Source organism: Merdimmobilis hominis (genome assembly GCF_016901855.1).
GTDB lineage: Bacteria > Bacillota > Clostridia > Oscillospirales > Ruminococcaceae > Paludihabitans.
In genome coordinates this window covers 1-57671 of record NZ_JACJKY010000015.1, presented here as the reverse complement: position 1 = coordinate 57671, position 57671 = coordinate 1, and the positions used below count along the sequence as shown (strand labels likewise).

The following is a 57671-nucleotide window of genomic DNA, read 5'->3' as shown; positions in this document are numbered from 1 at the left end:
TGTTTCCTCGCGTTTATAGGGAAGTTTTGAAAAACGATAGCCGGTAAACCCACAAACGTCCATAATCCGCACCCTTTTGTCGTCTCAGAATTTCTTTTTCCAAAAGATAAATCCAACCACACCGACAATGGTAATGGATAGAATAAGCGAAAACCATGTGTACGGCATAAACCAGCTTAAATCGCCGGTATTCATGCCATAAAAGCTGAAAATCATATTCGGAATTTCCAAAAGGATCGTCACGATCGTCAGCGTTTTCATCACCTGATTCAGGTTATTGGAAATGATCGAAGAAAACGCATCCATCGTTTCTTTCAAGATACGCGAATATGTACTCGACATATCGACCGCCTGCTTAAACTCAATCAGCACATCTTCCAAAAGATCCTGGTCTTCCTCATACAGCTTGATGACACGGCCGCGGAAGATCTTTTCGAGCGTAATTTCGTTCGCCTTGAGCGAAGCCGAAAAGTAAATGAGCGATTTTTGCAGACCCATCATCTGGACGAGTTGTTTATTCTGCATGGAGTGATGCAGTTCCGTTTCCATCTGCGCTGTCATTTTATTGATGTGTTTGAGTCGAATCAAAAAGCTCTGTGCCACACGCAGAAGCAGCGTCAGCAAAAACCGTGTTTTCATTGCTGTCTGCAAATTCCGGATAAAACCGTTTGCAATATCTGTAACGGCAGATGTTTCGTTTAGACAAACTGTGACAACATAATCAGGCGTCACGATGATACCAACCGGCATTGTCGTATAGACAAGCGTGTTTTCGCCTTCTGTCACAGCAATCGGTGTATCAATGATAATCAGTGTCTGCTCATCTTCCACTTCAACACGCGATGATTCCTCTTCGTCGAGCGCGGCGCTGACAAAACTCGGGTCTAAATGAAGTTCTTCTGTCAAAAATCGGATTTCTTCAGCAGTCGGACTGACGACGTTCACCCAACATCCCGCTGAAACCGTATCCACGCGCTTTAAACTATTTTCAATCGTTTTGTAAAAGCAAAGCATGATGACACCCCTTTCATCACACACAAAACCGGCAGCCTTCACATTCTGTTGGGAAGACTGCCGGTTTCACGCGCAGTTTTCTATCACGAATTAACGTTTAAAAATTTTGAACAGCTCACCGAATTCGTCCATATCGTTCGACTCTGTGGGCACATTTGTGCTCTCCAAAATATTCGCCGCCATTGTGCTTGCATCCGGCTCCGGTTTGTCAAATCCGGTTGCAATGACAGTGATCTGCATTTCATCCTCAAAGGTATCGTTGAACGCAACACCCCAGAAAATGCGTGCATCCGGATCGGCTGCATCCGAGATCATCGAGGTTGCAAACGATGCATCGTCCAAATCAATATCCGGCGATGCGGTGATGTTGATGACCAAACCGCGTGCACCGTCGATCGATGTTTCCAACAGCGGGCTCGAAATTGCAGCAAGTGCTGCCTGTTCTGCTTTATCTTTGCCCGATGCACGGCCGACACCCATGTGTGCCAAACCTGCATCACGCATAACCTCGCACAAATCTGCGAAGTCCAGGTTGATTGCACCGGAAGTCTGGATCAGTTCTGCAATACTCTGCACACCCTGCATCAGCACTTCGTCGGCTGCTTTAAATGCATTGATCAGTGTCAGTTTCTGCTCCGAAATGAGTTTTAAGCGCTCGTTCGGAATGACGACCAGCGAGTCCACATGACGGCGGAGCTCTTCAATGCCCTGCTCTGCACATTCACTGCGGCGTTTTCCCTCAAATGCAAACGGTTTCGTGACGACACCGACGGTAAGGATGTCCATTTCACGTGCGATCTCTGCAATGACCGGTGCTGCACCTGTGCCGGTGCCGCCGCCCATGCCGGCAGTGATGAAAACCATCTGCGAGCCTTTCAGAATGGATGCAATCTCCTCACGGCTCTCCTCAGCAGCCATTGTACCCTGCTCCGGACGTCCGCCGGCGCCGCGGCCTTTGGTGAGCTTCGAACCGATCTGAATTTTATATGCTGCTTTGGAATTGCGCAGCACCTGCTGATCAGTGTTGACTGCCACAAAGTCAACGCTCTGCATACCGGACATAATCATCCGATCCACAGCGTTTCCGCCGCCGCCGCCAACGCCAATGACTTTAATATTTACAATTGTATCATTCTCTGTATTATCCACAGTAAACTGCATGTCTTGTTTCCTCCCATAATATGAATCCGCCGAATATGAAGCCGACAGCACGCATATCATTCATATTGTTACTTACCTTTTATTTTAAACGGAATTGCACGGTACGTCAATATCTTTTCGCAATTTCGCATGATCTATTTATGTCGTTTCACCGCTTGATTCCTCGCTTTCAGAGGAATTTTCTGAATCAGGTATACTGCTTTCCACCGTGCTCTGTTCGGGCTCCTCTGTTTGAGAAGATTCCCCCGGATACGAAAGTGCACCGACCGGACGCATATAATAGGTACCATTCATCAATGTATCATCAATTATGACAATTTCCTCCGGCTCAAGCTGTTCCTCAAGCAGTTTCTTCACACAGCTTATCTCATATGCAAGTCCCTGTGTGCTGCCGAATTTCAGCTCCGCCTGATTGTTCCAGTACAATCGAATTGTGGTAATATCCGAAACATCAATGTGCGTCACACCCGTCAGCTCCGATTCTTTCATTGCAGCAATCACATCGAACAGTACGGAAATTTTATTTTCATTTGTCGCTTCCACAATATCGCCTGCACGCACATCCGATAAATCACATCCATAAACCAGCGGTACCTGTGAAGCACTTGGTGCCGTATCGGATACGGCAGAAATACGTCCGCCCGATGACATCGAATAATACTGGTTTTGATATACGCAAACCATATCAATTTGCGACGGTGTCATTTTGATCGTAATGCCTGAAGGCAGTTTCCTTGAAATATCGACGGCATCATAATTCAAAAACGCTGAAAGAATCTTCTGTTCGGCAGCCTGCGTATTGATCCGCCACAGATTATCCCCCATCGAGATGCCGCTCGCGTTCAAAATCGCCTGTTTTTCCGAATCTTCGCAGCCTGTAATCTGAACGGTTTCCAGCTTAAAAAATACAGTCGTGGAAAGCACAAACAGAATGCTCACAAGCAAAATACCGAAAAAGATGTAATAAAGCAGAAAGCTTCTCTTTTTGCGATGACGCTTTCTCCGCTTGCCAGGCGGCGGATTGTTTGTACGTTTAACGCGTGTCTGCGCTTGATTTTCCGGTGCAGACGGTTTTGTTTTCCGCACTGTTTTTTTGTTCTGCTTCGTCTGCTCGCGCTTTTGAACAGTTTTTTTCTGCAAATCAGCTTGTTCGCGCTTCTGTGCAGCCGTCTGGCGTTTTGATGAGGCAGTTTTTTGCTGTTTCTTTGCCGGCTTCTTCGTCTTTTTTGGCGATCCTTTTTTAGTAGGTGTTCGTTTATTTTCCGGTGTTTTCTGCTGAGCAGCAGGCGTTGCCGGTATTGGAATATCAAACGAGGTTGTCCGACGTGCAGATGCGCCGCTTTGGCGCATGAACGGAAGCAGCTCAATCCGATCATTTTCTCTGTTTTGACTCGGCTGATTTTCTTTTTTCGCCGGATTTTCGGTTCTTCTCTCGATTCTCATGCCCGCGGCACCTCCTTATCCAATGTGATTGTTTCCCGATCAATTTGCGCGCCCAGCGTCCGAAACGCATGCTCAATCGATTCATACCCGCGGTCAATGTGCAGCACATCGGAAATTCTTGTTTTCCCTTCTGCCGCCAGCCCTGCGACGACAAGCGCCGCACCCCCGCGCAGATCGGTTGCACGCACATTTGCACCGTACAGCTTTTTGACGCCGCGCACCACGGCAACTTTTCCTTCGATTTTGATATCGGCACCCATTCTGCAAAGCTCGCCTGCGTGCTTATACCGGTTTTCAAAGATGGTTTCCACGAATACGCTTGTTCCGCTTGCAACCGTTAAAAACGCCATGACAGGCGCTTGCGCATCCGTCGGAAAACCGGGATACGGCAGTGTACGAATATTTCGCACTGCATGGAGCATGCCCGGACCTTCTATCGTAATCGCGTCATGATACACGCGCATTTTACAGCCCGCCTGCTCAAATACAGGCAGCACGCTTTCCAAATCAGACGGAACCACGCGATGCACCGTAATTTTTCCGCCGGTTGCAGCCGCTGCCGAAAGATATGTTGCGGTTACAATCCGATCGGGCATTACGGTATACTCCGTTGCGTGCAGTGACGCGACACCTTCGATATACACCGTGCTTTTCCCTGCGTCCCGAATCTTTGCACCGCGGGAAATCAAATAATTCGCAAGATCCACGATTTCCGGCTCTTGTGCCGCGTTGTGAATCTCTGTGATTCCCTTTGCAGTAACTGCTGCCAGCATGATATTTTCCGTTGCGCCGACGCTTGGGAATGCCAGCATAATTTTTGCACCATGCAGTCCGTTTTCCACCCGACAATCCAATATTCCATGTGTTTCGTCGACCAAAACACCAAGCTGCTGAAGCGCTGAAATATGTAAATCGATCGGACGCGGCCCCAATTCACAGCCGCCGGGAAACGAAAGCCGCACATGTGCACGGCGCGACACCATTGCACCTAAAAACACGATGGATGACCGCATTTCGTGCATCAATTCTTCGGGAATTTCACTTTGCGTCATGGTGTCGCTGTTGATGGTGACGCTGTTTGACTCTCGATGAACCGTACATCCAAGTACTCTTAAAATTTCAATCGCCGCATCGACGTCTGTCAAACGCGGACAGTTGTGCAGCACCGTTTCGCCGCCGGAGAGCAAACTGCCGGCCAAAATCGGCAATGCACTGTTCTTTGCGCCGTGCACATCGATTTCACCGAATAGCCGGCGCGGCCCATCAATCACGATCCGCTCCATTCTGTTCACCCTTTCCCCTGTTGCTCTACAATGTCATTGTATGCAATCGGGGAAAAATGGGTGTCAAGCGCGTTTTTTCGCCTTATATACCGAAATCATTTCACGGCAGATGCGCTCTGCGGTATCTGTAATGGCAAGTGCGCCTGCATTCTGTGCGATTTCATTAAGCCGCACACGATCGGTATACAGCTCTTCCACGATGGACAGCACTTTTTCTTTCGAATAGTCTTTTTCCTCAAGCAAAATGGCTGCATTCTGTTTTGCAAGCACATTTGCATTGTGGAACTGATGATTTGCTGTGACGTTTGGCGAAGGCACCAGAATCGATGCCTTTGCTGTCGCTTCAATCTCACTGATCGTAATAGCGCCGGCACGGCAAATCACAAGATCGGCCGCCGCCATGCAAGTATCCATATTATCGATATACTCAGACACGCGGATACTCTTGTTGTCTTTCAAATTGATGCCGCGCTCCTTGATCCATGCAGGGAATTTTTCTTTTCCCAATCGGCCATACCCGTGAATATGGCTGACAAGGCCTGCACGATAGTTCCATTCCATCAGATCAACGGCAATTTTATTGATCGTATCGGCGCCAAGACTTCCGCCGAACGACAGAATGCACATCCGGTCGTCAAGTCCAAGCTCACGGCGTGCCTCGGCTTTTGATTTTTTGAGCACACTTTCGCGAACCGGATTGCCCACCACCATATAGTTAGCGTGCGGATCGAGATGCGTTTTCGCTTCTCCCACTGCTAAAAATACGCGGTCGACCTGCTTTGCAAGCAGGCGGTTTGTCACACCCGGAAAGGCGTTTTGCTCATGGATACCGCATGCAATACCGGCTTTTGCAGCCGCTAATACAACCGGTCCGCTCACATATCCGCCGGTGCCGATGACGATATCCGGCTTAAAATCGCGAATAATCTCTTTTGCACGTTTTTTGGATGTAACCGCCTCAACGGCTGCCTGCGCATTGTGCGCAATCGCAGAAGGTGAAAAACTCCGCCAAAAGCCCTTCACTTTAATCGGTGCAAACGGAATTTTTGCTTCTTTCACAAGACGCGCTTCCATGCCGGTCGGTGTACCGGCATACAAAAGCTCGGTGTTTGGATCGATTGACAAAAAACATTGGGCAATCGCAATCGCCGGATTGATATGTCCGCCGGTTCCGCCGCCTGTAATTAACACGCGCATACTCATTCTCCTTTTTATGTGCTATGGCTTTTCGATTTTCGCAAATCGCGAAATACTCAGCAAAATTCCCATTTCACCAAGCTGCATCATGATCGCCGTACCGCCATAGCTGAAAAACGGAAGACTGATGCCTGTATTCGGAACAAAATTTGTAACAACTGCGATATTGAAAAATGCCTGCAGACAAATCTGCACGATAATTCCCACACCCAGCATAAAGCCGAATTTATCGGTTGCTTTGGAGGCGATGGAAAATCCGCGCACAGCCAACAGCACAAACAATGTGATGACCAGCAGTGCACCGATCAAGCCAAGCTCTTCGCAGATGACAGCGAAGATAAAGTCGTTGTAAGCCTCGGGAAGCCACAGATATTTTTGACGGGAAGCACCGATGCCGCGGCCGAACAGTCCGCCTGAACCGATTGCCACAAGCGACTGCACCGTCTGCCACGTTTTATCGTTAACGTCGGCAAAAGGATTGAGCCAGAATTGCAGACGATCGGCGATATAGTTGACGCCTTTTAACATGACAACGCCTGCCACACCCAGTCCGGCAACACCGCCGATCACCAGAAAATACCGAAGCTTTGTACCGCCGATATACATCATGATGCATCCGATGCCGAAAATGAGGATCGTTCCGGAAAGATGCGGTTCAAGCATCATCAGTCCGGCAATCGTAATCAGACAAATCATATATGGTGCAACACCATATTTGAATGTACCCATCTTCTTTTGATAATGAGAAATCAAATGGGCAAACAGCACAATCACGCCGAATTTCATGATCTCAGACGGCTGAAAGTTGATTGGGCCGATATAAATCCAGCGCCGTGCATTGTTTAGCTCCTTGCCGATTCCTGGAATCAGCACCAGAATCAAGAGCAAAAATGCAACGCCGAAAATGATAAACGCAAACCGCTGATAAACATGGTAGTCAATATATGAAATAAAAATCATTGCCGCAATACCGGCCAGTACAAACAAGATATGCTGACTGATAAAGTGCAGGCTGTTTCCCGTCTTTTCAAGTGCCGCCGGATAGCTTGCCGAGAACACCATGATAATGCCATACGCGAGCAAAACGAGAACGATAATCAAAAACGCCGTATCCATTCGCGGAATTTTCTTTTTGGCGCCATGAACGCCGCGCTTTGTCTTTGATTTTGGTGCTGCGTCTTTTGTATTCGCTGCCGTCATGCGCATTCCCCCTGTCTGCTTTTGTTTCTATCCTGCCTTGAAATGAGGCACTTTATACGAATGCAAAAAATCCGATCACGCACATGACAAACGTCACTGCGGAGAAAAGAAGCACAATTTTATTTTCGCTGAATCCGCTCATTTCAAAGTGATGATGAATCGGGCTCATTTTAAAAATGCGCTTGCCTGTTGTTTTAAAGCTGATGACCTGCAAAATAACCGACAGTGACTCACAGCAATACACGAATCCGGCAAAGAACAAGATGAATTCCATATTCATGCCGAAGCCCAGTGCCACGACCATACCGCCCAAAAACAGCGAGCCGGTATCCCCCATGAACACCTTTGCAGGATGTGCGTTGAACACCAAAAATCCAACACAGCCGGCTGCCAATGCAGTGGAGAGAATACTCATTCCCGCCTGGCCGGTAAATGCTGACACAATCATGAAGAAAATTGCTGCCACAAATGTGACGCTGCTGCACAAGCCGTCAATGCCGTCGGTCAGGTTAACCGAATTGACAATACCGATAATCAAAATACCCAAAACCGGATAATAGAACAGTCCTAAGTCCCATTGACCCAAGAACGGAACGTTGATGATAGTGGAGCGGTCTCCTGCCGCATACAGTGCTGCAAGATACAGCGCTGTCACAAGTACCTGACCGACAATTTTCTGCCACGCGGTCAAGCCGAGATTCCGTTTCTTTACAACTTTAATATAGTCATCAAGAAATCCAACCAAACCGAACAGCAGCGCCATTACCAGACCGCCAAACAGCTGCATCAGTTCGAGTGTTCCTTTGAATGCGTAATTGTCTGCGAGCAGAAGAAAATATCCCGCAATCACTGCAACTGCAATACCCGCAATAAACATGATGCCGCCCATTGTCGGCGTTCCCTGTTTACTTTTATGCCACGAAGGGCCTTCTTCCAAAATGCTTTGACCGAATTTCAGCCGCCGCAGTACCGGAATCAAAAGAATGCCGCACAGCACCGTAATGCCGAACGCTACAACTGCTGTTAAAATGATTGAAAAACTCATTTTTTCCACTCCTCACTCACACGGCTGATGACTTCTTCCAAATGCATGCCGCGGCTTGCTTTATAAATGACAACATCGCCCGGTACAAGCGTTTTTGCTAAAAACGCTGCCGCCTTTTGATTGTCTTCAAAATAATATGCCTGCTTCATTCCAACCATAGCCGCACCGCGTTTCATATTGCGCGCATGCTCACCGATGCACACAAATCCATCAATACGCGAACGTCCGACTTCTTTTCCGATTTCAAGATGCGCTTCCTCGGAGCAAGCACCGAGCTCAAGCATATCGCCGAACACACACCAGCGTTTGCCTTCACACTCTGTGTGCAGCAGCACATCCATTGCCGCATGCATAGATGCCGGACTCGCGTTGTAACAATCGGTAATCACGGTTACACCGTTTTCAACGGAAATGTTTTGGCGCATTGCCGCATTCTGATACCGGCGGATGCCGCGGACAATATCTTCAGGCTTCATATTCGCAACCAATCCGACACAGAAACCTGCAAGCGCGTTATACACATTGTGTCTGCCGACTGCCGGAACCATCGCTTCAATGCTTTGGCCGTAGTATCGAATGGTAAACTGTGTCGTTCCGTTAATGATGCGGATATTGGAAGCAGTCACCTCTGCCTGCTGATCTTCAATACCGTAATACATGATCGGCTGCTGTGTCATTTGGTTTACGGTTTTCAAAAGCGGATCATCCATATTTAAAATAAGCGGTGCATCCGGTGCCATGGAATCGGTGATTTCCATTTTCGCTTTTAAAATATTTTCCTGACTGCCGAGTGTTTCCATATGGGAAACGCCGATGTTTGTGATAACACCCACATTCGGACAGCACACATGCGTCAGCGCGCTGATCTCACCGAAATTGCTCATTCCCATCTCAAACACGCCGTTTTTATGCGTATGGGAAAGGCGGAATACGGTGAGCGGCATACCGATTTCATTATTTAAATTGCCTTCTGTTTTGAGCGTTTCCCCATCTTCACTCAAAATGGCATAAATCATTTCTTTGGTCGATGTTTTTCCGACACTGCCCGTCACACCCACGGTGAACACGCTGAACAAACCACGATAATACCGTGCAAGATCGAGCAGTGCTTTGCGTGTATCCGGCACCAAAATCACGCCCGTGTGACCGGAAATCTCCCGACTGGTGATTACGCCGACCGCACCGCTTTCATACGCCTGCTCAATGAAATCGTGTCCGTCAAAATTTTCACCACGAATCGCAACAAACAAACACCCGGGTTTGATCGCCCTGGTATCGATACAAATTTCGTTGATCTTTGCATCTGAATCGCAGTGTGATCCCACTGCACCTGCGATTTGCGATAGTGTCATTGTTTCCATGATTGCTTCTCCTTTATCTTTTCAGCAATGCTGATTTTCTTCCATCACACGCAGCAAATGACGAATCAGCTTTCGTTCATCAAAGCAAAATCGTTTTCCTGCAATATCCTGTGCTTTTTCATGTCCTTTTCCCGCGATCACTACGGTATCACCGGGGGTCGCCCGACAAAGCGCATATCGAATCGCCGCCGCACGGTCGCGCAGTGCAAGATAACACACATCCGGACGCATGCCCTGAATGATTTCACGCATGATATGTCCCGGCGGCTCATGACGCGGATTATCGGACGTAATCACCACAAAGTCCGCATCACACGCGGCTTCTCCCATCAGCGGCCGCTTCGTTTTGTCACGATCTCCCCCGCATCCGAACACCAAAATCAGCTGTTTTTGCGTCACCGTCCGTGCGGCGGCAATGACATTGCGAATGCCGTCGGGCGTGTGCGCATAATCGCACAGCACCGTGATGCCAAGCCGGTTTTTGATCTGCTCGCATCTTCCGGGGATCGTATCAATCGTCTGAAGAAGCGCTGCCGCCTGTTCAAACGAAATCCCTGCCGCGGTACAGACGAGCACGGCACACAGTGCATTTTCGGCAGAAAAATCACCGATGATGCCAAAGTGCAGTTCGTGTTCGGTCTGCGCATTGTCTATCACGTGAAACGTCACGCCGCGGCTGTCATTTTGACACGAAACAATGCGGTAATCCGCAGGTGATCCGGTGCGCGAAACGGTTTTGACCGGGATGGTCAGCGATTCGGAAAGCTCTTTCCCATACGGATCATCAACGCAGATCACCGCCTGCTCCGCCATCGAAAACAGCTTTTTCTTCGCACAGAAGTATTGTACCATATTTTCGTGATAATCGAAATGGTCTTGGGTCAAATTTGTAAAAACTGCCACAGAAAATTGCAATCCAAACAGTCTTTTTTGGTCGAGCGCATGAGAAGACGCTTCCATCACAACATGCGTCACGCCATCTTCTTTCATTTCGCTTAAAATCCGATAAAAATCGAACGGCTGCGGTGTTGTAAGTGACAGCGCCGCCTCTTTTGTTCCCCACCGCGCACCCGTTGTCGCAAACAATCCCGCCGATATACCGCTTTTGCGCAAAATCTCATAGACTGTCGTTGCAACCGATGTTTTTCCGTTCGTTCCTGTGACTGCAAACAGCCGAATGGACTGCTGCGGATTTTCATAAAGCGCTGCACAGAGCAGTGCATACGCTTCGTGGGTATCATTTACGATAATTTCATCCGGTACGCCGCAGGGTGTTTCACATACCACCACCGCACCGCGCAGCGATGCTTCACGCGCAAACAGATGTCCGTCTGTCTTTGCGCCACGCAGGCAGAAAAACAGCGAATGTTCGCCGGCAGACTGTGCCTGTGCGGTGATCGAATCAATTTCGCGGTCGAAATCGGGAATCGGAAGATTTGCCAAAGAAAACAGTGTAGATAGACGCATTATCGGACGCCTCCCTTATCATCAATCAGCGTATTCTCCGTTATACGTCCTTTTTCTTTTTATCAGTCAAGCGTTTCGCCGATCACCGTAAGCTCCACAACCGTTCCAACCGGCACGCTCGTGCCCGGCGAAACACTTTGCTGCTGTACCTTTCCGGCGGACGTCATGGACACACCGCCCGTCACCGTTACATTCAAGTTTAGCTGCTTGAGCTGCTGTTTTGCCGCTGTCGCAGTCAGCTGCCGTACATCCGGCACAGCAACCATCTGCTGTTCGGAATCGTCTGTATACAAAATGACTTTTCCGTCCTTCGGAATTTTTTCACCGCTCGACGGCACCTGTCTGACAACCGTATCGCCGTCGCCTTTCACCACAACACCGCCGGTAATACCGGAAGCGATCAGTTTATTTTTTGCTGCTGCAATATCTTTGCCGTACAAAAGCGGAACCGTGGTTTCCATCGATGCCAGTTCCTCTTCACTGTACTCCGGCGAATAGCCGAGATACGGCAGTGTATTTGCCATGATTGCTGCCACTGCCGGTGCAGCGATGGTTCCGCCGTAAATTGCGCCGTTTTGCGGATAGTCTGCCATGACCATCACGGCAATCTGCGGGTCGTCAGCCGGTGCAACCGCCACATAAGAAGCAATGTAGGTGTTCGCTTCATCGCCCGGATTGAGGCGCTGCGATGTACCCGATTTTGCTGCAATTCGATAGCCTTTGACCGATCCGTTTGTACCGCCGTTCGCGTTGACGACCTCTTCCATCACGCTGCGCAGTGTTGCAGACGTTTCTTCAGAGATCACCTGTCGTTTAATCGTCGGTTCATGCGAAGAAATGACATTGTTGTTCGAGTCGAGAAAATCCTGCACCACATACGGCTGTACCAGATAGCCGCCGTTTGTTACAGCGCAGACCGCCGTAATCAGCTGAAGCGGCGTTATAGTCTGCGACTGGCCGAACGAAGACGATGCAAGCGATACGTCCGACATATCCGAACCGTAATAGGTACCGACCTGCTCGCCCGGCAAGTCGATTCCTGTTTTTTCGGTAAATCCAAACGCTTTATAATATTCAAAAAAGCGTTCCGGCCCAAGCGCAAGACCGATATTGATAAACGCCGGGTTACACGAATGCACCATCGCAGAGGTGAAATCGAGGGTACCGTGACCGGTACGATTATTGCATCGCATCCGCTCGCCGCCGATGACCACATAGCCCGAGCAGGAATAGGCCGAGTTTGTAAATGCAACTTTTTCTTCAATTGCAGCTGCGCCCACAACCGTTTTAAACGTTGAACCCGGCTGGTATGTATGCGAAATGCACATGTTGCTCCACTGTTTTTGCTGTGCAGCGGATTTCGCTTCCTTTTTCGCTTCCTCATCGGTGATTTCTTCCACCGCCGCTGCCAACTGTTCGTCCTGAATGGTAAACGGATCGTTTAAGTCAAATGTGGGGTAATTCGCCATTGCGAGAATTGCGCCGGTGTTGCAGTCCATTACAATTGCGCAGGCACCGTTTTTCGGATTGTGCTGTTTTACCACATCGTAAAGCGTCGCTTCCACAAAGCTTTGAATATTCTCATCGAGCGTCAGACGCAGGCTTTGTCCGTCCACCGGATCATACCGCTGTTCAAAGTTCTGCGGCATATCTTCGCTTTGTGCGTTTTTAAGCGTCACGGTGTATCCGGGTGTTCCCTTTAAAACATCGTCATACTTGCTCTCAAGACCATACAGTCCCTGCGAATCACTGCCGGTAAAACCAATCAGCGAAGCTGCCAGCTGATTATTCGGATAATACCGTTTTGTGTTTTCTGCAAGATGGATTTCACTGGTGTATCCCTGTTCCACCGCAAACGCACGAATCTGATCAGCCGTTTCTTTGGACACTTTGTTTCCAACAAGCTGATACTGACTGTTTGTTTTTTGGATTTTTTCCATCAGTGCTGCTTCATCGGTATCCAAAATCGAAGACAGCGTTTTAGCGATCAGCTCCTGTTTCTCTTTAAGCTTCTGCGCATCTTTTATGCCGCTGGCAATATCTTTTGGTGAAATGCTGACATCCCAAACGGTTGAACTCTGCGCCAAAATCTCCATATTCCGGTCATAGATCGTTCCGCGGGAAGCGGGAATCGTTTCCGACCGAAGCTGCTGGTTGTTCGCATAGTCGGTGTAAAAATCGTTTTGCAGCGCGCTGATGCGAAATAAATTGCCGACAAGTGCAAGTACCAAAACGACGGCAATGATCATAATATGGCGGTTTAGTCGCTTTTTCATGCGAACAGTGGCTCCCTTTGCCATTCGTGCTCCTCCTTAAATAAATGGCACAAGGGGCAGCGCAATTTCTGCACTTCCCCCCTGCATCTTCATCTTATTCACAAATAAAACCGGTTAGACCTCTTACGAAAACAAGCCAGAGAAAAAGCTGCAAACTTTCTCCCACACACCCGGTTCTTTCACAACGTTGGATGCGTTCTCCGTTTCAAACGTGATATACCGCATCTGATAGCTCTCAACCTTCTGCATGCCGAGTTCATCGGTTGCTGCCTGCTCTATATTCGCAATGGACAAGGTATCCTCAAGCGTTTTGGTGAGCGACGATACTTCCCCTTTTACCGCCGACAATTCTGTAAGCACTTGATTATACTCACTCAACAGCTCCGTCTGTTTGACCTGTGAGTATAACAGCAGCGACAGCATTGACACAACCGCCATCATCATGACGACTGCCTTCGGAATGCTGAACGCTTCCGCACTTTTGACAGATGCACGCGTTTTCACCTCGCGGATCTGCGGTTTTTTCTCCTCTTCCTTTTGTGCTAGCCGCTTATAATCATAAGCGAGGCTTCCTCTATTCATCAGCGTGATCGTCCTTTCCGCATTTTTCTATAATCCGAAGCTTTGCGCTCGTACTTCTTCTGTTTTCTTTGAGTTCTTCCGGTGAAGCAGTGATCGGCTTGCGGTTTACAAGCTTTGCCTGCGGTTTTCTGTGGCAAACGCACACCGGGAAATCAGGCGGGCAGATGCATCCTTTGCACCACGACAAATACCGATGCTTGACCATTCTGTCCTCGAGCGAATGAAACGTGAGAATGACAAGCCGTCCGCCCGGCGCAAGCAGTGAAAATGCCTCGTCAAGTCCTTGTGACAAACTTTGCATTTCGTCGTTGACTGCAATGCGAATCGCCTGAAATGTCTGCTTGCACGGATTTTTCTCACGCCGTCTTGCAGCGGGAACGGCTGCTTTGACCAGTTCCGCCAGTTCAAGTGTTGTCCTTATTGGTGCGCTTGTCCGTTTTTTTACAATCGACTGTGCGATTTTATACGCAAACGGTTCTTCCCCGTATTCTCTTAAAATTCGTGCAATTTCGTCTGCGCTCCATGTGTTCACCACATCATATGCGCTCATTCCCTGCTGACTCATCCGCATATCAAGCGGTGCATCGTGCAGATAACTGAAGCCGCGGGACGCTTCATCGAGCTGATGAGAAGAAACACCCAGATCAAGCAGCACGCCGTCCACCTGAGAGATGCCGCGCGCATACAGCGCTTCTTTCATATTGCGGAAATTGTCCTGTACAACTTCTGCCTGCGGATATGGTGACAGCCGCTCCGTTGCTGTTTGAACCGCATCCGGGTCCTGATCGAAGGCAATCAGTCTGCCGGTGGTGAGCCGGCGTGCAATCTCCGATGAATGACCTGCACCTCCGGCTGTGCCATCCACATAGATGCCGTCCGGACGAATTGCCAATCCTTCGATGCATTCATCACGCATCACAGAATAATGTGAAAATTCCATTGTTCTCATCCTCGTTTAAAATCCAAGCTCATTCATGACATCGGCAATCGTTTCCGAATCAAGCGCCGAGCAAAGCGCCTCCCATTTGTCTTTATTCCAAATTTCACAGTGCGTCGAAGCACCGATCACCACAACATCTTTTTCAAGATTTGCATATGTCCTCAGCTGTGCAGGGATTACAACGCGTCCCTGTGCGTCCGGCTCCGCTTCACTTGCACAGCCGCTCAGCATGCGGATGATATTGCCCGCCTTCACAATCGGCAGTGCATGCAGTTTTTCCTCCACACGTGCCCATTCTTCAAGCGAATAGACATTCAAACACGGATCGGTGAGCGAACGGGTAATCACAAAGCGGGTTCCAAGATCGGCGCGAAGCTTTGCCGGAAAATTGAGTCTGCCTTTTGCATCCGTCGTGCATTTATAGCTTCCGATCAGCATCGCTCCACCGCCCTTCGCTTTGATGGGATTTTTCACCCTTTTAAACCGCTGTTCACCACTTGTCTTCCATTATAGCGATATTCACAAGAAAAAGCAAGGCTTCATGCGGAATTTTCATATTTTTTCGCAGGGAAATTTTTCTTTTTTCGCTCGTTTTCATCCGCTTTCTGCGCATACATTGACACATTTTGCTGTGTCCGATATAATTGATATCAAGGAAAACTTGTATGATTGCCAAAGTGAGGTTGTTTTTTCATGGGACTCTTTTTCCGCAAAGCACCAAAGACGCCATCCGATGCACTTCCTAAGAAAGAAGCGCAAAAGATCAGCCGGATTCTGTTTTCAAAATCGCCTGAATCCGATCCGCAAAAACGTGTACTGCTCTCGCTTGCCGCACCAATGCGCGCCAAAAGCCAGAACGCCGCTGACTGTCTTCCTTCCTTTTCCGAAAAGGAAAAAACACGGCTGCGCACAATGTTTTGCGCACAGTTTGGCGATTTGACAAAAGAAACGCTGACGAAACAGATTGAAAGTGCACTTTCTTTTAAAACAGCAGAACATTACGATGCACTGCTCAGCTTTGCTGCCGCAGGCGATGAATCTTCAATCGAAACATATTTGACGCGAAAACTCTCCGGTGATGAACGCTGTTTTTCAAAATCCCCTCTGCTGCGTGCATACTGCAAACGGCTTGAATCGATTGGATTTTCACCAAACGTTTCCGCCTGCGCATACGATCTTTGCCGCGCTGCAAACTTTGCTGTCATCGGATTCGGCATCGATCTGTTTTCAGAGGAAGAAATGTATGCGTTTCTCTTTAAAACAGCGGACTGCATCAAAAACCGCTACGCTTCTTATCAAGAATACCTGTCAGGCTATTTGCTCGGCCGCGGATGCCATATCTGGCTGTCCGGCGAATTCATGGCACTGCTTTCAGATTACGATCAAAACATCTGCCGTGTTCTTCTTTCCGATCCAAAAAGCCCGTATGTACAGCTTCCGCTTAAATGAAAAACAAAACACCCTGCTGTTAAAAACAGCAGGGTGTTTTTCTTCGTCTTTATGACAAATTCCATTTTTTCGCGCGCTGTGCGATTTGCTCTCTCACATGCGCAGGCGCCAATACACGGACATCGCCATCCAGTCCAAAAATCCATCCGTAAAACTGCGGACTTACCTGAACATGTACCGTAATTTTAAAATGATCCGCATCCACACGTTCCGGTTTAATCGATTCGCCGAACCGATCCACTGCAACGCCGATCAGTCGATTCGGCATTTGAATCGTCACATACTCATGCGTACCGCTGAACATGCCGAATACTTCTTTTGTATACGCCGGTGCATCAAATGCGCGCCCGCCTGCTTCAAGCAGCACAGGTTCTTCCAGCACGGAGGTGCTGACCATCTTATCAATCCGAAAATGCTTGCGCTGAGGATCGTCTTTTTCGCATCCCACAAGATAATAATGATCTCTGTCCCAAATCAGCTCGATTGGCGAAACTTCATACACCTTTCCGTTATGCCGAAGATGTTTTTGCGGAATACACGGCCCTGTTTCCGGCAAAAACCATTCATAATATTGAAAGGAAAGCTTTTTCTCGTTTTGAAGTGCAGTATGAATCGAATCAATCGTATAGTAAATTTCTTCGTTGAGTCCTTTTTTGGCGTGGTACGTCCGCACATTCCGCTGAAGCTGTTTGGCTTCATGAACGCTGCAAAGCGATTGAATTTTTTTGATGAGCAGCTCTGATTTTCTGGTGCTCAGCACCTTGGATGACTGCACAACGTCCACAAGAAGTTTTAATTCGGGCAGCTCAAACAGCCGCGACGCCATATAATATTTTCCGCGATTCGAAATAATATCTGCCCCATACAGCCGCAGCGTTTCGATATCGTCATATACACTTTTTCGCTCTGCCGAAATCCCATATTGATTCAGCAGAGAAATCATCTGCGCCATGGTAAGCGGATGCGATTCATCCGAATGGATGAACAAAATACGATATAAAATCAAAAGCTTGAGTTTTTGAAAGTAGGATCGAGCCATATTTCCTCCTGTCCCATAAATCTATATGGTTTTACAGCCTATAGAAATTATACCACATCATCAAAAAAGGTAAATGGATATTCCGCATTTTTGTAAAACTTTGTCGGAATAAAAAGAAAAATTTTCTTGCTTTTTTGCTTGACAAACGCGCATGAATCATCTACAATATAGTTTAGAACGAACGTTCTTTCTTTGGATGGTGATCTTTCATGGATGTATTCGAAAAACTCACAATTTTAACGGACGCCGCAAAATATGACGTTGCCTGCACTTCAAGCGGTGTTGACCGCGCCGGTGCTGCCGGCGGTATCGGAAACGCAGCTGCGTGCGGCATTTGTCACAGCTTTTCTGCGGATGGCAGATGCATCTCTTTGCTCAAAGTGCTGTTTACAAACGCCTGCATCTACGACTGCAAATACTGTTTAAACCGCCGTTCAAACGATGTTCGCCGCGCAGCATTCACGCCGCAAGAACTCGCACAGCTGACCATCGAGTTTTACCGCAGAAACTATATCGAAGGACTGTTTTTAAGCTCCGGTGTGTTTAAAAATCCGGACTATACCTGCGAGCAGCTCATCAAAACGCTTTCTCTGCTTCGAAACGAATACAGCTTTCGCGGATATATTCATGTCAAGGCCATCCCGGGTGCGGATGCACGGTTGATTGAACAGCTCGGACTGCTCGCGGACCGTATGAGCATCAATATTGAGCTGCCCACCAGCGAGGGTCTTAAACAGCTCGCTCCCGATAAAACGAAACAGTCCATTCTAAAGCCGATGGGACTGATTCACAGCCGCATTCAGGAAAATGCACACGATATCGTGCAGTACCGGCATGCACCGAAATTCGCCCCTGCCGGTCACAGCACTCAGATGATCGTCGGTGCAACCAAGGACTCCGATCTGCACATTTTAAGGCTCACGCAGGCGCTGTACCGAAAATATACGCTCAAACGCGTTTTTTTCTCCGCATACATCCCGATGCAGGAACACGCACTTTTGCCCTCTCTTGACACAAAACCGCCGCTTCTGCGGGAGCATCGGCTGTATCAGGCGGACTGGCTGCTGCGGTTTTACGGCTTTGATGCCGAAGAAATCCTCGATGACGCGCATCCAGATTTTAATCCTGTTCTTGATCCGAAATGCAACTGGGCAGTCAATCACCTCGATCAGTTCCCGGTAGAAGTCAACCGCGCGCCATACGAAATGCTGCTGCGTGTGCCCGGCATCGGCGTCAAAAGTGCGAAACGCATTCTGATTGCGCGTAAAAGCGGCTCGCTCGATTTTCCTGATTTAAAACGCATCGGCGTTGTGTTAAAACGCGCGCAGTTTTTCCTCACCTGCCGCGGCAAACGTATGCCGCAGCTAAAATTTTCTCCGGAAACGGTTGTCCGCACGCTTTCCGGACAATCATTCCCACAGGGAATCTCGGACGTTACGCAGCTTTCCCTGTTCGCATCTGATTCACCTACAAAGGAGGATATGCAAAAATGTTTAAGCGGTCAGCTTTGATGTATCAGTACGACAAAACATTGGGCGGTTTCCTCTGCTGTGTGTATTCCTGTTATCAATATTCGGAAATTCCATCCGGTTTTTGCGGCGACACAGAAGCGCCCACCCTATTTGAACGAAAGGAAATCTTCACAGAACAAAAGAAATCACGCGCCACACGGCGCACGATCGAACATCGGCTCGGAAAAGCCGGATACACGCTGCTCGCCAATGCTTTCTTATATGGCGGCGAAGAAAAAGAAATGCATTTGCTGCAGTTTTTGCTTTTTGCATTAAAAACCGGTCCGTCAGCGCTGCGTATGCGGGGACACCCGCTCGTTTCCCGTGTATATGACATGGAACGCGCTGTATTAAATGAAGCGCATCATTTTTTGGGATTTATCCGGTTTTCCGATCACGGCGGCGCACTCTCCTCTGTGATTGAACCGAAACATTTTGTCCTGCCGAAAATCCGCGCGCATTTTTGCGACCGGTTTCCAAACGAAACCTTTTTGATTTTCGATAAAACGCATCATGCCGCACTGCTCCACCGGCCAAACAGCGCCGCAATTGTACCGCTTGAATCGTTCACGCCCGCCGCTTCCGATGATACGGAGCTGTTGTTTTGCTCGCTGTGGAAGCAATACCATCAAACCATCGCCATTTTAGAGCGAAAAAACGAACGCTGTCAAAACACGCATCTGCCCAAACGATTCCGCGGACAGATGACGGAATTTTCTGTTCAGCCCGCAGAGCCTGCATCTCTGCCTGATTTAAACGAAGCAAGGAGATGTCTTGGTTGACTTTATCCCATCCGCAAGTATATGCATCAGAGATTTTTTCACTCGCAAGAACGCTTCATCTGCGATTGTCTCATCAAAAAATCAGCGCGCACGATGCACGCATTCTCCTCCATGAACTCAAAGAAGCGTGCGATCATTTGGAACAGTCACTCGCGGTCGAGTCCGAAAATTTCTCTCAGAACGACAAAAAAGACCACACTTCTGTTTGAAGTGTGGTCTTTTTACTTTCATTAAAACCGGAAGTCGCGCAGTCCTTCGTCTAAGTCATGCAGATGGTCGAGTACGATCGAACGCACCTTTTCATTCGGAATGTTCGCCGTTTCCTTCTCGATCATCTCGAGCGCCAACCGTTTGGTATCCGGACTTGCATAGTCCTCCGCAAATTCCTTAAGCGTCATCAGCGCGTTCGGATGACAGCAGTTTGCGATCTGTCCCGATTTCACAAGCGACATGAACCGGTCGCCCGTACGTCCCTCACGATAACATGCGGTGCAGAAGCTCGGAATATACCCCATGCGCAACAGCCAGTTAACAACCTCGTCAAGCGTACGGTTGTCGCTGACATCGAACTGTGCGGAGTTCTCCTCTTCCTCCTCAGGCTCTGCATAGCCGCCGACACTCGTTTTCGAGCCGCCGCTGATCTGCGACACGCCGTAGCGGATGACCATTTCACGCGTCCGTTTCGATTCACGAGTCGACACGATCAAGCCGGTATACGGCACGGCAATACGCAGAATTGCCACGATCTTCTGGAACAGCTCGTCGGAAATCGCATCTTTAAAGCTCTCTGCGTCGATATCGTCTGCGTTGCGGATACGCGGCACACTGATTGTATGCGGACCGACACCATGTACAGCTTCCAGGTGCTCTGCGTGCATCAGCAAGCCGACCAAATCATACTGATAGAGGTTGAGTCCGAACAGCACACCGAGTCCCACGTCGTCGATGCCGCCGTCCATTGCGCGGTCCATCGCCTCGGTGTGGTATGCGTAGTTGTGTTTCGGTCCTGTCGGATGCAGTTTCTCATACTGCTCTTTATTGTATGTTTCCTGGAACAGGATGTAGGTACCGATGCCTGCCTCTTTGAGCTTTCTGTAGTTTTCGACCGTGGTTGCGGCGATGTTTACATTCACGCGGCGGATTGCACCGTTTTTATGTTTGATCGAATAGATCGTTTTGATGCTCTCTAACACATATTCAATCGGACAGTTGACCGGGTCCTCGCCTGTTTCGATTGCCAGACGTTTGTGTCCCATATCCTGAAGTGCAGTCACCTCGCGGACAATCTCCTCCTGCGAGAGCTGTTTGCGGCAGATATGCTTGTTCTGGTGATGATACGGACAGTAGACACAGCCGTTTACGCAGTAGTTCGACAGATACAGCGGCGCAAACATGACGATGCGGTTACCGTAAAATTTCTGCTTGATCTCCGATGCGAGCGCAAACATCTTTTCACGCACACCCTCGTCCTCGCATAATAACAGCACTGCCGCCTCCCGGTGGGAAAGACCTTTGCAGTCCTTTGCGCGGTCGAGCAGTTCGTGCACGAGTGTCAGATCGTTTTTGTGTTCGTTTGCGTAGGCGATGGTGTCAAGGATCTCATTGTGGTCGATAAACTCCTCCGCAACACGCGAAGCTTTGTTGTACATTGTGATTCTTCCTTTCTTTATTTAAACAGGGCGGCGGCCAAACGCGCGGATCTGCGCTTCAACCGCTTGTCTGCCCTCTATGATATCCGCTTTTTGATGATTGGCGGGATAGATCTCATACAGCGCACGCACACGCACCGGCGTGACTTTTTGCATGATGACGTTTGCGCCGCACGCAAAGACGTGGTCTTTCTGTGTGGGATCGAGCACCCCGAGCGAAGTGGTCGCCGGCAGATTCGCGTCCGGCAGTAACACGCGTGCCGCCGCGACTGCGCGAAGCGTCCATTCGGCACTGCCTGCTTCTGCGTCCCGCAAAGGTGTCTGCGGATGCGGCAAAAACGGCCCGATGCCCGCCATATCACACGGGATGGACGCGATCAGTGCAAGGTCCTTCGCGATCGTATCGACTGTCTGACCGGGCAGTCCGATCATAAAGCCGCCGCCCGTTTCATATCCCGTTTCCTTTAAATCGTATAAACACTGCACCCGCTCGGAAAATGTACTGTCCGGATGAAGCGACCGGTAAAGTGCTGGGTCTGCCGTTTCGTGCTTTAAGAGATACCGTTTTGCGCCGCAGTCGTGCCAGTAGCGGTAGACGTCCTTGTTCCACTCGCCGCACGACAGTGTAATCGTAATGTCCGTTTTTGCAATCTCCGACACGATCTTGCCGATCATTTCCGGTGTGTAAAACGGGTCCTCGCCGCTTTGGAGCACAATCGTCCGATAGCCGGCGTCGTGCGCCTGTCTGCCGATGTCGATGATCTCCTCTTTGGAAAGCCGGAACCGCGTCAGCGACCGGTTTTCACACCGCAGGCCGCAGTAGGCGCAGCGGCGTTTGCAGTAGTTTGAAAATTCGAGCAGCGCGCGCACCTGCACATCGTCGCCTTTTCGCTGTCGGCGTATTTCGTCCGCTTGTTTAAACAGCGCGGCGGGCTCCATCGAAAGGAGTGCGCGTGCAGTTTTCTCATTCATCTTTTGATTTTGCATAAATCGTTTTCACCTGCATTCCGCTGAGCGCACCAATTTTTCCTGAAAGCGCACTGATCGCCGGCATCGGTGCGTCGAGCGCCACGCTGATGATATTCATTCCCCGCTCCTTGTACGGAATCCCCATCCTGCCGATGATATATTCGCTGTAGTCATGCAGCAGCCGATTTAACTGCTCAATCATTGTGGTGTCCTCCACAATAATTCCAATCAGCGCGATCCGTTTTTCCAAACAAGCACCTCCGTTTTTTGAAAAAGAAAGCTGTACCCTAAAAAAGGATACAGCTCGCCTTACATGCATTGATGTTCAGATTATCCGTTTTTGTCGCTTCTTTCGCAGGAAATCACCGTTAAAATCAGCGCAAAGAATCATCCAATCCCATCCAAATCAGAACTGTTTCTTTTTTGTCCGGTAATGAATTTAGTATAATCTGTTTTTTAAAAAATGTCAAGTTGCATTACATTTTTACGAAAAAGCTCTTCGGTTTTTTACAAACTGGACAGACATAATCATCCGGAAGCTCCTCAAACGGAATCTCCCCGTCATACACATAGTGACAGATCTTGCACTGGTAAGTTGCCGGCGCTGCCTGCTCTGCCTCGACTTTGACGCCCGCTTTCTTTGCACGGTATGCGGCATAGGTCATCGGGGTTTTATCCGATTCCACCGATGCATCCGCAAGCTCTCCAATAAACATGACATGGGTGCCAAGATCAACGGTCTGTGTGACGCGCACGCTCATTACTGCCGCACAGTTTTCTTTATAAACCGGATTGCCGAGCACATCGAACGAAATTGCCTTTTCTGCAAGCTTGTCGACGTTTCTGCCGCTCTGCTGTCCAAAATGCGCGATATCGGCAAGTGTGGAATCCGCGTCCAAAATAGAAACACTGAATGTACCGGACTGCAGCATCAATTCACATGTAAAATTTGTTTTCAGCACCGTCACACTGACGCGTTTCGGCTCGTCCGTCACCTGCGAAACCGTATTTACAACGCAGATATTCGATTTTCCGTTTGCAGTTGTACCAAGGTAGTAAAGTCCGTAAGGAATCCGGTAAATTGCTGTTTGATCCATGCGTGTACCTCCTAATTTATACTCAATCAGTATACTTGTATCTTTAGTATATCATACTTTTAAAAGAAAACAAGGGGGGATAAAAAAATTTTTTTCGCATAAAAATGAAACAAATCATGCAGGACGGAGGATGCGGCTTTGCAAAAGAAATCATTTTTTAAAAGCACGCTTGTTTTAACGGTTGCGGGGTTATTTTTGCGCGGCACACAAACCGGGTTCTCCGTCTGGCTTGCTAATCGGATCGGTGCGCAGGGCATGGGACTTTTTCAGCTTGCATGCTCGGTCTATATGCTTGCGGTTACACTGTCGACCTCTGGGATCACCATTGCCGTCACACGGATTGTATCCGAACAGCAGGCAAAAAACGAGCCTGCCGGCATCAAAAAAGCATTTTGGCTTGGATTTTGTACATCTCTTTTTCTCGGAATAACGGCGGCGCTTCTTTTATTCTTCTGCGCTGACTGGGCGGCAATCAACTGGCTGGGTGAACCGCGCACCGCGCCGCTTTTAAAGGTATTTTCATTATGTATCCCGTTTTTAAGCACTGCAGCCGTCATCCGAGGGTATTTTCTGGGTCTTCGGCGCGCGGCACTTTCTGTCAGCGGTGATGTCGTCGAACAGATCATCGGAATTGCTGCGACTGTATGGCTGCTGTCGCTGTGCACACCGGGTGATCTCACTTCTGCATGCATGGCACTGGCAGTCGGCTCTGTATTGTCGGAAATTCTCTCTTGTATCTACGCCTTTTGTTCCTTTTGGGTTACACGGCCAAAAACAAACAAAAAGGCACCGCGCGGTATCAGCAGACAAATGGGAACGATTGTCTTGCCGATTGCTGCCGGAAACAATATTCGCAGTGTGCTTTCTTCCATCGAAAACAGTCTTGTTCCCTCCGGACTTAAGCAATATGGTGCACAGCATACACAAGCACTTGCACAATACGGTATGGTCAAAGGAATGGTATTGCCGCTTCTGACGTTCCCTGCCGTGCTGCTCTCCCCGATCGCCAGCCTGCTGGTACCTGAGGTTTCGGCTGCTGCGGCTGTTCACAACAAAAAACGCGTACTCTACATGACAAAGCGCTGTCTGCGGCTTACATTCTGGTATGCATTCGGCATCATGGGAATTATGCTGCTGTTCGCTGACGAAATCGGTGTATTCTTTTTTCAAAGCACGCAGGTGTCCGGTTATCTTCGCGCTGCCGCTCCGCTCATTCCGCTGTTATATGTTGACCAGATCGTTGACGGAATCTTAAAAGGACTCAATCAGCAAGTGGCTTCAATGAAATACAATACGGCTGATGCACTCATGCGTGTTGCACTTGTCTTTTTTCTTGTTCCGCTCTTTGGAATGAACGGCTATTTATTTATGCTGTACGCCGGAACCATTTTCAACGCTTCCATGAGTGCACTTCAGCTGATTCGCGTCATCAAGCTTCGAATTGATTTGGTGCGTTTTATTTTACTGCCGCTGTTCGTTTGTTTTCTCTCCTGTTTATGCACACGGCTGCTGATCCATACATCGTTTTTGATCGGTATACTCTTTTGTTTATTCGTTTATATTTCGCTGTTATTTCTATTCGGATGCATCTCAAAAACCGATCGTTTGCTGTTTCGAAAAAAAAATCAAAAATTTTTTTAAAAAAAGCTTGACTTTCTCTTTGCATTTTGATATACTAATCTGCGTCGGAAGGAAACGGAAGACAAAAAGCAAACGCGAAGGTGGCGGAATGGCATACGCGCTAGCTTGAGGTGCTAGTGTCGGATTCGATGTGTGGGTTCAAATCCCATCCTTCGCACCAGACCGACGGTCATATTGACCGTCGGTTTTTTCTTTTATATTCAAAAACATTCAGATAACAAGCACTTCTTTCTGCGATCTCCCATATCTCCTTGACAAACAGAAAAAAAGTATGTATAACAAAATCATATATACTTTGAAAACGGACATATAGAAAATTCAAGCATCAGCACGATACAGGAGGGAAAACAATGAGTCAGAACATTCCGCAGGAAGCACAAGAAATTTTAAACGAACGATTCGGTCATGATGAATTGATCGCCCTTGCCACAATGGATGGTGATCGTCCGAGCGTTCGCACAGTCAATGCTTATTATGAAGACGGATGCTTCTACATCATTACTTATGGAACATCAAACAAAATGATGCAATTAGCCAAGAATCCAACCGCAGCAATTTGCGGCGATTGGTTTACGGCGCATGGCATCGGTGTCAATTTAGGCTGGTTCTGCAAAGAGGAAAATAAAGTGATTGCAGACAAGCTGCGGCATGCATTTGCCTCTTGGATTGACAACGGCCACAATAATTTTGATGACAAAAACACCTCCATTCTTTGTATTCGGCTGACAGACGGCGTTTTGCTTTCCCATGGTACGCGGTATGATCTGTTATTTTGAGTTTGAAATATACCATGATAAATCTATTATATCGCCGTTGTAATACACAAGGAGTGATGCCATGAATTCTGCATATATTGCTTGTTTTATGATATTTGTGATTATCATGATCATACACAGCAGAAATAAACGCTTGATTGGTCAGATCATTCGCAGAAAACGACGAAAAGAGGGATTGCAAATGAAACTGCTGGCGCAGAAATTTATCAACAAACAGTGCTTAATTTACACCTTTCAATCTCAAATCACAGGAGTGATTAAAGAAATCGGTGATTCCGGTCTGCTTGTTGACTCTTATGGTGCAGAGGAAATCATTAATTTCGACTACATTATTCGGATCAGAGAATACCCCAAAAATAAAAAAGGAAAAAAGAAATCACTCATTTTAGATTAATCTGTATTCGAACACACAAATAACAGACGAAAAAGGTCCTTTCTGTTTTTCAGAAAGGACCTTTTTATTAACGAATCTGTATTGTTAAATACTGTCTTCAAACGGCGTATCGTCAGCCTCGTCGTCTTTGGGTTCATACGGATTCGGCAGACCGGTCTGTTCATAGTACGGCTGAATCAAGTGCTTGTAGATATATTGCCATGAGTTAAACACAGAGATAAATGTGCTCGTCGAAAACGTCAGCAGCAAAAGCAGCGGAATCGAAATCGGGAAAAACACAACACTCACAGCCAACAATCCTGTGGAGAACAGAAATGTCAAAATATTTGTACGCGCACCGGCAAATGCGAGCAGAATACTGTTGCGAATGAGTTGGAACACGTTCAGCTGTACCGATACCATCATGACATAGACATAATAGCTTGCAAACAGCAAAATCAGGCCAATCAGTCCAATAAAGCCGAGCAAGAGCAAAAACCATACGCTTTTGACTGTCATGCTGACATAATAGATAACCGCCGAATAAATCAGTGCAATCACAATTCCCTGAAAAACGGAAACGGCAAATCCCTGCTTGAAATTCTCTTTAAATGCATCCCAGAAATCAGAATACAAAAACACCGGACGTTCCAGTGTATATTCCCGCAGAATTTTTGTCATCGCCGCCGTTGCCGGTCCGATTGTCACAACAGGAATGCAAAACAGTATGTACAGCAGATTCAGCTGCACCAAACGTCCCAATTTTCGAAAGAAGAGATCAAAAAACTGAAAGAAACGTTTTTTCTCCCGTTCATTCTTTCCGACACCTTTTCCCTCTTTTTCATAGTTTCCAAAGCCCAAAAATCCGCCCATGAAACTTCCTCCTGTCTTTTTCTTTCCTGTCCGATATTAAAGCTGCAGCAGCCGATTTGCAAAACAGACGGTAAACAGCACATCAATCAGCGCACCAATCACTGCAAACCCAGCGATAAACAAATATTTGACGTGATACAGACGAATCGCAGAAATCCCGATATTCCCTGACTTTCCATGCAAGGCGACTGCAAAAATCCGATTGGAAAACCGGATGGACTCTCTGCAAGAAAGCAGCAAGATGAAAAATGAAATCGTCAGCGGTACCATAACTGCCACTGCACAATATCCCACACCCTGCCACGCATATTCCTGATACAGTCCCGCCAAAAACGAACCGGCACCCAACGCTTTTATAAACACTGCTCCACAGCACAACGGTTGTCCCACTGCACAAAAGCCAAAGAAATACGGAATCACCAAAAAGGCAAGCGATGAACCAAGCCGCTCAATAAACAGCAGCCATACCGGCTCCCCTGCTCCTGTTTTCATTCCGGAAAGCGATGCCATTTCGTTTGCAAATGCATTGTCCTGCGCAATCAGCAATACACCGTATAAAAGCCCTATCACAAACGATCCCGCCAAAAGAATTGTAAGCCCTTTTCGACGAAGGACGCCCGTGATTCGTTTCAATTCAACAACCCTGCTCATATGAATCATCCTTTATTGTTTTTTTCATTCATATGAGAAAACAGGCTTGTTTATGCGGCAATTATTCTGCGTCGTCTGCCGCCAGTGCAGCTTTCATCATGATTGCGCACTCCAAACGTTTTTTCTCCATCTCGCAGGAGAGCTTAAACGATTTGCGAATATCGCCGGCATACTGATAGTTATTTGCGTTGCATCCGCCGCTGCAATAGAATTTTGCCCAGCAGTTCTTGCATTCTTCTTTGGTATAGACGTTTGCGCGTGCAAAATCGTCTTTCATTTCCTGATTGATCGAGTTGTCAAACACAGAGCCCATTTTAAACTGCTCCATTCCGACAAACTGATGACACGGATACACGTCGCCGTCCGGTGTGACCGCAACATACTCATTTCCGCAGCCGCAGCCGCGCAGACGTTTGATTGCGCACGGACCCTGGTCAAGATCGATCATGAAGTGGAAGAAGTTAAAGCCTTCGCCTTTTTTCTTTTTCTCAATCATTGCTTTTGCAAGTTTTTCGTATTCTTCGAACACGCGCGGCAGATCTTCCTCAGTCAGCGCATAGTCAAATTTCGGATCGGCAACAACCGGTTCCACCGATACCTGATCGAATCCAACTTCGTTTAAGTGCAGAACGTCTGCTGCAAAGTCGAGGTTGTATTTCGTAAAAGTACCGCGGACATAGTATTGTCCGTCGCCGCGTTTGTCGACCAGATTTTTGAATTTCGGAAGAATGACATCATAACTGCCTTTCTGGTTGACAGTCGGGCGCATACGGTCGTTGACTTCTTTTCTTCCGTCAATCGACAGCACGATGTTGTACATCTCGCGATTTAAGTAATCGGTAATCTCGTCGTCGAGCAAAATACCGTTTGTGGTAACCGTAAAACGGAAGTTTTTGTTGTATTCCTTTTCTTTGCTGCGTGCATAGGAAACAACTTCTTTGATCACCGGCATATTCATCAGCGGCTCACCGCCAAAGAAGTCGAGCTCCAGATTTTTGCGTCCTTTGGAATGGGTCAGCAAAAAGTCGATTGCTTTTTTACCGGTTTCGGCATCGAGCAGTTTTCTGCCGGCACCGAAATCGCCCGTCGAAGCAAAGCAGTATTTGCAGCGAAGATTACAGTCGTGTGCCACATGCAGACACATCGATTTAATCGGTGCAGACACCATCATATCAGCAAATTTCTCGTAATCATCTGCCGAGAACAGCACGCCTGCCTCTGTGAGCTCTTTGATTTCCTCATATGCTTCCAAAAGCTGCTCGCTTGTGTATTTGTCAGAAAGTGCTGCACATGCTTTTTCAAACAGCTCCTGCGAAAACGGCGGTGCAACAAAATCAAGCAGATCATAAATCACCGCATCCACCACATGGACGCCGCCGCTATGTACATCCAGTACAATATAAAATCCGTTTAAATAATATTTGTGAATCATCGAAACATCCTTTTTCAAAAAATATTTGCCAAAAAACAAAGGGACACTCAAAATGCCCCTTTGCTCATGCTTGTTCTTACCAAACCGACAACAGAATCAGCCGGTTCTTATTTCTCACATTTCTGGTTTGCAACTGTGCAAGAAGTTTTGCAAGCAGACTGGCAGGATGCCTGGCACTCGCCGCAGCCGCCTTTTGCAGCAGAATTTTTGAGATTTGCATTGTTCAATGTTTTGATATGTTTCATACGAATCAAACTCCTTTGTCGATACTGTTTTTATCATAGCATATCAATGAAAAAAAATCAATATTTTCTCTTGCGTTGTTTCCGGTTCACCCCGAGAATTCCGCCAATCGCAGAAAAAATCAGTGAAAGTGTCACTTTCAGCAGAAAAAATGCGGTCACTTCAAATGAATGAAACACAAGGCTTAACAAAATCAGCAAGATACAAAACAAAGCGCCGCACAAAAAGCCCGTGAGCAAGCCGTTGGCTTTTGAAATGACAGCGGATAAAAAACCGCCTGCTGCCGCGCCGATCACCAACGCACCAGAAGACATCCAGTCCGCTGCCGCAAGCGGCAAATCGACAAACGCCATCATACACGAAAACAAAAACAACAGCACAATCGTTACAGCCTCGCCGATCAATACGCCAACCAACACACCGCGCAACAGCCGATGCCAATCAATCGGGTAAGGATTGTTCATCAAAAAGCACCTCTTTCTGCGTTTCCATAATAATCACGAAGTCCTGTGCCGACAGTTCGGCACAGGATCCGTTTGTTTCACTATTATAGTATTCACGCAGAAACATCAATATGCGAAAACTGCTGATTTCCGCCCTCTGCGCAGGGACGTGTATGAAAGAATCAGTTATCCGAAGCTTCTTCGTGCTGTGTCAGGTTCTCCTGAATTGCCCAGCGTTTTAAACGAATTTTGCTTCTGTCACCGCCGGTTTCCACCACAACAGTGTCCTCTTTGATGCTGACAACCAAGCCAACAATACCACCAACGGTCAAAACTTCATCGCCAACCTGAATGCTGTTTCTCATCCGCTGTGTTTCTTTATCGCGTTTGCGCTGCGGACGAATCAACACAAAATAAAATACAACAATCAAAAGGAGAAACGGAACGATCTGAATTGCAATCGCTAAAAATTGATCCATTTACCCATACATCCTATCTGCCTATCCGGCGTTATTTTTTTCGTATGCAATGCATACAGCTTTTTCATTATACTATAAAGCACAAATGCTTTCAAGCAAAATTTCTGATACTTTGTTGCGAAATTCTTACTTTTTCTCAGAAACTGCACGTTTTACCGTGTCCACGATATTCTGTGCATTCAGTCCGTACACATCAAGCAGTTCTGCCGCCGGACCGGACTGGCCGAATGTATCGTTGACGCCGATTTTCACAACGCGAATCGGGCAGTTTTCACTGCAGAATTCGCTCACTGCACTGCCGAATCCACCCATGACGTTGTGCTCTTCCACAGTAACAAGCAGACCGGTTTCCTCAGCTGCTTTGCGGATGATGTCGCCGTCGAGCGGTTTGATGGTGTGAATATTGATGACGCGTGCAGAAATGCCCTCTGCCTCGAGTGTTTTTGCCGCTTCGAGTGCCGGAGCAACCATCAGACCGGTTGCCAGAATCGTCACGTCCGAACCGTCTTTGAGCTGCACGCCTTTGCCAATTTCAAAGTGATACGATTCGTTGTCGTTGATGACTGGAACTGCCAGACGGCCAAGACGGACATATGCCGGACCGTCGAAATCAACGAGCGCACGGATTGCCGCTTTTGTTTCCACGTCGTCAGACGGGTTGATGACTGTCATGCCCGGGATTGCACGCATCAGCGCAATATCCTCACAGCACTGATGGCTTGCACCGTCCTCACCAACGGAAATGCCTGCGTGTGTTGCACAGATTTTCACCGGAAGATGCGGATAGCCGATCGAATTGCGCACGATTTCAAACGCACGGCCTGCTGCAAACATTGCAAATGTGCTGGCAAATACTTTTTTGCCTGAAGCCGCCAGACCTGCTGCGACACCCATCATATTGCACTCTGCGATACCGCAGTCGATGAAACGATCCGGATGTGCTTTTTTGAACATGCCGGTTTTGGTTGCTGCTGCCAGATCGGCATCCAGCACAACGATTTCACTGTCATGCTCTGCGCATTCTACCAATGCTGCACCATAGCTGTCACGTGTTGCGATTTTTTTCTCACTCATGCCTGTCCCTCCAATTCTGCCAGTGCGGCGCTTAACTCTTCCATTGCAACTGCATACTGCTCGTCGTTCGGCGCACTGCCATGCCACGAAACGTTGTCTTCCATGAACGAAACGCCTTTGCCTTTGACTGTTTTCTGAATGATTGCAGTCGGCTTATCGCTTGTTTTTGCGTTTTCAAACGCTGCTTCGATCTCTTCAAAGTTATGACCGTCGATTACGATGGTGTTGAAGCCGAATGCTTCCAGTTTCTGCGGAATCGGTTCCGGCGAACAAACTTCAGACAGTCTGCCGTCAATCTGCAAGCCGTTATAGTCGATGACAACTGTCAGATTGTTGAGTTTATAGTGCGAAGCAAACATGAATGCTTCCCATGCCATTCCCTCTTCGATCTCGCCGTCACCCATCACAGCAAATACGCGTGTATCTTTATTCGAAAGTTTTGCAGCCATTGCCATGCCGCATGCCGCGGAAATGCCCTGGCCAAGCGAACCGGTGCTCATATCAATGCCCGGTGTTTTTTTCATCTCCGGATGTCCCTGCAGGAAAGAACCGACATGACGAAGGGTTAAAAGCATTTCTTTGTCAAAGTAGCCCTCGTTCGCCAAAACTGCGTAGAGCGCCGGTGCACAGTGACCTTTTGACAGCACCAGACGGTCGCGGTCAGCCCATTTCGGATTTTTCGGGTCATGCCGCATCACGCAGTGATACAAGTATGTCAATGTGTCCACACACGAAAGCGATCCGCCCGGATGGCCGGATTTTGCACTGTGAACACCATTGATAATTCCCATACGTGCGTTGCACGCGAGAATCTGCAATTCTTTTTTCAAATTTTGATCCATACAATGTTCCTCCTATTGTTTGATCTATCAACATTTCAGTCTGCATTTGCCGCAGCCCAAAATATGAATCCTATTGTTTATTTCTTTGGGTCGTCAAAGCGCATATTCCCGCAAAGAAGCATCGTGATGAGTTCTGCGACGCCGTCATCCTCACACGATGATACCACAAGCTTTGCAGCGCGCTTTGCTGCATCGCAGCCGCTTTTCAGTGTAACGCCGAGCGCCGCATTTTCAATCATTTCCACATCGTTATAATAATCGCCGACAGCGACCGTATATTCTGTTTGCTTGCCGCACAGAGAAACAAGCCGCTTAAATGCCGCACCCTTGCTGATGCCTTTTGCCATCATTTCAAAGCAAATGCCGCCCGAACGCACAAAGCAAAATGAATCGTCTGACAACTGCTTTACAAACTGTTCGAGCTGATCGAGCAGCTCACCTTCTGCCATGAACACAATTTTGCAGCATGCATCCGGAAGATCATCCGCCATGCACGGAACAAACGTCGTATACCGCATCTGTTCGCTCATTCTGTGTTCATTCTCGTGAAGCAGTACTTCATAGTGCGTATCCTGCCCGTCCACTGCACTGACAACGACTTCTGAAAACGCTTCCATGATGTGTTTGACGACTTCTCGAAAGGTATTGGGAAGTTCCTGCCACCACAGATTTTTCTGTTCGACCGGATCATAAATCGCCGCACCATTATTGACAATCACGGGTGTTTTGATCGAAAGCTGTTCAAAATACGGCTGTGCGATCGATGGCGAACGCCCGGTTGCGGCGGTAAATGTGCCGCCCGCTTCCAAAAACCGATGAACCGCATCGATATTGTTCTGCGATATAACGCCCGATATGGGAATCAGCGTGCCGTCCAAATCGGAAACGACAAGAAGTTTATGAATCTCCACGATATCGCCTCGTTTCGTTAGGATAACCCAGCCAAAAAGGATGTAAAATACGCAGGCAGTTCGCTGTCAAAAAAGAGCTGCTCGTTCGTAATCGGGTGCACAAATCCGATTGTTTTGGCGTGCAGACACTGACCGTGAAGCTTTTCGATCACTTTTTTCGGACCGTAGCGCGCATCGCCTGCAAGCGGATGACCCATATACGAAAGATGCACTCGAATCTGGTGCGTTCTGCCCGTTTCCAGCCGACAGCGCACATGTGTAAACTGCTCATACCGACCAATCACATGCACATGCGTGACCGCGGGCTTTGCATTTTCATAGGTAACACACATTTTCTGCCGGTCGGTTTTGCTTCGTCCAATCGGTAAATTGATCGTGAAGTCATCCTCTTTCACACGGCCGTACACAACCGCCTCATACTCTCTTAGAAAGCTGTGCACCTGAATTTGCTCCGCCAGTCCGCGGTGCGCTTCATCCGTTTTCGCAACGATCAAAAGACCGCTCGTGTCCTTATCGATCCGGTGCACAATGCCCGGCCGAATCACGCCGTTTATGCCCGACAGCGAATCGCCGCAGTGAAACAGCAGTGCATTCACGAGTGTATGATCGGGGTTCCCTGCCGCCGGATGAACAACCATCCCTTTCGGCTTATTCACCACGAGCAGGTACGCGTCCTCATACACAAACGAAAGCGGGATATCCTCCGGCAGCACGTCAAGCATCTTCGGCGGCGGAACCGTTACGGAAACTTCATCACCCGATTTGAGCTTATCATTTTTGGCGGCTTTTTTGCCATTGATCGACACAAGTCCTTCTTCTATGAGCTTTTGAATGCCTGACCGCGACTGCTCCTCCATTTCTGAGGCAAGCACCGCGTCCACACGCTTTCCCTGATGAGAGGGCTCCGCAATCAGCAAAAAGGTGGATTCACTCATCACCGGATTCCTCTGATACAGCGGATTCTGTCGGTTGTTTTTCCTTTTTCTCCATGAAAAAGATGATGTAAATCATCACAAGTGCAGTTGCAATGACCACACAGCAATCTGCAAAGTTGAATACTGCGAAATGAATCAGACAAAAATCAAGATAATCCACGACAAAATGCCGGAATACGCGGTCGATCAGATTGCCGATACCGCCGCCCAAGAACAGCGCGGCTGCCCACCACAAAATCGGATGTTTGAGCCAATTTTTGATGACTGCCACAATGAGCGCCAAAAGCAGAACGGACGTAAAGACGATCAAAAACAACCGGTTTCCCTGAAAAATGCCAAACGATGCGCCGCGGTTTTCCACATAAGTGAGATGGAACACTCCGTCAATCAGCGGAAAGGTCTGCACATCCGACAAGAACCGAATTGCCAGCCATTTAAACAGCTGATCCAAGCCAATCAGCGCCAACGCGCTCGCGAAAATAAGAATGTTTCGTTTGATTGCTTTCACATTTTCCTCCATAACCACAACAAAATTGACGTTTAAAAAAACGCCAATTTTGCTGTTTTCGGTAATTAAATTCCCAAAACGGAAGCACAGCGCTCACAGAGCGTGTCGTGCTCGGAATGGTGTCCGACCGTTGTGCTGTACATCCAGCAGCGGTCGCATTTTTCGCCTTCTGCATTCAAGACGGTGACGGAAAGACCTTCGCAATCGCCTTTGAATTCGCCGGAAACATCGTTTGCAATCTCAACCTGCGAGCAGATGAAGATTTCCGGCAGTTCTGCTTTCATTGCGGTGAGTGCATCGTAAAGCGCACCCTCTGCATGAAGAACCACTTTTGCTTCAAGCGATTTGCCGATCATATTCTCGGTACGTTTTACTTCGAGTGCTTTTGTCACATCGTCGCGCACTGCATAGACAAGTGCCCATTTCTGACGGAATGCATCGTCCACTTCGATGTTCAATTCTTTGTACATCTCGTTGAACACGACAGACTCTGCATCGTCACAAGCACGGTGCGGCAGGTAGCTCCAGATTTCCTCAGCGGTGAACGCCAGAATCGGTGCGAGCATACGGGTCAGTGCATCGAGAATCAGATAAATGGTGGTCTGTGCCGCGCGGCGTTTTTCACCGTCCGCTTTCTCGCAGTACAGACGATCTTTTGTAATATCCAGATAGAAGTTCGACAGATCGACGACGCAGAAATTGTGAATCGAATGATACACAATATGGAAGTCCATTGCGTCATATGCTTCATTGACACGGGTGATCAGCTCAGACAGCTTGCTGAGTGCCAATCGATCAAGCTCGGTAAGCTTCGAGAAGTCGACCATATCGGTGTTCGGATCAAAATCATAGAGGTTTCCGAGGATATATTTTGCGGTGTTGCGGATTTTGCGGTATGCCTCGGACAGCTGTTTTAAGATTTCCGGAGAAATACGGATGTCCGCATGATAGTCGCTCGATGCAACCCACAAGCGCAGGATATCTGCGCCGAATTTTTTGATGATATCTTCCGGAACGATGCCGTTGCCGAGCGATTTCGACATTTTTCTGCCCAAACCGTCAACGACCCAGCCATGGGTGCAGACTGCTTTATACGGTGCAGCGCCTTTCCATGCAACGGAAGTCAGAAGCGAAGACTGGAACCATCCGCGGTACTGATCGGCACCCTCCAAGTAGAGGTCAGCCGGCCAATGCAGGTCGTCGCGCTCTGCCAAAACAGCCGCATGCGAAACACCGCTGTCGAACCAAACGTCCATGATATCGGTTTCTTTTGTAAATTCATGGCATCCGCATTCGCAGACAACACTCTCCGGAATAAATTCGGAAGCATCGCGTTTAAACCATGCATCCGATCCCTCTTTGCGGAACAAATCAGCAATCGCTTTGATTGTTTCGTCGTTAACGATCGGTTTTTTGCACGATTTACAATAAATGATCGGAATCGGAACGCCCCATGTGCGCTGACGGGAAATGCACCAGTCACTGCGGTCACGAATCATGCCTTCGATTCGTTTCTCACCCCAGTCCGGAATCCATTTGATTTTGGAAAGCTCGCCGATTGCTTCGTTTTTGAAGCCATCGACCGAGCAGAACCACTGCTCTGTTGCACGGAACAGAACCGGCTCTTTACATCTCCAGCAGTGCGGATACTGGTGGACAATTTTCTCGATTGCAAACAGATGACCGGTTTCGTCGAGTTTTTTCGCAATCGCTTTGTTCGCATCGTCTGTCGAAAGACCGGCAAACTCGCCTGCCTCTTCGGTCAGGTGGCCGTTTGCATCAACCGGTACGACAATCGGAATTTCTTTATAGTTTTTGCAAACCTCAAAGTCCTCGACACCGTGGCCCGGTGCAGTGTGAACGCAGCCGGTACCGCTTTCGAGTGTGACGTGATCGCCGTAGATCACGAGAGAAGTGCGGTCAAGGAACGGGTGCTTCGTCTTGATGTATTCAAGCTCTCTGCCAGTGAATTCGCCGACGGTTTCATATTCGTCGATTTTTGCAGCACGCATGGACGGCTCGACCAGGTCTTTTGCCATTACAAGGTACTGACCGTTTGTTTTCACAAGGGTATACAGATAGTCAGGACCTAAGCAGATTGCAACGTTGCCCGGCAGAGTCCATGTGGTGGTTGTCCAGATGACGAAATACACATCGCTCGGGTTGATGCCCATTGCGGAGAAGATGCCTTTGTCGTCCTCCACCTGGAATTTGACATAAATCGAATGGCATTTGTCCTCTGCATATTCGATCTCTGCCTCTGCGAGCGCTGTTTTACACTCGGTGCACCAGTAAACCGGTTTTAAGCCTTTGTAGATGAAGTTTCTCTTTGCCATTTCGCCGAATACTTCGATCTGTTTTGCTTCAAACTCCGGTTTGAGCGTCAGATACGGATCGTTGAAATCGCCGAGCACGCCCAAGCGTTTAAACTGGCCTTTCTGATTTTCCACATAGGACAGTGCAAATTCACGGCAAATCTCGCGCAGGGAAACTGCATCAATCGAAGTCGGATCAACGCCGTCTTTTTTGAGTGCTTTTAATTCGATCGGCAGACCGTGGGTATCCCAGCCCGGAACATACGGTGCTTTGAATCCCGACATGTTTTTAAAACGCACCACGATATCTTTGAGCACTTTGTTAAGCGCTGTGCCCAGATGGATATCACCGTTTGCATACGGCGGGCCGTCGTGCAGAACGAACAGCGGTTTTCCCTCGTTTTTCTTCATCAATTTGTAGTAACGCTCGGTTTCATCCCAATCTTTGAGCATGTTCGGCTCTTTGGTCGGAAGATTGCCGCGCATCGGGAAATCCGACTGCGGCAAATTCAGCGTGTTGTTATAGTCCTTTGCCATGTATTGCTACTCTCCTTAAAAAGATGTTTTCAAACCAAATCAGTTCTGCGAATCATTAAATCCGCCAAAATGCAGCTCGCCGAATTTTTCGATGTAATTCGGACGGCCTGTTTTTTCCTCTGCAGCAGGCTCAGAGGGCTGTACTTCTTCTGCTGCCGGCGCTTCCTCCACTGCTTCCGCTGCCGGTGCTGCTTCCTCCTGTACGGTCTCAGCTGCCTCTAAAACAGCCTCTTCCTGCACAGTCTCCTGCATCACAGGTGCTGTTTCCTGCTCTGCTTCTGCATTTTCGGAAACAGGTACTTCCTCCCGCACTTCTGTATCGGTGCTCGGCAGCGACATCACCATTGCCAGATGGCTGCGGTACTGCTTGATAATATTCGACTTGAATTTCGACACTTCGTTTTTCAAAAGATCCAAGCTGCGCTGTTCTGCGTCGTATTCACGTTTTAACATATTCAGATCGGTTGTTGCACGCTGGAGCGATTCTTTTGTGATCGTTTCCACTTTAATGCGTGCCTGTGCAATCATCTCATCCGCAGCAGTCTGTGCTTCCGATGTAATTGCTTCCGCTTTTGCTTTTGCATCGTTTAACATATTCGAACCGAGTTTCTGCGCACCAAGCAATGCTTCGCGGATATTTTCCTCGTCCGCTTTGTACTCCTCGATTTTTTTCGCAAGTACCTGAATTTTATAGGTCAGATCGTCAATCTTGCTGTTTTGCTCATCCACATACTCTGCAATACGCTCCAAATATGCGTCTACCTGATCTGCACGGTAACCACGCATGCCCGCTTTTTCAAACTGGGCTGCAAGGATTTCTTTTCCCGTCATGTCATCCATTCCTTCCCTACAATAACTGATTGATTTTTATGAACAACCGCCCTTTTTTGGTCGGTTTCATCTCTTCGTCCAAAAAACATTTGCCAAACCCGCGCACAACAATCTGATCACCGCCCGAAAGCTGTTTTGACGATTCCATGACCGGCACACGATTCACCATGACAAGTCCTGATGAAATGATCTGTGCCGCCGCGGAACGGCTTTTTCCAAGAAGAAACGACACCACGCAGTCAAGACGCAGCGACGAAACTGTTCCTGTCTTTTCGCGAAACGTCTGTGTACGCACCAGTTCAGACGGCTCCGGCTCATAAAACGACACCGTCGCACGACCGACACGAAGCAAATTCGATTTGATAAACGGCTCCACTTCTTCTGCCGCAAACAACACCGCACGTGTATCGTGAATCAGAATATCGCCAAGCGCGGTTCGCTTGATATTGAGTCCCATGAGCGATCCCAGGCAATCCCGATGCGAAAGCGGCTCTTTTCGCGAAACAATTCCCAGCGGCCGAATCGGAAACAACATGCCATCAGGCGTTTCTCCCTCTGGAAAAACGCCCAGCATCTGCCGTTCACATCCTTCTGCACCGCCGAAAAACAGATAGTTCTCAAAATGCTGCTGTCTAAGCACACCGAGTGCAATTTCCTGCTGACGCTCGTCCAAAAATGAGGAAAACCGCGCATAATATTTCGTCTGCGCTGTATCAATCATATTCTGGACATTGGAACGCAAATAGTCATCTTGTTTTTCTGTGTCTTTTTGACTCATTGATTATAAATACACACCGTTGTTTTCGAGTTCATCAATCAAATCACCCATAATGTCAACATTATACGGTGTGATGATGAAAGTGCTGTTTGCAACCGGTTTGATCTGACCGTTGTTTGCATATGCAACACCGCTCAAAAAGTCCACAAGACGTCTTGAAAGCTCTTTGCTTGCCGATTCGAGGTTTAAGACAACGGTTTTTTTCGCATTCAGATGATCTGCAATTGTCACAGCATCTTCAAACTGCTCCGGTTTTACAAGGATCACCTGAAGCTGTGCAGTCGCGTGAATGTTCACCACTTTGTTGCCTTTGCGCTGAGACGGTGCCTCCTGATACGAAACCGGTTCCGCTGACGGCTGCTCCGGCGCAAACTCCATCTCTTCCTCTTCGTATTCGTCCTCTTCTGTTGTCACAAACATGTCTTTGAATTTGTCCACCAAGCTCATTTTTGCATCCTCCTATATATTTCTTTTCCCGAAAATTGCACTGCCTAATCGAATGACGGTCGCACCGCAGCGAACGGCTTCCTCATAGTCTCCCGACATTCCCATGGAGAGCGTATCAATCTCCGGATTCGTTTTTTTCAATTCTTCAAACAGCTGTTTCATTTGCACAAAAGCATCGTGGCTCTCTTCTTTTGCAGGAATGCACATCAGTCCTTTTAAACGCAAATGACGAAATGCCGAAACTGCTTGTGCCGCTTCACAGACTTCTTCTTTCAAAAAGCCGGATTTTGACGGCTCATTTGAAATATTGACCTCAAGCAAAATATCCATGATCCGGTCATGAATGCTTGCCTGCCGCTCAATTTCCTCACAAAGCCGCATCGAATCAACGGACTCAATACAGTTTACTTTCCCTATTATATACTTAACTTTATTCGTTTGCAAGTGTCCGATAAAATGAATCTCGCTGACGTCAGGGCTATATTGTGCTTCTTTTTCTAAAAATTCCTGCACACGGTTTTCACCAAGCAGTGTAACACCCTCTGCCACCGCGTAATTGACAATCTCCGGCGGTACCGTTTTGGTCACTGCCATGAGCTTGACCGTATCGCTGCGGCCGGATTCTTCGAGCGCGCGCGAAACATTCTCACGTACTGTGCGAAGCGCTGTTTGCACTTCTTCTTTACTGCGTTGTGTCATTGAGTTCCCTTCCTTTGATAATCACCTGATCGTATGCGCTGACATATCCGCTTATTTCAGACGGACGGCTCACCACCACGTTTTCATCTTCATAAATGATATCGAGTTTGCGTGACCGGACCGTTTTTCCAAGCAGTGCATATACAATCTTTTGATTTTCGGAATATCCTTCTTCATTCACATTTCGCTCAATCCGCACGGCATCTTTCGGGACAATAATGCCCGAATAGGAAAACACTGTTGCGGACGGCGTTTCAAACCGCATGGAGAGAAGTTCTGCGTTGACGGTATCCCCTTTGAACACCACAACCGCTGTTTCTTTCCCCTCTTCTATGAGGATTTTCTCCACCGTTGTATCGACTGTTTGACTGTTATGTGATGCAAACGACAATGAAATCGATTTTCCTTCTTTAAAATATTCTGCGTCATCCGTGTTGATCTCAGAAACAAAGTACCATGTATTGCTGTACACCATTTTTCCGACGGTGCTCGTCCCCTCGGACAGTGCATTTTCTTGATTCGAAAGCACTTCATGCACACTGTCTACTGTAATGGAATCAAGTGATGCAACCGTATAAGTGGACTCGAGTCCGTCACCGTTGCTGCAAAAATAACCGGGCTGATCGGTTTTTATGACACTGTCCGGCTGCGGAATTGTTTTCGAGATCTCAGCAATCTGCTTATCAAGCTCGGCGATCGTTGTTTCCAGCGAAAGATCTTCGCCGATGCAGAGCTTATATCGGTTTAAGCACAGCAAAAGCTGCTGACTTAATGTATTCAGTTCGGAATACGCGCCGTCGTCAACGGCATGCATCAACGAAGTACGCACATCGCTTAATTGCCGTTTGACCAAATCAAGGTTTAAACCATCACTGCCGATGCCCTGATTGATCTGCAGCAAGATCTCCCGGCTGGCAGACAGCTCGTCGAGCTGTTCGAGTGCCTGCAGTGTTTCTTCCTCTTTATAAATCCGAAGAAGTTCCGCTTCCCTTGCCGCGCGTTCGCCGTTTTTATATGCATAGCTGATTGCGCCGGGCTGTTCGACCGTGATTGCTTTTTCGTCGCGTACAAAATAGCCCGAAAGCTCCACTTTTTTCTCGTATGTACCCTGTTTGACTGTGACGCTTTCATACGGATCGTAAAAGGCAGTAAACACCTGCCATCCGATACCGAACAAAATACCGGCGGATGCGATCGCAATCAAAATTTTAAAAACCTTTGATTTCATTCTTTCTCATCATCTTCCGCGGATGCATTCATAAACGAAATGGGCCGCGCAGGTGAAATGGTCGACATTGCATGTTTATACACCAGATTCTGACGGCCGTCACAATCGAGCACAACTGTGTAGTTATCGAATCCGCGAACCAGTCCTTTAAACTGGAATCCGTTTGTCAAAAAAATCGTGACCGGAATTTTTTCCGTGCGCGCTTTATTTAAAAAAACATCCTGCAAATTGACCGTTTTCATCGGTACTCCCCCTCGCTGCGCATTTCATCTACGCATTTTTTGTTTTATGATATCATACTTTTATGAAATTTTCTACTGCGCGTTTGATTTTAGAAAAAATTTCTTGCGGTGTTTGCTCATCCGGATATACCCACAAAATATTCGGATCGCGCGAAAACCATGTAATCTGCCGTTTTGCATACCGTCTTGTTTCCTGCTTCAGGCGCTCAATGCAGACATCAAGCGGTTCCTGCTGCAAAAAATACGGCTCGAGTTCTTTGTAGCCAATCGCCTGAACTGCCGTTTTCCGCGCTCTGTTACGCACACTTACTGCTTCTTCAAGCAATCCCTGCTCCATCATCAGATCAACACGGCGGTTTACCCGGTCATAAAGCACTGCACGGTCTTTATAATTGATGCCGATTTTCAAAGAACGGTAACGGCTTTCTTTTGGACGGCTGTTCCTCTGATGCTCGCTCATTGTAATGCCGGTCAGTTCATATACCTCGACTGCGCGCACAATTCTGCCCACATTGTTTTCGTGAATCCGCGCCGCACTCTCGGGATCAATCTCGCGAAGCCGCTCGTGCAGTGCATTCGCGCCATGCGCTTCCACAAACGCCCACAGCTCTGCACGTTTTTGTTCGTCTGTTTCGATTTTTGCAAAAATCAAATCATCCAAAACAGCATCGACATAAAGCCCGGTACCGCCTGCCATCACCGGCAGATGACCGCGTGCGGTGATCTCGCTGATCGTCTGATGCGCAAGCGCCGCATACTGCGCAACCGAAAACGAAACGTCCGGTGCCAAAAAATCGAGCAGATGATGTGGGATTCCCTGCATTTCGTCCACGGTCGGCTTTGCGGTTGCAATCTGCATCTCTTTGTAAAGCTGCATGCTGTCTGCGGAAACCACTTCGCCGTGATATTCTTTTGCAATCTCGATTGCAAGCGACGTCTTTCCCGATGCTGTCGGGCCGACTACCGCCAAAACCGGAATCTTTTCCATCCTGTTGCTCCTTTTTCACTGAATTCGTCCAAACCGGCGTTCGAGTTCCTGTTTCGAAAATGAAATCATCACCGGCCGGCCATGAGGACAATGCCGGATCTCATCGTTTTTCACCACTTCTTCAAGCAGTGCCTGAAGTTCTTCAGGTTTTGTATCGTCATGTGCTTTCACGGCACTTCTGCATGCCATGGAATGCAGAAGCTCTTCATATAAATCGGTGCTGATATGCTGTTTTTGCTGGCAGAGCTTTTGGGCAATGTCCAAAAACAAATCGCGTACATCGAGATGCGCAAGCAGCAGCGGCACTTCCCGCAGCAAAAACGAATGATTGCCAAACAAATCCCAGTCAAACCCGAGCGACTGCACTAATGACTGATGCTCAAGCACTGCCTGATATTCCTGCGCGGAGGTGTTGACCACCACCGGCGAAAGCAGCAGCTGCCGCTCGTTTGACGACACGGTCTTTTTCAGTCGTTCAAATAAAATACGCTCATGTGCGGCATGTTTATCGAGTAAAAACAGCGTTTCATTCATCTCAAACAGCACATAGGTGGAAAATACCTCGCCGATCATCCGGAACACAAGCGGCGGTGCGGTCTGCGCATCCGATGGAAGTTTTGGCTGTTTTTGCGCCGGTTCTGTCTGCTTTATTTCCTGAGGTTCTGCCGGTTCTTCTTCCAAAATCATTTTGATCTGCTTATCCGGCAGAACAAATGCATCCTTTTTTAAATGCCGGAAAACGGAAGCATCGGACTTTTCCGGTTTGGATGCTGTTTGCTTGGGTGCCGGAAACGAACCCGCAGTTTTTTTTGTGTCAATCTTCGTATCAACATGATAATCCGCACGCGGTGTATGCACAGCATTTGATCTACCAAAAGCCGCCGGACGTGCAGGAGATGCCACTGGTTTCTGTTTTTCTGTCACCTGCTCATGCGGTGTCACTTTCTGCACAGGCGGCGGTGTTTGTTTCGGCATTGCCGGCTCCTGATGCACAACGGTCACCGCCTTCTGCGGCAGCATTGTCTGCTCGGCAGGTGCTTGTTCAACAAACGGATTCAATACATTTTGTCTGACCGTACGAAGCGTCGGATCAGCCTGTGCTCTTTTTATGATATCCGCACGGCTGACTGCCGCTTTCACCGCAGACAGCACCGCGTCATAGACCTCGCGTTCCTGCGCAAACCGCACTTCCGTCTTTGCCGGATGCACGTTCACGTCCACCCGATCAAATCCAAGTGAAATGTTGAGCACACAAGACGGATATTTTCCCGTCATCATGGCGTTTTCATAGGCTTCTTCGAGCGCCGCCGTGCAAAGCTTTGTGTGAATATAGCGCCCGTTTACAAAAAAGTGCTGCATCGAGCGGGTCTTTCGTCCGGCGTCCGTTTTGGACACAAATCCGGTCACCGAAACCCCGTTCATGCCGTAATCGACCGGCAAAAGCGTTTCGGCAAACGCTTGTCCGAACACCGCATGAACCGACGAAAGCAATTTTCCGTTTCCCGGTGTGTGCAGTTTTATTTTTCGGTCGATGATCAGTTTAAACGACACTTCCGGATGCGACAGCGCCAGCCGGTCAATGATCCCGTTTATCTGCGCCGCTTCCACCGTGTCCCGCTTTAAAAATTTAAGCCGCGCCGGAACATTATAAAAGAGATCCCGCACCACGATGGTCGTACCGTCCGGCGCGCCGGTTTCGGCATGATCGGTTTCTTCTCCGCCTTCGATGCAATAGCGCGTCGCATACGGTGCATCATGCGTTTTCGTCACAAATTCAACCCGCGAAACCGCCGCAATCGACGCCAGCGCCTCGCCGCGGAATCCGAGTGTTCCGATCGTGTTTAAATCGTCAAACACCTGCACCTTGCTTGTCGCGTGGCGCAAAAAAGCCGTCGGCACATCATCCGGCTCCACGCCGCTGCCGTTATCCGTGACACGGATATATGTAATGCCGCCATGACGAATTTCAACCGTCACAGCAGTCGCACCCGCGTCAATCGCATTTTCGACCAGCTCTTTTACCACAGAGGCCGGACGCTCCACCACTTCCCCGGCTGCAATTTGTTCTGCAACATTCTTATCAAGAACGCGAATCCGTTTCATCGGTTTCTCCTTTTATTCCTTTTCACCAATCATCTGCTTGAGCGCATACAGCTTGTTAAGCGCTTCGATCGGGGTCAGCGTTTCAATCGAAATTGCACGCAGTGCGTCGCACACCGGCGAAGACGCCTGCTCAAACAGCGAAACCTGATTGTCCGGCACTGATTCGGTGACTTTGTTTTCTGCGCGGACAGGTGCTTTCTCGGAAAGCTCCTGCAAATACACCTTTGCACGCGAAACAACGCGCTCCGGCACGCCGGCAAGCTTTGCAACCTCGATGCCGTAGCTTTCGTCCGCACCGCCCGGAATGATCTTGCGCAAAAATGTGATATCGTCGCCGCGTTTTTTGACCGCGATATTATAGTTTTTCACGCCCGCAAACTGCGATTCCATCTCGGTGAGCTCGTGGTAATGCGTTGCAAACAGCGTTTTGCACTGAAGCTTTTTGTTTTCAATGATCTCTGCCGCAACCGCTTTTGCGATACTCATACCGTCAAACGTCGAAGTACCGCGGCCGATCTCATCGAGAATCACAAGGCTTGACGGTGTGGCGTGCCTTAAAATATGCGCCACCTCATTCATTTCCACCATAAACGTGGACTGACCGGCGCTCAAATCGTCCGATGCGCCCACACGCGTAAACACCCGGTCACAAAGTCCGATCTGTGCCTCCTGTGCCGGCACAAAGCTGCCGATCTGCGCCATAATCACAATGAGCGCCACCTGCCGCATATACGTCGATTTACCTGCCATATTCGGGCCGGTGAGCATCATCAAAAGGTTATGCTTTGTATCGAGCGTGGTATCATTCGGCACAAACAGCTGATCAACGAGCATCTGTTCAACGACCGGATGGCGTCCGTTTTGGATGCGCAGTGCGCCGTCCATCGTGAGTTCCGGGCAGACATACTGCTGCTGCGCTGCCACTTCCGCAAGTGAGAGCAAAAAGTCTACGCGGGCAATCGCTTCTGCCGTCGCCTGCACCACAACGCTCTGCTGTGCCACAAACTGGCGGACTTCTTCAAAAATCTCAGCTTCCAGCGCTGTAATCCGCTCTGTCGCGGTCAGCACCTTGTGCTCAAGCTCTTTTAATTCCTCTGTGATGTACCGCTCGCTGTTTGCAAGCGTCTGTTTTCGGATATATGTTTCGGGCACCTGCGAAAGATACGACTTCGTCACGTCGATATAATAGCCGAACACGCGGTTATACCCGACTTTGAGCGTTTTGATGCCTGTTTTTTCGCGTTCGCGGGCTTCAATCTGCGCAATATAATCTTTCGAATGATCGCGCAGTGTGCGGTATTCGTCCAGCTCGTCGCTGAATCCCGGATTGATGACACCGCCGTCTTTTAACGACACAGGCGGCTCAGGCACCAGTGCATTTTCGATCAGCGCGTGCACCTCACCAAGCGGATCAATGCGGTCGCAGAGGTCTTTTAAATATCCGCTTTCAAACACGGAAAGCGCTGTTTTGATTGCCGGCAGTTTCGACAGCGTATAGGACAGCGATTTCATCTCGCGCGGGTTGATCGTGCCGTACAGCACGCGTGTCATCAGCCGTTCAAGGTCGTACACATCGCAAAGTGCCACGGCAACTTGTCCGCGCACCAATTCATTTTCGACAAATGCTTTGACCGCATTTTGTCTTCTGAGAATCTTCGCCAGATGATAAAGCGGCTGTTCGACCGCTTTTCGCATATATCGCTTGCCCATCGCTGTTTTGGTGTGATCGAGCACCCATAAAAGCGTGCCTTTTTTCTCTTTTGCACGCATTGTTTCCGTAAGTTCCAGATTCCGCCGCGTCATCATGTCAATCGTCATGTATGCGTCTTCTTCATAAAACCGCACGGACGTGATGCGCTTTGCACCGTCTTTCTGCGTCGATGCAACATAGCGGATGAGTGTGCCGAGTGCGGCAGCCGAAACGCCTGTCTGCACCGCTTCGATCTCGCTTACAGACTGTTTAAAATGCGACTCGATGACCGCCTTGCAGGATTCTTCCTGCACATCTTCTTCGGAAAGCGTCTCGCAGACACACGAAAGCCGGTTTTGTAAAAATGAAACGAGCGGCTTTAAAGAAGCCGCAGTTTCGTTTAATAACAGTTCACTTGGCATGAAGCGGGACAGCTCGTCGATGATGTCCGATGCAACATCGGATGTCTGACGCTCGGTCAAATACGTATCGCCGGTCGAAATATCGCAAAAACACACGGCATACCCGCGTTTTTGCGCAATCACCGACGCAATATAGTTGTTCCGCTCCTCGTTTAAAAAGCTGCTTTCAATGACGGTACCGGGCGTAATCACACGGATGACGTCCCGTTTTACCAATCCTTTGGCAACTGCCGGATCTTCGAGCTGTTCGCAGATCGCGACTTTATAGCCTTTTTCAATCAGCTTTTTGATATATCCTTCTGCCGAGTGAAACGGAATCCCGCACATTGGCGCACGCTCGGGCAGGCCGCAGTCCCGTCCTGTTAAAGTGAGCTCGAGCTCTTTTGAGATATTGACCGCATCGTCAAAAAACATCTCATAAAAATCGCCGAGCCTGAAAAACAGAACATGATCCTTGTGCGCTGCTTTGATGTCAAGATACTGCTGCATCATTGGGGAAAGTGTGGCCAATGTGGTTCCTCCTTTGCTTTACTTTTTAAAATGAACGATTAGTGGCATCCGCCGCAGGATGCACAGCTGCCGCTGCATCCGCTCGGTGCCGGCTCGCAGGTATCCGGATCTTCGCCGTTTACACACATCACAAGAATGCTGCTGATGCGCTGCATCATGTCGTCCACATCCTGTTTTGCGATGTTGAATGCCATCATGTTTTTGTTGTTCATCACTTCTGCATACAGTCCTTTTAACTCTGCGTCGAGCGATTTGACTTTCTCGTCGTCCGGTTTCTCGTTCTGCATCTCGGTGGACAGTTTGACACGAATCATGTTGAACTGCTCGATCTGCTCCTGCAGTTTCTGGTCTGCATCGTTGTTTGCTTTTGCTTCTTCGAGTGCTTTATACTCTGCGCTTGCCTGAATTGCTTTGCCGAGTTCTCTAGTCAGTTTTTCCAAATCCATTTTGTGTTCCTCCAAAAATTCTTTTTTATTGATCTTCCACCCGTTCGCCCAAGAGCGCCCAGTTTAAAGATTTCGTGATTTTTACGGTGACAAATGTGCCGATATCCTCTTCTTTTCCGTCATAGTCGACGATCATATAGCCGTCGTTTCTGCCGGAATAATACGAAGGACCGGTTTTGCCAGGGCCATCCACCAAAATGCGGTACGTTTTGCCCACAAAGTTTTCGTATCGTTTGGCGCCGATTTCTTTTTCGAGCGCCAAAAGCCGCGAAAACCGCTCGGATTTTTCCTCCGGTGTGGTGGGGTCTTCCATCTCAGCCGCCTTTGTGCCGACACGCTTTGAATAGATAAACGAAAACAGCGAATCAAACTCCACTTCTTTTAAAAGCGACAGTGTTTCCTCAAAATCTGTTTCCGTTTCGCCGGGGAATCCGACGATGATATCGCTTGTAAACGAAATATCCGGAATTTTCTCTTTTGCATAGTTAATGAGCTTCATATAATCCGCTTTTGTATAATGGCGGTTCATGAGCGCCAAAATCCGGTCGCTGCCGCTCTGCACCGGCAGATGGAAATGCTTGCAGACCTTTTCACAGTCGGCAATCGCATCAATCAGCGCAAACGTCGCGTCCTTCGGATGCGAGGACATGAACCGGATGCGGAAATCGCCTGGGATTGCATTGAGTTTACGCAAAAGCCGCGCAAAATCGATATCCTCGTCGAGTCCTTTGCCGTACGAATTGACGTTTTGCCCAAGCAGGGTGATCTCCTTGTATCCTTCGTTTACAAGCGCGGTAAACTCCTCGATGATCTTTTGGCTCGGGCGGCTTTTTTCCCGTCCGCGCACATACGGCACGATGCAGTAGGTGCAGAAATTGTTGCACCCGCTCATAATCGGAAGCCACGCTTTAAACGCCTGATCGCGTCTTATTGGCAGATCCTCCGGGATACCCTCGTTTGTTTCGGTGGTATCAAACGCACGTTTGTGCGACGTGAGCACCGAGTAAAGCATCTGCGGCAGGTTTTTGATCACATGCGGGCCGAACAGCAAATCGACATACGGATAACTCTCGCGGATTTTCTGTTCAATATGCGGCTGCTGTACCATGCATCCGCAAAGTCCTAATACAAGTTCCGGATCATTGACCCGCTGGTGCTTCATTGCACCGATCGTGCCGAGCACGCGGTCCTCTGCATTTTCTCTGATTGCACAGGTATTTAACAAAATGAGGTTTGCTTCACGGGGACTTTCACAAAAGCCGTATCCCATCAGTGCGAGCATTCCTTTTATTTTTTCGCCGTCGCTGACATTCTGCTGACAGCCGTAGGTGTGCACATACGCAAGCGGAATCCGATCGCCGTAGCGCGACTGTAATAACCGCCGCACCTGCTCCATCACTAAAGCATCCGCCGCTTTGATCGGATCTTCTTTTTGTCTTTGTTTGTTTTCTTCCAAGCACAGCGCTCCTGACCAAATAAAATATACGGATTTTATTATAGCACAAACATCGACTTTTGTGAATACACTTCGTGCCGATTCCTCAAGAAAGCGCATACGATGCCGAAACGACGCAGATCTCTTTGTTTTGTGCACAAATCCGAAGCTCGGATGCATGTTCTTCCTGTTTTGAAAGTTCGCTTATCAAAATCCGTTCGATCTCCCCATTTACAAACCGCGTGACAGCGCGCGCACCGAACCGCCGTCCCATCCGCTCATAAAACAGCGTAAACAGTGATTGCAGATCATACGAAATTGTGACACCGATCGCTTCGCACTGTGAAGAAAGCGATTCCATCTGTGCTGTGAAAATCCGGGAAAGCACTGCTTCGTCCAAAGAAGAAAACAAAATCGTAAACCCGATGCGGTTTAAAAGCTCTTTTGAAAACAGCGATTCCGCATATGTGCGTGTGTCCCGCTTTTCCGCCTGCCCAAATCCTGAAACCTTTGTCTGCGGCGCGCAGTTTGCTGTCATCACAATGATCGTATTCGAAAAATCGACCGTTTCGCCCTGTGAATCCGTAAGCCGTCCATCCTCCAAAATCTGCAAAAGAAGCTTTGTTACCTGCGGATGCGCCTTGTCGATTTCATCGAGTAAAATGAGCGAATACGGATGGCGGCGCACCGATTCGGTCAGCATGCCGCCCTGTTCAAAGCCCTTATATCCGGGAGGTGCACCGATCAGCCGCGAAACCGTGTGCGCCTCGCTCATCTCGGACATATCAAGCCGTATGATCGCTTCTTTTTGAAACAGACACGAGGCGATTTCTTTGGCACACGCCGTTTTGCCGACACCGGTCGGTCCCATGAACAAAAACGAAATCGGCGTGTTTTCCTCCCGGCCAAAGCCGCACAATCTCGCAAACAGCGCAGAACAAATCTCCGAGATGGCGTTTTCCTGCCCTAAAATCTTATTTCGAAGCTGTTTGCCGAGTGTTTCGATCTGTGTCTTGATATCCTCTGTTTGCCCGACCGAAGAAATCCCGGTCATTTTAGCGACTGTATCCCGCACATCCTTTGCTGTGACCACCGTACCAAACGACAGCGTTTGCATCTGCTCCTGCCACTCCCGATACAGTCTGCACGCTGCCGTTTCGTCGTTTTGACGCAGTGCAAGCAGGAGTGCATCCTCTGTCTGCGGTGAAATCGCTTGTTCTTTCGCGGCATGGATTCGTTTGCGGCTGCATGCTTCGTCGAGCACATCAATGGCTTTATCGGGCAGCCGCCGCTGCGGCAGATAGCGTGCAGACAGCCGTACCGCTTCGCCGACTGCATCGCGTGCAATCGTGACCCGATGATGCGATTCGAGTGACTCTTTTACACCCAATAGCATCCGCTTTGCATCCTCCTCATTCGGCTCGCAGATTTCGATTGTTTGAAATCTTCTGGCGAGCGCCGCATCTTTTGCAATATACTTTTTATATTCTGCGGCTGTCGTTGCGCCGATGATCTGCAAACTGCTCCGTGCAAGATACGGCTTCATCAAATTAGCGGCATCTGCGGCATTCTCCCCAGCACCCGCACCTACGATCATGTGAATCTCATCGATAAACAAAATCATGTGCTCTTCTTCCGCTGTGCGCAGAATGCGGCAAAGACGCTCCTCAAAATCCCCGCGGTATTTTGCGCCTGCAAGCATCGCACCAAGATCCACCGACATAATCCGCCGCGAAAGTCCCGTCTGCCGCCATTCTTCTTCCAAGAGCTTTTTGGCAGCACCCTCCACTACAGCTGTCTTGCCGACACCCGGTTCCCCGATTAAACAAGGATTGTGCTTTGTTTTCCGCGAGAGCACCGCAATCAGCGAATCGATTTCCTTTTCCCGCCCAATCACCGGAAAATAGGGATCGCTTGCAGAAAGCGCAGATAAATCGGTCAAATACGGAATTTCCTTTTTCGGATGCGGCACAGCACCGCTAAACCCTTGTGAACACGTTTCTTTTAACAGCGCGATTTCTTCCATGCAGGATTGTTTCATCGCTTCCATATTGCAGCGATGTGCTTTGATCACATCGCACACCGGCTTTGATGCATCCAGCAGCAATGCGAGCAAAAGATGAACGGTTCCCGTGCTGCATTCGTTTTTTTGCGCAGTCGTCTGTGCGGACATCAGGATGTGTTTTGCGCGGGCAGACAGCACCGGCTCTTTGACCGCACTTCCTGCATCATCGCAAATTCGCTCCAGCACGGTTTCCGGCAGAATGCCAAAGCGTGCTAAAATCACGGAACCCACACCCCGTTTTTGCGCTGCAATTCCATAAAGCAGGTGCAGTGCGTCCACTTTTTCGCTTCCTGTTTGTGCGGCTGTATCCATTGCTCGCCCGATTGCTTCTTTTGCCCGATTTGTAAATTGATCCATCTGGGTCATACCATCGCTCCTTCTCTCGTGCTCTTTTTTGATAAATGCCGGTTTCGGTTCTCTCTACTGCGGCACTGTATATTTAGTATCGTCCGATTTTTTCGCTTCCAAACAAAAAGCTGTCACACACTTTTCGGTTTACACATAGTATGGGATGTAAAAAATCAAAGGAGGATTTGATATTATGTGTGGAAATAATTGTGGTGGTTTTGGCGGTAGCTGCAGCTGGATTCTCATCATCATTCTGCTTTTGGTCTGCTGCGGTGGATGCGGCGGCTCCTACAACAATGGCGGATGCGGCTGCTCGTGCAACGCAAACAACAGCTGCTGCTAAATGGCACATATCAAACCCAGCGTGTAAGAATAGAGGGCGGCAAATTGCCGCCCTCTATTCTTATGCCTCTTTTCTTTTTAATTTGCCAAGAAAACGGGATTGCTGTATAATAGAAACAACTTCTTTGTGTTTTCGGAGGCGGTTTCATGCGCATCATTCATACAGCCGATTGGCACATCGGCAAGCTTCTTTGTGAATATTCTCTGCTTGAAGATCAGCGCGATTGTCTGTTTTCATTTGCCGATCAAATCGAATCGCTCGGCGCAGACGTGCTGTTGATTGCAGGGGATTTATATGATCGGTCTGTTCCGTCGGCAGAGGCGGTTTCGATGCTTGATGAGCTGTTCTCCTATCTGTTGTTTGAAAAACACATCAAAATTCTGGCGATCTCAGGCAATCACGACTCCGCAAAACGCCTTTCCTTCGGAAGCCGTTTGATGCAGTCGGCCGGATTGTATTTAAAAAGCACACTAGACGACGTGCAAACGCCTGTGATCTTATCTGCCAAGGGCGAAGAAGCCGCCTTTTTCCTGCTTCCGTATTTTGAACCGCACCAGTTCCGTGAATCATTCGACGCGCCCGACTGCCGCACGGTACAAGCCTGCATGAATCATTTTCTGACGCTGTGCAAAGAAAACATCCAAAAAAACTGTCCCAATATTCTTGTGGCACACGGATTTTTTTCTGCGCATGAGGAAAATGCAGACCTCACGGTTGCTGCGTCGTCGCTGACTGCGCTTTACGATCATCCGTTTTCGTATGTTGCGCTCGGACACCTGCACGGCGCGCGTACAGCCGGCAGTGAATGGGTCCGCTATTCGGGCTCTCCGATGAAATATTCGATCGACGAAGCCGGTCAAAAGAAATCGTTTACGGTCATCGACGTAGAAGATCATCAAATCACTTCGGTCTTTGAAGTGCCGATTCACGCGCCGCGCGATGTGAGAAAAATCTCCGGTACACTCGACGCACTTTGTGAACCGGAACGCGCTTCCGACGACTATGTGTTTGCCGTTTTGACCGATCCGCAGATCCGCGCCAATGCGATCCGCCGGTTAAAGCAGGTATATCCGCATGCGCTCGGCCTTTCCTATGACTGTCTGCAAACGGCACAGCCTGTTTCTTTGCAAAGTGCCGACCATAGTGCACAAAATGATCCGATCGAACTGTTTGAACGGTTTTTCAAAGAGGCAAAACAGCGTGAAATGACCGATTCCGAACAAGCATATACAAAGGCTGTATTTCACAAAGTGAAAGGAGATGCGCTCGATGATTCCCGTTCTTCTTGAATTTCAGGCATTCGGCCCGTTTTTAAAAAAGCAGACAATTGATTTCCGCCGGTTTGACGACAGCCGTATGTTTTTAATCTCCGGTCCGACCGGATGCGGAAAGACAACCATCTTTGATGCAATCACCTATTGTCTTTACGGCAAGGCAAGCGGTGCACTGCGCACGACTGACACATTCAAAAGTGATTATGCCGATGAATCGGTGCTGTGCTACGCGTCGTTTACGTTTTTGGTTCACGGCAAGCAGTACACCGTTTTGCGCGAACCGGCGCAGATTCGAGCAAAACAGCGCGGTGAAGGTTTTTTGACAAAGCAGGCATCCGCAGAGTTATCCGACGAATCCGGTGTGATTTGCACACAGGTTTCGCAGGTGAACAGCAAAATCGAATCGCTTTTAGGGCTTAACTTTGACCAGTTTTGCAAAATCGTGATGCTCCCGCAAGGAGAATTCCGGAAATTTCTGTCCGATTCATCTGAGGAAAAACAGAAAATTCTGCGCCAGATCTTTTCGACCGATCTGCTCAACCGCTTCACCGAGCAGTTAAAGCAAAATGCATCGCAGGCAAAAGCCGCGCAGGACACGCTCTATGCACAATGCAACGCATTGGTAAAAACACTGCTTACAGAGCCGGATACCCCGCTTGCAGAAAGCATGCGTGAGGAACCGTATCATTTTGAGCAGATTCTTTCTGCGCTCAGCGAGCAAAACGAAGCGGCAAATGCACAGCTTTTTTCCCTCACGCAGTCACGTCAAACGCATACCGAACAAATCCGCGCGCTGAATCTTGACCATGCACGCAGTCTGTATAAGCAATTTGTGCAATATGACGCGGCACAGCGCGCGTTTGCAGCGCTCGAAGCACAGCGCGGCGAAATGTATGAACGTTCTCTGCATATCAAGCTGCTCACCGCGGCAAAGGACGCCGCCGTTTTGGAGCAAGCAAAGGCCGACGCAGCTTCCCGCTGTGAACTGCTCATCAAAAAGCGTGCACAGGCAAATGCACAAAGAGAAGAAGGCGCGGGCAAACTGTCAGACGCACAGCTTGCCCGCACACAGGCACAGCAATCGGCTGCATCTCTGCCGGAACAAAACGACAAGCTGTTAAAACTTCGAAAACAGCGCGATGATGCCGCCCGTTTTGAAACGCTTCTGACACTTGCGCAGGAAGCCGACGCACAGCGTACCGCGATTGTATTAAAGCTCTCTGCGCTCGACACAGCCCTCGAATATCAAACGTTGTTTCATCAAGAAGAAGAACTTGCACAGTCCGCAAAGCAATCACAGCGTTTTTTCGAAGCGATCAAATCGTATCAGTCGGCGCGTGATGCTTGGACAAGTGCGTCTATGCAAGCATCCAACACATTAAAACGATATCTTGCCGCACAGGCTGGCATTTTGGCGGACACGCTCACAGACGGCGCGTCCTGTCCGGTATGCGGTTCGATTGATCATCCGAAAAAAGCCGCTCTTCCTGCATACACGCCGACGCGTGAGGAAGTAGACCGCGACAGCGACGCGGAAAAGGCGGCACAGGCGGCAGTGGAATCGGCAAATCATCAAGTACTGCTTTTGTTTTCCGGCACAGACAAAACGCTTTCTCTTCCCGACATGGTAAAAACAGAGCAGGAATTGCAACACGAGCGGACACAAACACTTAAACAGCTTCAATCAAAGCGTTTTTCGCTTTCGGCAGACGATTCGCTTGTCCGCCTGCCAAATGAAACGCTGATCGCCAAAAAGGAAGCGTATCAAGCCAAGCTTTCGGAGCTGAACGGTCAGATTGCGGCGCGCGAAGAAGAACGAAACGCACTGCTTTCGCTGATCGGCGACAAACGGCACTCAGCCGCAGAAATGCAGTCACAAATCGACCTGCTCGCCGCATCGATCAAGCAGATTGAACAGGATAAACAAGCAGCAGAAGATGCATTTCAAACCGCACAAACCGAATACGCGCGCCTTATCACGCTTTGCGAACAAATCGACGTTCAAATTGACGATGCACGCGCACAGCAAAAAGATGCCGACGAAGCGTTTTCGCTCGCTCTTAAAAAAGCCGAACTGCCGCTTGATGATTACCTGCTCCTCAAACCGCAGTTTGCATCGCTTCCGGCACTTGCTGAGCAGGTGGAAACATACCGCACAGAATATCAGTCGCAAAAGAAGCTGGTGCGCTTTTTGACCAACTCGCTGAACGGGCAGACACGTCCGGATATGGAAGCGCTCGAAGCACAGCATAACACCCTTTCCCAAACGCTTCACACCATCGAGCAGTCGTATGAATCGCTCTCGAACCGAACCGCACAAAACAGACGTGCATTCGATACGCTCAAAACCCTGTATGCTGAGTTTCAGTCAGCACAGTCCGATTTTGAGCAGAAAAAATTCATCTATGATATCGCAAACGGCACATACACCGAAAAAGTCAACTTTGAACGGTATGTCCTCGCCTCTTATTTCGATGCGGTCATTGCACACGCAAATCTGAGGCTTGAACAAATGACCTATTCACGTTATACTTTAAGCAGAAGAACGGAACGCGAGAGCAAAAACCGCACCTCCGGCTTGGCGCTCGAAGTGTTTGACGCATACACAGGCTCGACACGTCACGTCAACTCTCTGTCAGGCGGCGAAGGCTTTAAAGTTTCGCTCTGCTTGGCACTCGGTCTTGCGGATATCATCAGCGAAACGGCAGGAGGTATCGAAATCGGCACCATGTTTATTGACGAAGGATTCGGTTCGCTCGACAACGACTCGCTCGACGCCGCAATCACCTGCTTGTATGAACTGCAGCAAAGCGGCCGCTATCTTGGCATCATCTCGCATGTGAATGAGTTAAAAGAACGCATTCCGCAAAAAATCGTCATTGCAGCACATCCAACCGGAAGCATCATTGAGACACAATCGCCATGAAACGGTTTCGCGCTTTTATACAATCACTCCGGCCAATGCTCTTTGTTTGCAGTGCGGCATTTTGTGTTTCGTTTGCGCTTCTGTTTTGCTGGCAGGAAGGTGTGTTCCCCATCCGGGATGACAGTGCCATACTGTCACAAAACCGTGTCGAACGCATCAACATCAATACCGCCACCGTATCCGAACTGACTGTACTCGACGGCATCGGCATAAAACGTGCAGAAGCGATTGTCCGGTATCGTCAAACGCACGGGCCGTTTTCTTCTGTCGAAGAACTTTTGAATGTTCCCGGAATCGGCGAGGGCATCCTCGCTGACATCCGGAGCGATATTACTTTATCTTAAACAAGAAAGGATGATCCCTTTGGTTCTCACATTAAAAAATGATCGTTTCACTGCTTCTGTCACATCGGTCGGCGCAGAGCTTTTGTCGCTCAAAAACAGCGACGGCCTCGAGTACATGTGGCAAAAAGACCCGAAATACTGGGGAAAAACTTCTCCGGTGCTGTTTCCGATCGTCGGCAACCTCCGAAACGACAAAGTAACCTTCCACGGAACCGAATACGGCATGGCAAAACACGGTCTTTGCCGCGCCGCAGAATTCACAGTCGAATCCCATTCGGACACTGACGCAGTATTTTCGCTGTGCTCAAGCGAAGAAACACTTGCACACTATCCGTATCAGTTCAAACTCACACTCGCATATCATCTGTCTGAAACCGGCATTTCGATCACCTACACGGTCGAAAACATCGACAATCAGCCGATTGATTTCTGCTTCGGCGCACATCCGGGCTTCAATGTGCCGCTGGATGGTGTCGGTACATTCTCCGATTACCGTTTGGAATTCAATGCGGACGAGCCGGACGGTTGCCCGGTGTTCGATTTTGAAAACAACCAGATCAACATGGACAAACGCGTTGATTTCATGAAAGGAAGCCGGACACTGCCGCTTGACTACTCGTATTTTGACGAGGATGCGCTCGTGTTTGACAAAGTGCATTCCGACCGTGTACGCCTTGTAAGCGACAAAACGGAGCGTGGTGTGGAAGTTCGCTTTGCTGATTTTGACTTTGTGGCATTCTGGACACCGATCAAAATGGACGCGCCGTTTTTGTGCATTGAACCGTGGTGCGGCATGGCAGTCTGCTCGGACGAGGGTGACACCTTTGAGGAAAAACGCGGTGTGAAACACTTGGAAACCGGTGCTTCCCGCTCGTTTGTAATGGAGATTCTCCCGTTTTAATCCAATATGACGCAAAAAAGCCTGCTGTCTTTCGACAGCAGGCTTCAGTCTGTCGAATAACCCTGGATTTCAAGCGAGATTCAGGGTTAAAAATTTTAATTTGACAAAAAATGCATATATCCCGATTGAGGCACTGTATCGGTGAGAACTTAT

At 48.6% G+C, this 57671-nt stretch carries 55 protein-coding genes and 1 tRNA gene (1 of these 56 running past the window's edge); 13 read left to right on the top strand and 43 right to left on the bottom strand.

The window, feature by feature from the left end:
• The 14 genes from H6A12_RS09500 to mraZ all read right to left on the bottom strand — a co-directional run.
• Window positions 1–63 carry the start of an SLOG family protein gene (locus tag H6A12_RS09500; protein ID WP_204447291.1) on the bottom strand. 453 nt of this gene lie to the left of the window's left edge, so 63 of the gene's 516 nt are visible here — the first part of the coding sequence; it begins with the start codon at window positions 61–63; its stop codon lies off the left edge, out of view.
• 21 nt (window positions 64–84) lie between these two features.
• A complete protein-coding gene (locus H6A12_RS09495; protein WP_204447289.1) occupies window positions 85–1014 on the bottom strand; it encodes a magnesium transporter CorA family protein in 930 nt (309 codons plus the stop codon).
• A gap of 90 nt (window positions 1015–1104) precedes the next feature.
• Window positions 1105–2175, bottom strand: coding sequence for a cell division protein FtsZ (gene ftsZ / locus H6A12_RS09490; protein ID WP_204447287.1), 1071 nt, complete (start codon window positions 2173–2175; stop codon window positions 1105–1107).
• Window positions 2176–2313: 138 nt separating this feature from the next.
• Window positions 2314–3618 carry a cell division protein FtsQ/DivIB gene (locus H6A12_RS09485; RefSeq protein ID WP_204447285.1) on the bottom strand — a complete coding sequence of 435 codons (1305 nt, stop codon included), beginning with the start codon at window positions 3616–3618 and terminating at the stop codon, window positions 2314–2316.
• Entirely contained in the window at window positions 3615–4901 is a 1287-nt protein-coding gene (murA, locus tag H6A12_RS09480) for a UDP-N-acetylglucosamine 1-carboxyvinyltransferase (RefSeq protein ID WP_204447283.1), read from the bottom strand. The genes H6A12_RS09485 and murA overlap by 4 nt, the downstream gene beginning before the upstream one ends.
• Window positions 4902–4964: 63 nt before the next feature.
• Window positions 4965–6098, bottom strand: a complete 1134-nt coding sequence (gene murG, locus H6A12_RS09475) for an undecaprenyldiphospho-muramoylpentapeptide beta-N-acetylglucosaminyltransferase (RefSeq protein WP_204447282.1) — start codon at window positions 6096–6098, stop codon at window positions 4965–4967.
• A gap of 21 nt (window positions 6099–6119) precedes the next feature.
• On the bottom strand, window positions 6120–7298 hold the full coding sequence (gene ftsW / locus H6A12_RS09470; protein WP_204447281.1) for a putative lipid II flippase FtsW: 1179 nt from the start codon (window positions 7296–7298) through the stop codon (window positions 6120–6122).
• Window positions 7299–7350: 52 nt separating this feature from the next.
• Window positions 7351–8343: a phospho-N-acetylmuramoyl-pentapeptide-transferase gene (gene mraY / locus H6A12_RS09465; RefSeq protein ID WP_204447276.1), complete on the bottom strand. Its 993-nt coding sequence runs from the start codon at window positions 8341–8343 to the stop codon at window positions 7351–7353.
• Window positions 8340–9704 carry a UDP-N-acetylmuramoyl-tripeptide--D-alanyl-D-alanine ligase gene (locus H6A12_RS09460; protein WP_204447273.1) on the bottom strand — a complete coding sequence of 455 codons (1365 nt, stop codon included), beginning with the start codon at window positions 9702–9704 and terminating at the stop codon, window positions 8340–8342. The genes mraY and H6A12_RS09460 overlap by 4 nt, the downstream gene beginning before the upstream one ends.
• Window positions 9705–9725: 21 nt before the next feature.
• Window positions 9726–11171, bottom strand: a complete 1446-nt coding sequence (locus H6A12_RS09455) for a UDP-N-acetylmuramoyl-L-alanyl-D-glutamate--2,6-diaminopimelate ligase (RefSeq protein WP_204447270.1) — start codon at window positions 11169–11171, stop codon at window positions 9726–9728.
• 62 nt (window positions 11172–11233) lie between these two features.
• Window positions 11234–13471 (bottom strand): penicillin-binding transpeptidase domain-containing protein, encoded by a 2238-nt coding sequence (locus H6A12_RS09450; RefSeq protein ID WP_204447261.1) that lies wholly within the window; start codon window positions 13469–13471, stop codon window positions 11234–11236.
• A 99-nt stretch (window positions 13472–13570) separates the two neighbouring features.
• Window positions 13571–14029, bottom strand: a complete 459-nt coding sequence (locus H6A12_RS09445; RefSeq protein ID WP_204447252.1) for a hypothetical protein — start codon at window positions 14027–14029, stop codon at window positions 13571–13573.
• Complete coding sequence (gene rsmH, locus H6A12_RS09440; protein WP_204447248.1) at window positions 14022–14969, bottom strand: 16S rRNA (cytosine(1402)-N(4))-methyltransferase RsmH; 948 nt, start codon at window positions 14967–14969, stop codon at window positions 14022–14024. Before rsmH ends, H6A12_RS09445 begins: the two co-directional genes overlap by 8 nt.
• 15 nt (window positions 14970–14984) lie before the next feature.
• The gene (gene mraZ / locus H6A12_RS09435; RefSeq protein ID WP_345941241.1) at window positions 14985–15443 is read right to left on the bottom strand and encodes a division/cell wall cluster transcriptional repressor MraZ; all 459 of its coding nucleotides are present in this window, start codon (window positions 15441–15443) and stop codon (window positions 14985–14987) included.
• 219 nt (window positions 15444–15662) lie between these two features.
• On the opposite strand from mraZ, the gene H6A12_RS09430 reads away from it, so the two are divergent.
• Window positions 15663–16418: a DUF1266 domain-containing protein gene (locus tag H6A12_RS09430; RefSeq protein WP_204447243.1), complete on the top strand. Its 756-nt coding sequence runs from the start codon at window positions 15663–15665 to the stop codon at window positions 16416–16418.
• Between the two features lie 49 nt (window positions 16419–16467).
• Here H6A12_RS09430 and H6A12_RS09425 read toward each other — a convergent pair whose 3' ends face one another.
• Window positions 16468–17457 (bottom strand): helix-turn-helix transcriptional regulator, encoded by a 990-nt coding sequence (locus tag H6A12_RS09425; protein ID WP_204447241.1) that lies wholly within the window; start codon window positions 17455–17457, stop codon window positions 16468–16470.
• A gap of 209 nt (window positions 17458–17666) precedes the next feature.
• Between H6A12_RS09425 and H6A12_RS09420 the strand changes: the two genes are divergently transcribed.
• From H6A12_RS09420 to H6A12_RS09410, 3 genes are read left to right on the top strand one after another with little or no spacing between them, the layout of a single operon-like run.
• Window positions 17667–18968: a putative DNA modification/repair radical SAM protein gene (locus H6A12_RS09420; protein WP_204447239.1), complete on the top strand. Its 1302-nt coding sequence runs from the start codon at window positions 17667–17669 to the stop codon at window positions 18966–18968.
• The gene (locus tag H6A12_RS09415) at window positions 18947–19750 is read left to right on the top strand and encodes a TIGR03915 family putative DNA repair protein (protein ID WP_204447237.1); all 804 of its coding nucleotides are present in this window, start codon (window positions 18947–18949) and stop codon (window positions 19748–19750) included. The genes H6A12_RS09420 and H6A12_RS09415 overlap by 22 nt, the downstream gene beginning before the upstream one ends.
• On the top strand, window positions 19747–19959 hold the full coding sequence (locus H6A12_RS09410; protein WP_204447234.1) for a hypothetical protein: 213 nt from the start codon (window positions 19747–19749) through the stop codon (window positions 19957–19959). The genes H6A12_RS09415 and H6A12_RS09410 overlap by 4 nt, the downstream gene beginning before the upstream one ends.
• 21 nt (window positions 19960–19980) lie before the next feature.
• Here the strand turns inward: H6A12_RS09410 and hydG are convergent, their stop codons facing one another.
• The 4 genes from hydG to H6A12_RS09390 all read right to left on the bottom strand — a co-directional run bounded on the left by hydG (window position 19981) and on the right by H6A12_RS09390 (window position 23465).
• Window positions 19981–21399 (bottom strand): [FeFe] hydrogenase H-cluster radical SAM maturase HydG, encoded by a 1419-nt coding sequence (hydG, locus tag H6A12_RS09405; RefSeq protein WP_204447232.1) that lies wholly within the window; start codon window positions 21397–21399, stop codon window positions 19981–19983.
• Between the two features lie 21 nt (window positions 21400–21420).
• Entirely contained in the window at window positions 21421–22386 is a 966-nt protein-coding gene (gene hydE / locus H6A12_RS09400; RefSeq protein ID WP_243415461.1) for a [FeFe] hydrogenase H-cluster radical SAM maturase HydE, read from the bottom strand.
• Window positions 22364–22618 carry a TM1266 family iron-only hydrogenase system putative regulator gene (locus tag H6A12_RS09395; protein ID WP_204447231.1) on the bottom strand — a complete coding sequence of 85 codons (255 nt, stop codon included), beginning with the start codon at window positions 22616–22618 and terminating at the stop codon, window positions 22364–22366. Before H6A12_RS09395 ends, hydE begins: the two co-directional genes overlap by 23 nt.
• Window positions 22619–22844: 226 nt before the next feature.
• A complete protein-coding gene (locus H6A12_RS09390; protein WP_204447229.1) occupies window positions 22845–23465 on the bottom strand; it encodes a flavin reductase in 621 nt (206 codons plus the stop codon).
• A 138-nt stretch (window positions 23466–23603) separates the two neighbouring features.
• Here H6A12_RS09390 and H6A12_RS09385 point away from each other — a divergent pair, with 138 nt between their 5' ends.
• The 4 genes from H6A12_RS09385 to H6A12_RS09370 all read left to right on the top strand — a co-directional run bounded on the left by H6A12_RS09385 (window position 23604) and on the right by H6A12_RS09370 (window position 26276).
• Window positions 23604–25106, top strand: a complete 1503-nt coding sequence (locus H6A12_RS09385; protein ID WP_204447226.1) for an oligosaccharide flippase family protein — start codon at window positions 23604–23606, stop codon at window positions 25104–25106.
• Between the two features lie 74 nt (window positions 25107–25180).
• Window positions 25181–25266: transfer RNA gene (locus H6A12_RS09380), tRNA-Leu, on the top strand.
• Between the two features lie 190 nt (window positions 25267–25456).
• Window positions 25457–25882 carry a pyridoxamine 5'-phosphate oxidase family protein gene (locus H6A12_RS09375; protein ID WP_204447224.1) on the top strand — a complete coding sequence of 142 codons (426 nt, stop codon included), beginning with the start codon at window positions 25457–25459 and terminating at the stop codon, window positions 25880–25882.
• 61 nt (window positions 25883–25943) lie between these two features.
• Window positions 25944–26276 (top strand): hypothetical protein, encoded by a 333-nt coding sequence (locus tag H6A12_RS09370; protein WP_204447222.1) that lies wholly within the window; start codon window positions 25944–25946, stop codon window positions 26274–26276.
• 84 nt (window positions 26277–26360) lie between these two features.
• Here H6A12_RS09370 and H6A12_RS09365 read toward each other — a convergent pair whose 3' ends face one another.
• The 24 genes from H6A12_RS09365 to H6A12_RS09250 all read right to left on the bottom strand — a co-directional run bounded on the left by H6A12_RS09365 (window position 26361) and on the right by H6A12_RS09250 (window position 51748).
• Window positions 26361–27128 carry a YesL family protein gene (locus H6A12_RS09365; RefSeq protein WP_204447220.1) on the bottom strand — a complete coding sequence of 256 codons (768 nt, stop codon included), beginning with the start codon at window positions 27126–27128 and terminating at the stop codon, window positions 26361–26363.
• Window positions 27129–27164: 36 nt separating this feature from the next.
• Window positions 27165–27761 carry a hypothetical protein gene (locus tag H6A12_RS09360; protein WP_204447218.1) on the bottom strand — a complete coding sequence of 199 codons (597 nt, stop codon included), beginning with the start codon at window positions 27759–27761 and terminating at the stop codon, window positions 27165–27167.
• Between the two features lie 79 nt (window positions 27762–27840).
• Window positions 27841–29211: a thioether cross-link-forming SCIFF peptide maturase gene (scfB, locus tag H6A12_RS09355; RefSeq protein ID WP_204447216.1), complete on the bottom strand. Its 1371-nt coding sequence runs from the start codon at window positions 29209–29211 to the stop codon at window positions 27841–27843.
• A gap of 107 nt (window positions 29212–29318) precedes the next feature.
• Window positions 29319–29456, bottom strand: a complete 138-nt coding sequence (gene scfA, locus H6A12_RS09350) for a six-cysteine ranthipeptide SCIFF (protein WP_204447215.1) — start codon at window positions 29454–29456, stop codon at window positions 29319–29321.
• A gap of 57 nt (window positions 29457–29513) precedes the next feature.
• Entirely contained in the window at window positions 29514–29918 is a 405-nt protein-coding gene (locus H6A12_RS09345; protein WP_204447214.1) for a TIGR04086 family membrane protein, read from the bottom strand.
• 161 nt (window positions 29919–30079) lie between these two features.
• A complete protein-coding gene (yajC, locus tag H6A12_RS09340; RefSeq protein ID WP_204447213.1) occupies window positions 30080–30376 on the bottom strand; it encodes a preprotein translocase subunit YajC in 297 nt (98 codons plus the stop codon).
• Between the two features lie 126 nt (window positions 30377–30502).
• Entirely contained in the window at window positions 30503–31450 is a 948-nt protein-coding gene (locus H6A12_RS09335; protein WP_204447212.1) for a transketolase family protein, read from the bottom strand.
• Window positions 31447–32292 carry a transketolase gene (locus H6A12_RS09330; RefSeq protein ID WP_204447211.1) on the bottom strand — a complete coding sequence of 282 codons (846 nt, stop codon included), beginning with the start codon at window positions 32290–32292 and terminating at the stop codon, window positions 31447–31449. The genes H6A12_RS09335 and H6A12_RS09330 overlap by 4 nt, the downstream gene beginning before the upstream one ends.
• A gap of 77 nt (window positions 32293–32369) precedes the next feature.
• On the bottom strand, window positions 32370–33203 hold the full coding sequence (locus H6A12_RS09325; RefSeq protein ID WP_204447209.1) for a Cof-type HAD-IIB family hydrolase: 834 nt from the start codon (window positions 33201–33203) through the stop codon (window positions 32370–32372).
• Window positions 33204–33220: 17 nt separating this feature from the next.
• Window positions 33221–34138: an RluA family pseudouridine synthase gene (locus tag H6A12_RS09320; protein ID WP_204447207.1), complete on the bottom strand. Its 918-nt coding sequence runs from the start codon at window positions 34136–34138 to the stop codon at window positions 33221–33223.
• A complete protein-coding gene (gene lspA / locus H6A12_RS09315; protein WP_204447205.1) occupies window positions 34131–34646 on the bottom strand; it encodes a signal peptidase II in 516 nt (171 codons plus the stop codon). Before lspA ends, H6A12_RS09320 begins: the two co-directional genes overlap by 8 nt.
• A 65-nt stretch (window positions 34647–34711) precedes the next feature.
• Window positions 34712–37498 (bottom strand): isoleucine--tRNA ligase, encoded by a 2787-nt coding sequence (gene ileS / locus H6A12_RS09310; RefSeq protein WP_204447203.1) that lies wholly within the window; start codon window positions 37496–37498, stop codon window positions 34712–34714.
• 39 nt (window positions 37499–37537) lie between these two features.
• Complete coding sequence (locus H6A12_RS09305; protein ID WP_204447201.1) at window positions 37538–38329, bottom strand: DivIVA domain-containing protein; 792 nt, start codon at window positions 38327–38329, stop codon at window positions 37538–37540.
• Between the two features lie 16 nt (window positions 38330–38345).
• Window positions 38346–39107, bottom strand: a complete 762-nt coding sequence (locus tag H6A12_RS09300; protein ID WP_204447199.1) for an RNA-binding protein — start codon at window positions 39105–39107, stop codon at window positions 38346–38348.
• Window positions 39108–39110: 3 nt separating this feature from the next.
• Window positions 39111–39554: a cell division protein SepF gene (locus H6A12_RS09295; protein WP_204447196.1), complete on the bottom strand. Its 444-nt coding sequence runs from the start codon at window positions 39552–39554 to the stop codon at window positions 39111–39113.
• A 12-nt stretch (window positions 39555–39566) separates the two neighbouring features.
• Window positions 39567–40253: a YggS family pyridoxal phosphate-dependent enzyme gene (locus H6A12_RS09290; RefSeq protein ID WP_204447194.1), complete on the bottom strand. Its 687-nt coding sequence runs from the start codon at window positions 40251–40253 to the stop codon at window positions 39567–39569.
• On the bottom strand, window positions 40237–41481 hold the full coding sequence (locus tag H6A12_RS09285) for an HlyD family efflux transporter periplasmic adaptor subunit (RefSeq protein ID WP_204447192.1): 1245 nt from the start codon (window positions 41479–41481) through the stop codon (window positions 40237–40239). Before H6A12_RS09285 ends, H6A12_RS09290 begins: the two co-directional genes overlap by 17 nt.
• Window positions 41478–41723 carry an RNA chaperone Hfq gene (gene hfq / locus H6A12_RS09280; RefSeq protein ID WP_204447190.1) on the bottom strand — a complete coding sequence of 82 codons (246 nt, stop codon included), beginning with the start codon at window positions 41721–41723 and terminating at the stop codon, window positions 41478–41480. The genes H6A12_RS09285 and hfq overlap by 4 nt, the downstream gene beginning before the upstream one ends.
• A 52-nt stretch (window positions 41724–41775) precedes the next feature.
• The gene (gene miaA / locus H6A12_RS09275) at window positions 41776–42711 is read right to left on the bottom strand and encodes a tRNA (adenosine(37)-N6)-dimethylallyltransferase MiaA (protein WP_204447188.1); all 936 of its coding nucleotides are present in this window, start codon (window positions 42709–42711) and stop codon (window positions 41776–41778) included.
• 15 nt (window positions 42712–42726) lie between these two features.
• Window positions 42727–44814 carry a DNA mismatch repair endonuclease MutL gene (gene mutL / locus H6A12_RS09270; protein ID WP_204447186.1) on the bottom strand — a complete coding sequence of 696 codons (2088 nt, stop codon included), beginning with the start codon at window positions 44812–44814 and terminating at the stop codon, window positions 42727–42729.
• Between the two features lie 12 nt (window positions 44815–44826).
• On the bottom strand, window positions 44827–47436 hold the full coding sequence (mutS, locus tag H6A12_RS09265; protein WP_204447184.1) for a DNA mismatch repair protein MutS: 2610 nt from the start codon (window positions 47434–47436) through the stop codon (window positions 44827–44829).
• 38 nt (window positions 47437–47474) lie between these two features.
• Window positions 47475–47882, bottom strand: a complete 408-nt coding sequence (locus tag H6A12_RS09260; RefSeq protein ID WP_204447182.1) for a YlbF family regulator — start codon at window positions 47880–47882, stop codon at window positions 47475–47477.
• Window positions 47883–47907: 25 nt separating this feature from the next.
• On the bottom strand, window positions 47908–49338 hold the full coding sequence (miaB, locus tag H6A12_RS09255) for a tRNA (N6-isopentenyl adenosine(37)-C2)-methylthiotransferase MiaB (RefSeq protein ID WP_243415450.1): 1431 nt from the start codon (window positions 49336–49338) through the stop codon (window positions 47908–47910).
• An 85-nt stretch (window positions 49339–49423) separates the two neighbouring features.
• The gene (locus tag H6A12_RS09250; RefSeq protein WP_204447180.1) at window positions 49424–51748 is read right to left on the bottom strand and encodes an AAA family ATPase; all 2325 of its coding nucleotides are present in this window, start codon (window positions 51746–51748) and stop codon (window positions 49424–49426) included.
• Window positions 51749–51923: 175 nt separating this feature from the next.
• Here H6A12_RS09250 and H6A12_RS09245 point away from each other — a divergent pair, with 175 nt between their 5' ends.
• The 5 genes from H6A12_RS09245 to H6A12_RS09225 all read left to right on the top strand — a co-directional run bounded on the left by H6A12_RS09245 (window position 51924) and on the right by H6A12_RS09225 (window position 57518).
• Window positions 51924–52073, top strand: a complete 150-nt coding sequence (locus tag H6A12_RS09245) for a hypothetical protein (protein ID WP_204447178.1) — start codon at window positions 51924–51926, stop codon at window positions 52071–52073.
• Window positions 52074–52219: 146 nt separating this feature from the next.
• A complete protein-coding gene (locus H6A12_RS09240; protein ID WP_204447176.1) occupies window positions 52220–53362 on the top strand; it encodes an exonuclease SbcCD subunit D in 1143 nt (380 codons plus the stop codon).
• Window positions 53343–56273 (top strand): AAA family ATPase, encoded by a 2931-nt coding sequence (locus H6A12_RS09235; protein WP_204447174.1) that lies wholly within the window; start codon window positions 53343–53345, stop codon window positions 56271–56273. Before H6A12_RS09240 ends, H6A12_RS09235 begins: the two co-directional genes overlap by 20 nt.
• Window positions 56270–56617, top strand: a complete 348-nt coding sequence (locus H6A12_RS09230) for a ComEA family DNA-binding protein (protein ID WP_204447172.1) — start codon at window positions 56270–56272, stop codon at window positions 56615–56617. The genes H6A12_RS09235 and H6A12_RS09230 overlap by 4 nt, the downstream gene beginning before the upstream one ends.
• A gap of 19 nt (window positions 56618–56636) precedes the next feature.
• Window positions 56637–57518, top strand: a complete 882-nt coding sequence (locus H6A12_RS09225; RefSeq protein WP_204447170.1) for an aldose 1-epimerase family protein — start codon at window positions 56637–56639, stop codon at window positions 57516–57518.
• Window positions 57519–57671 lie beyond the last annotated feature (153 nt).

What these genes read in the sequence shown, in the direction of transcription:
- H6A12_RS09495 (WP_204447289.1), bottom strand. Translation starts at nt 1,014, where the DNA reads ATGCTTTGCTTTTACAAAACGATTGAAAATAGTTTAAAGCGCGTGGAT.
- ftsZ (WP_204447287.1), bottom strand. Translation starts at nt 2,175, where the DNA reads ATGCAGTTTACTGTGGATAATACAGAGAATGATACAATTGTAAATATT.
- H6A12_RS09485 (WP_204447285.1), bottom strand. Translation starts at nt 3,618, where the DNA reads ATGAGAATCGAGAGAAGAACCGAAAATCCGGCGAAAAAAGAAAATCAG.
- murA (WP_204447283.1), bottom strand. Translation starts at nt 4,901, where the DNA reads ATGGAGCGGATCGTGATTGATGGGCCGCGCCGGCTATTCGGTGAAATC.
- murG (WP_204447282.1), bottom strand. Translation starts at nt 6,098, where the DNA reads ATGCGCGTGTTAATTACAGGCGGCGGAACCGGCGGACATATCAATCCG.
- ftsW (WP_204447281.1), bottom strand. Translation starts at nt 7,298, where the DNA reads ATGACGGCAGCGAATACAAAAGACGCAGCACCAAAATCAAAGACAAAG.
- mraY (WP_204447276.1), bottom strand. Translation starts at nt 8,343, where the DNA reads ATGAGTTTTTCAATCATTTTAACAGCAGTTGTAGCGTTCGGCATTACG.
- H6A12_RS09460 (WP_204447273.1), bottom strand. Translation starts at nt 9,704, where the DNA reads ATGGAAACAATGACACTATCGCAAATCGCAGGTGCAGTGGGATCACAC.
- H6A12_RS09455 (WP_204447270.1), bottom strand. Translation starts at nt 11,171, where the DNA reads ATGCGTCTATCTACACTGTTTTCTTTGGCAAATCTTCCGATTCCCGAT.
- H6A12_RS09450 (WP_204447261.1), bottom strand. Translation starts at nt 13,471, where the DNA reads ATGGCAAAGGGAGCCACTGTTCGCATGAAAAAGCGACTAAACCGCCAT.
- H6A12_RS09445 (WP_204447252.1), bottom strand. Translation starts at nt 14,029, where the DNA reads ATGAATAGAGGAAGCCTCGCTTATGATTATAAGCGGCTAGCACAAAAG.
- rsmH (WP_204447248.1), bottom strand. Translation starts at nt 14,969, where the DNA reads ATGGAATTTTCACATTATTCTGTGATGCGTGATGAATGCATCGAAGGA.
- H6A12_RS09430 (WP_204447243.1), top strand. Translation starts at nt 15,663, where the DNA reads ATGGGACTCTTTTTCCGCAAAGCACCAAAGACGCCATCCGATGCACTT.
- H6A12_RS09425 (WP_204447241.1), bottom strand. Translation starts at nt 17,457, where the DNA reads ATGGCTCGATCCTACTTTCAAAAACTCAAGCTTTTGATTTTATATCGT.
- H6A12_RS09420 (WP_204447239.1), top strand. Translation starts at nt 17,667, where the DNA reads ATGGATGTATTCGAAAAACTCACAATTTTAACGGACGCCGCAAAATAT.
- H6A12_RS09415 (WP_204447237.1), top strand. Translation starts at nt 18,947, where the DNA reads ATGTTTAAGCGGTCAGCTTTGATGTATCAGTACGACAAAACATTGGGC.
- hydG (WP_204447232.1), bottom strand. Translation starts at nt 21,399, where the DNA reads ATGTACAACAAAGCTTCGCGTGTTGCGGAGGAGTTTATCGACCACAAT.
- hydE (WP_243415461.1), bottom strand. Translation starts at nt 22,386, where the DNA reads ATGCAAAATCAAAAGATGAATGAGAAAACTGCACGCGCACTCCTTTCG.
- H6A12_RS09390 (WP_204447229.1), bottom strand. Translation starts at nt 23,465, where the DNA reads ATGGATCAAACAGCAATTTACCGGATTCCTTACGGACTTTACTACCTT.
- H6A12_RS09375 (WP_204447224.1), top strand. Translation starts at nt 25,457, where the DNA reads ATGAGTCAGAACATTCCGCAGGAAGCACAAGAAATTTTAAACGAACGA.
- H6A12_RS09370 (WP_204447222.1), top strand. Translation starts at nt 25,944, where the DNA reads ATGAATTCTGCATATATTGCTTGTTTTATGATATTTGTGATTATCATG.
- H6A12_RS09365 (WP_204447220.1), bottom strand. Translation starts at nt 27,128, where the DNA reads ATGGGCGGATTTTTGGGCTTTGGAAACTATGAAAAAGAGGGAAAAGGT.
- scfB (WP_204447216.1), bottom strand. Translation starts at nt 29,211, where the DNA reads ATGATTCACAAATATTATTTAAACGGATTTTATATTGTACTGGATGTA.
- scfA (WP_204447215.1), bottom strand. Translation starts at nt 29,456, where the DNA reads ATGAAACATATCAAAACATTGAACAATGCAAATCTCAAAAATTCTGCT.
- H6A12_RS09345 (WP_204447214.1), bottom strand. Translation starts at nt 29,918, where the DNA reads ATGAACAATCCTTACCCGATTGATTGGCATCGGCTGTTGCGCGGTGTG.
- yajC (WP_204447213.1), bottom strand. Translation starts at nt 30,376, where the DNA reads ATGGATCAATTTTTAGCGATTGCAATTCAGATCGTTCCGTTTCTCCTT.
- H6A12_RS09335 (WP_204447212.1), bottom strand. Translation starts at nt 31,450, where the DNA reads ATGAGTGAGAAAAAAATCGCAACACGTGACAGCTATGGTGCAGCATTG.
- H6A12_RS09330 (WP_204447211.1), bottom strand. Translation starts at nt 32,292, where the DNA reads ATGGATCAAAATTTGAAAAAAGAATTGCAGATTCTCGCGTGCAACGCA.
- H6A12_RS09320 (WP_204447207.1), bottom strand. Translation starts at nt 34,138, where the DNA reads ATGAGTGAATCCACCTTTTTGCTGATTGCGGAGCCCTCTCATCAGGGA.
- ileS (WP_204447203.1), bottom strand. Translation starts at nt 37,498, where the DNA reads ATGGCAAAGGACTATAACAACACGCTGAATTTGCCGCAGTCGGATTTC.
- H6A12_RS09305 (WP_204447201.1), bottom strand. Translation starts at nt 38,329, where the DNA reads ATGACGGGAAAAGAAATCCTTGCAGCCCAGTTTGAAAAAGCGGGCATG.
- H6A12_RS09300 (WP_204447199.1), bottom strand. Translation starts at nt 39,107, where the DNA reads ATGAGTCAAAAAGACACAGAAAAACAAGATGACTATTTGCGTTCCAAT.
- H6A12_RS09295 (WP_204447196.1), bottom strand. Translation starts at nt 39,554, where the DNA reads ATGAGCTTGGTGGACAAATTCAAAGACATGTTTGTGACAACAGAAGAG.
- H6A12_RS09290 (WP_204447194.1), bottom strand. Translation starts at nt 40,253, where the DNA reads ATGACACAACGCAGTAAAGAAGAAGTGCAAACAGCGCTTCGCACAGTA.
- H6A12_RS09285 (WP_204447192.1), bottom strand. Translation starts at nt 41,481, where the DNA reads ATGAAATCAAAGGTTTTTAAAATTTTGATTGCGATCGCATCCGCCGGT.
- hfq (WP_204447190.1), bottom strand. Translation starts at nt 41,723, where the DNA reads ATGAAAACGGTCAATTTGCAGGATGTTTTTTTAAATAAAGCGCGCACG.
- miaA (WP_204447188.1), bottom strand. Translation starts at nt 42,711, where the DNA reads ATGGAAAAGATTCCGGTTTTGGCGGTAGTCGGCCCGACAGCATCGGGA.
- mutL (WP_204447186.1), bottom strand. Translation starts at nt 44,814, where the DNA reads ATGAAACGGATTCGCGTTCTTGATAAGAATGTTGCAGAACAAATTGCA.
- H6A12_RS09260 (WP_204447182.1), bottom strand. Translation starts at nt 47,882, where the DNA reads ATGGATTTGGAAAAACTGACTAGAGAACTCGGCAAAGCAATTCAGGCA.
- H6A12_RS09250 (WP_204447180.1), bottom strand. Translation starts at nt 51,748, where the DNA reads ATGACCCAGATGGATCAATTTACAAATCGGGCAAAAGAAGCAATCGGG.
- H6A12_RS09245 (WP_204447178.1), top strand. Translation starts at nt 51,924, where the DNA reads ATGTGTGGAAATAATTGTGGTGGTTTTGGCGGTAGCTGCAGCTGGATT.
- H6A12_RS09240 (WP_204447176.1), top strand. Translation starts at nt 52,220, where the DNA reads ATGCGCATCATTCATACAGCCGATTGGCACATCGGCAAGCTTCTTTGT.
- H6A12_RS09235 (WP_204447174.1), top strand. Translation starts at nt 53,343, where the DNA reads ATGATTCCCGTTCTTCTTGAATTTCAGGCATTCGGCCCGTTTTTAAAA.
- H6A12_RS09230 (WP_204447172.1), top strand. Translation starts at nt 56,270, where the DNA reads ATGAAACGGTTTCGCGCTTTTATACAATCACTCCGGCCAATGCTCTTT.